This is a genomic window from Enterobacter cloacae complex sp. P29RS (assembly GCF_014893445.1).
GTDB lineage: Bacteria > Pseudomonadota > Gammaproteobacteria > Enterobacterales > Enterobacteriaceae > Enterobacter > Enterobacter intestinihominis.
Genome location: NZ_JADBPZ010000001.1, coordinates 1 through 57,671, shown reverse-complemented (window position 1 = coordinate 57,671; position 57,671 = coordinate 1). Strand labels below are relative to the sequence as shown.

Annotated in this window: 52 protein-coding genes (1 of these 52 running past the window's edge); 29 read left to right on the top strand and 23 right to left on the bottom strand. The window is 54.6% G+C overall.

Annotated elements, in window-relative coordinates; all coding sequences use genetic code 11:
- The 11 genes from IM282_RS00260 to dsbG form a co-directional block, all read left to right on the top strand.
- A protein-coding gene (locus IM282_RS00260) for a carboxylesterase (RefSeq protein WP_192969985.1) crosses the window boundary here: on the top strand, positions 1-807 show its 3' portion. Its footprint begins 669 nt before the window's first position; 807 of the gene's 1,476 nt are visible here — the last part of the coding sequence; its start codon lies off the left edge, out of view; its stop codon occupies positions 805-807.
- An 87-nt stretch (positions 808-894) separates the two neighbouring features.
- Complete coding sequence (locus IM282_RS00255; RefSeq protein WP_192969984.1) at positions 895-2,106, top strand: diguanylate phosphodiesterase; 1,212 nt, start codon at positions 895-897, stop codon at positions 2,104-2,106.
- A gap of 88 nt (positions 2,107-2,194) precedes the next feature.
- The gene (locus tag IM282_RS00250; RefSeq protein ID WP_192969983.1) at positions 2,195-3,091 is read left to right on the top strand and encodes an aminoimidazole riboside kinase; all 897 of its coding nucleotides are present in this window, start codon (positions 2,195-2,197) and stop codon (positions 3,089-3,091) included.
- A gap of 171 nt (positions 3,092-3,262) precedes the next feature.
- Complete coding sequence (locus IM282_RS00245; RefSeq protein WP_192969982.1) at positions 3,263-4,780, top strand: carbohydrate porin; 1,518 nt, start codon at positions 3,263-3,265, stop codon at positions 4,778-4,780.
- A 66-nt stretch (positions 4,781-4,846) separates the two neighbouring features.
- Positions 4,847-6,217, top strand: a complete 1,371-nt coding sequence (locus IM282_RS00240) for a sucrose-specific PTS transporter subunit IIBC (RefSeq protein ID WP_038416083.1) — start codon at positions 4,847-4,849, stop codon at positions 6,215-6,217.
- Entirely contained in the window at positions 6,217-7,623 is a 1,407-nt protein-coding gene (locus IM282_RS00235; RefSeq protein WP_180243612.1) for a sucrose-6-phosphate hydrolase, read from the top strand. The genes IM282_RS00240 and IM282_RS00235 overlap by 1 nt, the downstream gene beginning before the upstream one ends.
- A gap of 28 nt (positions 7,624-7,651) precedes the next feature.
- Entirely contained in the window at positions 7,652-8,668 is a 1,017-nt protein-coding gene (locus IM282_RS00230; protein WP_017693400.1) for a LacI family DNA-binding transcriptional regulator, read from the top strand.
- 95 nt (positions 8,669-8,763) lie between these two features.
- Positions 8,764-10,314 carry a methyl-accepting chemotaxis protein gene (locus tag IM282_RS00225; RefSeq protein WP_192969981.1) on the top strand — a complete coding sequence of 517 codons (1,551 nt, stop codon included), beginning with the start codon at positions 8,764-8,766 and terminating at the stop codon, positions 10,312-10,314.
- A gap of 191 nt (positions 10,315-10,505) precedes the next feature.
- The gene (locus IM282_RS00220; RefSeq protein WP_192969980.1) at positions 10,506-10,919 is read left to right on the top strand and encodes a hypothetical protein; all 414 of its coding nucleotides are present in this window, start codon (positions 10,506-10,508) and stop codon (positions 10,917-10,919) included.
- 5 nt (positions 10,920-10,924) lie between these two features.
- Positions 10,925-11,482, top strand: coding sequence for an RNA polymerase sigma factor (locus tag IM282_RS00215; protein WP_192970036.1), 558 nt, complete (start codon positions 10,925-10,927; stop codon positions 11,480-11,482).
- 41 nt (positions 11,483-11,523) lie between these two features.
- Positions 11,524-12,300, top strand: coding sequence for a thiol:disulfide interchange protein DsbG (gene dsbG / locus IM282_RS00210; RefSeq protein WP_192969979.1), 777 nt, complete (start codon positions 11,524-11,526; stop codon positions 12,298-12,300).
- Positions 12,301-12,337: 37 nt separating this feature from the next.
- On the opposite strand, the gene IM282_RS00205 is transcribed toward dsbG, so the two are convergent.
- The 3 genes from IM282_RS00205 to IM282_RS00195 all read right to left on the bottom strand — a co-directional run bounded on the left by IM282_RS00205 (position 12,338) and on the right by IM282_RS00195 (position 15,533).
- Positions 12,338-13,627, bottom strand: coding sequence for a glycoside hydrolase family 10 protein (locus IM282_RS00205; protein WP_192969978.1), 1,290 nt, complete (start codon positions 13,625-13,627; stop codon positions 12,338-12,340).
- Positions 13,628-13,634: 7 nt separating this feature from the next.
- Positions 13,635-13,922: a VF530 family DNA-binding protein gene (locus tag IM282_RS00200; protein ID WP_063849063.1), complete on the bottom strand. Its 288-nt coding sequence runs from the start codon at positions 13,920-13,922 to the stop codon at positions 13,635-13,637.
- Between the two features lie 129 nt (positions 13,923-14,051).
- Positions 14,052-15,533 (bottom strand): UbiD family decarboxylase, encoded by a 1,482-nt coding sequence (locus tag IM282_RS00195; protein ID WP_192969977.1) that lies wholly within the window; start codon positions 15,531-15,533, stop codon positions 14,052-14,054.
- Positions 15,534-15,644: 111 nt separating this feature from the next.
- Here IM282_RS00195 and IM282_RS00190 point away from each other — a divergent pair, with 111 nt between their 5' ends.
- Positions 15,645-16,529, top strand: coding sequence for a LysR substrate-binding domain-containing protein (locus IM282_RS00190; protein WP_192969976.1), 885 nt, complete (start codon positions 15,645-15,647; stop codon positions 16,527-16,529).
- On the opposite strand, the gene IM282_RS00185 is transcribed toward IM282_RS00190, so the two are convergent.
- The 4 genes from IM282_RS00185 to IM282_RS00170 form a co-directional block, all read right to left on the bottom strand.
- The gene (locus IM282_RS00185; protein ID WP_022648164.1) at positions 16,520-17,428 is read right to left on the bottom strand and encodes a LysR family transcriptional regulator; all 909 of its coding nucleotides are present in this window, start codon (positions 17,426-17,428) and stop codon (positions 16,520-16,522) included. The genes IM282_RS00190 and IM282_RS00185 overlap by 10 nt on opposite strands.
- A gap of 1 nt (position 17,429) precedes the next feature.
- On the bottom strand, positions 17,430-18,407 hold the full coding sequence (locus tag IM282_RS00180; RefSeq protein WP_063841992.1) for an MBL fold metallo-hydrolase: 978 nt from the start codon (positions 18,405-18,407) through the stop codon (positions 17,430-17,432).
- 107 nt (positions 18,408-18,514) lie between these two features.
- Positions 18,515-19,399: an SDR family oxidoreductase gene (locus tag IM282_RS00175; protein ID WP_022648162.1), complete on the bottom strand. Its 885-nt coding sequence runs from the start codon at positions 19,397-19,399 to the stop codon at positions 18,515-18,517.
- Between the two features lie 111 nt (positions 19,400-19,510).
- Positions 19,511-20,038 carry a GNAT family N-acetyltransferase gene (locus IM282_RS00170; RefSeq protein WP_022648161.1) on the bottom strand — a complete coding sequence of 176 codons (528 nt, stop codon included), beginning with the start codon at positions 20,036-20,038 and terminating at the stop codon, positions 19,511-19,513.
- A gap of 131 nt (positions 20,039-20,169) precedes the next feature.
- Here IM282_RS00170 and treZ point away from each other — a divergent pair, with 131 nt between their 5' ends.
- From treZ to glgX, 3 genes are read left to right on the top strand one after another with little or no spacing between them, the layout of a single operon-like run.
- Positions 20,170-21,957, top strand: coding sequence for a malto-oligosyltrehalose trehalohydrolase (gene treZ / locus IM282_RS00165; protein ID WP_063200233.1), 1,788 nt, complete (start codon positions 20,170-20,172; stop codon positions 21,955-21,957).
- Positions 21,954-24,422: a malto-oligosyltrehalose synthase gene (gene treY / locus IM282_RS00160; protein WP_192969975.1), complete on the top strand. Its 2,469-nt coding sequence runs from the start codon at positions 21,954-21,956 to the stop codon at positions 24,420-24,422. Before treZ ends, treY begins: the two co-directional genes overlap by 4 nt.
- 15 nt (positions 24,423-24,437) lie before the next feature.
- The gene (gene glgX, locus IM282_RS00155) at positions 24,438-26,513 is read left to right on the top strand and encodes a glycogen debranching protein GlgX (protein ID WP_063145886.1); all 2,076 of its coding nucleotides are present in this window, start codon (positions 24,438-24,440) and stop codon (positions 26,511-26,513) included.
- Here the strand turns inward: glgX and IM282_RS00150 are convergent.
- Positions 26,510-27,058 carry a winged helix DNA-binding protein gene (locus tag IM282_RS00150; protein ID WP_022648157.1) on the bottom strand — a complete coding sequence of 183 codons (549 nt, stop codon included), beginning with the start codon at positions 27,056-27,058 and terminating at the stop codon, positions 26,510-26,512. The genes glgX and IM282_RS00150 overlap by 4 nt on opposite strands.
- 224 nt (positions 27,059-27,282) lie before the next feature.
- Between IM282_RS00150 and IM282_RS00145 the strand changes: the two genes are divergently transcribed.
- Genes IM282_RS00145 through IM282_RS00135 form a run of 3 tightly spaced genes read left to right on the top strand, consistent with a single transcriptional unit; the run spans position 27,283 to position 29,993 of the window.
- Positions 27,283-28,005: a DUF969 domain-containing protein gene (locus tag IM282_RS00145; RefSeq protein ID WP_108367571.1), complete on the top strand. Its 723-nt coding sequence runs from the start codon at positions 27,283-27,285 to the stop codon at positions 28,003-28,005.
- Positions 28,002-28,988 (top strand): DUF979 domain-containing protein, encoded by a 987-nt coding sequence (locus tag IM282_RS00140; protein WP_063137760.1) that lies wholly within the window; start codon positions 28,002-28,004, stop codon positions 28,986-28,988. The genes IM282_RS00145 and IM282_RS00140 overlap by 4 nt, the downstream gene beginning before the upstream one ends.
- Before the next feature lie 9 nt (positions 28,989-28,997).
- Positions 28,998-29,993: a DUF2891 domain-containing protein gene (locus IM282_RS00135; RefSeq protein WP_063149941.1), complete on the top strand. Its 996-nt coding sequence runs from the start codon at positions 28,998-29,000 to the stop codon at positions 29,991-29,993.
- A gap of 3 nt (positions 29,994-29,996) precedes the next feature.
- On the opposite strand, the gene IM282_RS21960 is transcribed toward IM282_RS00135, so the two are convergent.
- Genes IM282_RS21960 through IM282_RS00115 form a run of 4 tightly spaced genes read right to left on the bottom strand, consistent with a single transcriptional unit; the run spans position 29,997 to position 34,974 of the window.
- Positions 29,997-31,070 (bottom strand): fimbrial protein, encoded by a 1,074-nt coding sequence (locus tag IM282_RS21960; RefSeq protein WP_022648153.1) that lies wholly within the window; start codon positions 31,068-31,070, stop codon positions 29,997-29,999.
- Positions 31,071-31,085: 15 nt separating this feature from the next.
- Positions 31,086-33,590 carry a fimbria/pilus outer membrane usher protein gene (locus IM282_RS00125; RefSeq protein ID WP_226839794.1) on the bottom strand — a complete coding sequence of 835 codons (2,505 nt, stop codon included), beginning with the start codon at positions 33,588-33,590 and terminating at the stop codon, positions 31,086-31,088.
- 44 nt (positions 33,591-33,634) lie between these two features.
- Entirely contained in the window at positions 33,635-34,303 is a 669-nt protein-coding gene (locus tag IM282_RS00120; RefSeq protein WP_023300135.1) for a molecular chaperone, read from the bottom strand.
- Positions 34,304-34,362: 59 nt separating this feature from the next.
- Positions 34,363-34,974 carry a fimbrial protein gene (locus tag IM282_RS00115; RefSeq protein ID WP_192969974.1) on the bottom strand — a complete coding sequence of 204 codons (612 nt, stop codon included), beginning with the start codon at positions 34,972-34,974 and terminating at the stop codon, positions 34,363-34,365.
- A gap of 367 nt (positions 34,975-35,341) precedes the next feature.
- Between IM282_RS00115 and IM282_RS00110 the strand changes: the two genes are divergently transcribed.
- The 6 genes from IM282_RS00110 (at position 35,342) to IM282_RS00085 (ending at position 41,634) form a co-directional block, all read left to right on the top strand.
- The gene (locus IM282_RS00110; RefSeq protein ID WP_022648149.1) at positions 35,342-35,869 is read left to right on the top strand and encodes a fimbrial protein; all 528 of its coding nucleotides are present in this window, start codon (positions 35,342-35,344) and stop codon (positions 35,867-35,869) included.
- 44 nt (positions 35,870-35,913) lie between these two features.
- Complete coding sequence (locus tag IM282_RS00105; RefSeq protein WP_022648148.1) at positions 35,914-36,597, top strand: fimbria/pilus periplasmic chaperone; 684 nt, start codon at positions 35,914-35,916, stop codon at positions 36,595-36,597.
- Positions 36,598-36,635: 38 nt separating this feature from the next.
- Positions 36,636-39,218, top strand: a complete 2,583-nt coding sequence (locus IM282_RS00100) for a fimbria/pilus outer membrane usher protein (RefSeq protein ID WP_108367568.1) — start codon at positions 36,636-36,638, stop codon at positions 39,216-39,218.
- A complete protein-coding gene (locus IM282_RS00095; protein WP_022648146.1) occupies positions 39,218-39,796 on the top strand; it encodes a fimbrial protein in 579 nt (192 codons plus the stop codon). The genes IM282_RS00100 and IM282_RS00095 overlap by 1 nt, the downstream gene beginning before the upstream one ends.
- Before the next feature lie 23 nt (positions 39,797-39,819).
- Positions 39,820-40,956: a type 1 fimbrial protein gene (locus IM282_RS00090; RefSeq protein WP_192969973.1), complete on the top strand. Its 1,137-nt coding sequence runs from the start codon at positions 39,820-39,822 to the stop codon at positions 40,954-40,956.
- A 120-nt stretch (positions 40,957-41,076) separates the two neighbouring features.
- Positions 41,077-41,634: a hypothetical protein gene (locus IM282_RS00085; protein ID WP_192969972.1), complete on the top strand. Its 558-nt coding sequence runs from the start codon at positions 41,077-41,079 to the stop codon at positions 41,632-41,634.
- Here the strand turns inward: IM282_RS00085 and IM282_RS00080 are convergent.
- On the bottom strand, positions 41,613-43,001 hold the full coding sequence (locus IM282_RS00080) for an MFS transporter (RefSeq protein ID WP_023300130.1): 1,389 nt from the start codon (positions 42,999-43,001) through the stop codon (positions 41,613-41,615). The two genes, IM282_RS00085 and IM282_RS00080, sit on opposite strands and share 22 nt — an antisense overlap.
- 129 nt (positions 43,002-43,130) lie before the next feature.
- Between IM282_RS00080 and IM282_RS00075 the strand changes: the two genes are divergently transcribed.
- From IM282_RS00075 to IM282_RS00065, 3 genes are all read left to right on the top strand, one after another.
- Positions 43,131-44,060: a LysR family transcriptional regulator gene (locus tag IM282_RS00075; RefSeq protein ID WP_192969971.1), complete on the top strand. Its 930-nt coding sequence runs from the start codon at positions 43,131-43,133 to the stop codon at positions 44,058-44,060.
- 63 nt (positions 44,061-44,123) lie between these two features.
- Positions 44,124-44,390 (top strand): DUF1778 domain-containing protein, encoded by a 267-nt coding sequence (locus IM282_RS00070; protein WP_012540086.1) that lies wholly within the window; start codon positions 44,124-44,126, stop codon positions 44,388-44,390.
- The gene (locus tag IM282_RS00065) at positions 44,378-44,863 is read left to right on the top strand and encodes a GNAT family N-acetyltransferase (protein ID WP_063137753.1); all 486 of its coding nucleotides are present in this window, start codon (positions 44,378-44,380) and stop codon (positions 44,861-44,863) included. The genes IM282_RS00070 and IM282_RS00065 overlap by 13 nt, the downstream gene beginning before the upstream one ends.
- 226 nt (positions 44,864-45,089) lie before the next feature.
- Here the strand turns inward: IM282_RS00065 and IM282_RS00060 are convergent, their stop codons facing one another.
- Positions 45,090-46,382, bottom strand: coding sequence for a glycoside hydrolase family 28 protein (locus IM282_RS00060; protein ID WP_192969970.1), 1,293 nt, complete (start codon positions 46,380-46,382; stop codon positions 45,090-45,092).
- A gap of 104 nt (positions 46,383-46,486) precedes the next feature.
- Positions 46,487-47,245: a DeoR/GlpR family DNA-binding transcription regulator gene (locus tag IM282_RS00055; RefSeq protein WP_192969969.1), complete on the bottom strand. Its 759-nt coding sequence runs from the start codon at positions 47,243-47,245 to the stop codon at positions 46,487-46,489.
- 86 nt (positions 47,246-47,331) lie between these two features.
- Between IM282_RS00055 and IM282_RS00050 the strand changes: the two genes are divergently transcribed.
- Entirely contained in the window at positions 47,332-47,916 is a 585-nt protein-coding gene (locus IM282_RS00050) for a GDP-mannose pyrophosphatase (RefSeq protein ID WP_192969968.1), read from the top strand.
- Positions 47,917-48,000: 84 nt separating this feature from the next.
- On the top strand, positions 48,001-48,759 hold the full coding sequence (gene tam, locus IM282_RS00045) for a trans-aconitate 2-methyltransferase (RefSeq protein ID WP_032624253.1): 759 nt from the start codon (positions 48,001-48,003) through the stop codon (positions 48,757-48,759).
- A gap of 6 nt (positions 48,760-48,765) precedes the next feature.
- Here the strand turns inward: tam and IM282_RS00040 are convergent, their stop codons facing one another.
- The 8 genes from IM282_RS00040 to IM282_RS00005 all read right to left on the bottom strand — a co-directional run bounded on the left by IM282_RS00040 (position 48,766) and on the right by IM282_RS00005 (position 57,657).
- A complete protein-coding gene (locus IM282_RS00040; RefSeq protein WP_192969967.1) occupies positions 48,766-49,956 on the bottom strand; it encodes a cytochrome c biogenesis protein/redoxin in 1,191 nt (396 codons plus the stop codon).
- 135 nt (positions 49,957-50,091) lie between these two features.
- Positions 50,092-51,387 carry an ATP-binding protein gene (locus IM282_RS00035; RefSeq protein ID WP_032624255.1) on the bottom strand — a complete coding sequence of 432 codons (1,296 nt, stop codon included), beginning with the start codon at positions 51,385-51,387 and terminating at the stop codon, positions 50,092-50,094.
- On the bottom strand, positions 51,384-52,124 hold the full coding sequence (locus tag IM282_RS00030) for a response regulator (RefSeq protein ID WP_192969966.1): 741 nt from the start codon (positions 52,122-52,124) through the stop codon (positions 51,384-51,386). The genes IM282_RS00035 and IM282_RS00030 overlap by 4 nt, the downstream gene beginning before the upstream one ends.
- A 44-nt stretch (positions 52,125-52,168) precedes the next feature.
- Complete coding sequence (locus tag IM282_RS00025; RefSeq protein WP_192969965.1) at positions 52,169-53,164, bottom strand: alpha/beta fold hydrolase; 996 nt, start codon at positions 53,162-53,164, stop codon at positions 52,169-52,171.
- A gap of 134 nt (positions 53,165-53,298) precedes the next feature.
- On the bottom strand, positions 53,299-53,526 hold the full coding sequence (locus IM282_RS00020) for an N-acetyltransferase (RefSeq protein WP_254909581.1): 228 nt from the start codon (positions 53,524-53,526) through the stop codon (positions 53,299-53,301).
- Between the two features lie 11 nt (positions 53,527-53,537).
- On the bottom strand, positions 53,538-55,745 hold the full coding sequence (locus tag IM282_RS00015) for a peptidase domain-containing ABC transporter (protein WP_192969964.1): 2,208 nt from the start codon (positions 55,743-55,745) through the stop codon (positions 53,538-53,540).
- Positions 55,745-56,998, bottom strand: a complete 1,254-nt coding sequence (locus tag IM282_RS00010; protein ID WP_192969963.1) for an HlyD family secretion protein — start codon at positions 56,996-56,998, stop codon at positions 55,745-55,747. The genes IM282_RS00015 and IM282_RS00010 overlap by 1 nt, the downstream gene beginning before the upstream one ends.
- A 14-nt stretch (positions 56,999-57,012) precedes the next feature.
- The gene (locus tag IM282_RS00005) at positions 57,013-57,657 is read right to left on the bottom strand and encodes a CPBP family intramembrane glutamic endopeptidase (RefSeq protein ID WP_023300106.1); all 645 of its coding nucleotides are present in this window, start codon (positions 57,655-57,657) and stop codon (positions 57,013-57,015) included.
- Positions 57,658-57,671 lie beyond the last annotated feature (14 nt).

Sequence of the window (57,671 nt, the reverse complement as noted above, 5' to 3'; positions counted from 1 at the left end):
GAACTGCGTAAACCTCAGCAGATCGTGTTGCTCTCACCGATGATTGGCGTCACGGCGTTTGCGCGCTTTGCCGGATTCGCCGGGCTACCGGCTATGTTACCGGCGTTTGCCAAAGCCGCGTGGCTCAACATTTCGCCGGAATATAATCCTTATAAATACAATTCGTTCCCAGTGAATGCGGCACGTCAGTCCTGGCTGCTTACCCGGGCGCTGCATGAGCAGATACACCGCGATATTCATGATCACAAACTGGCGCAGCTCCCGCCGGTACTGGCGTTTCAGTCGGTCATGGATTCAACGGTCAGTACCCGCGCCGTAGTCAGCGGGCTGTTTGACCAGCTTCCGGCAAATGGCAGCGAACTGGTGGTATTTGACATCAATCAGGCCGGGAGTTTCCGTCCACTGTTCAGGCCATCATCCTGGACGGCGGTGGCTGACCTGCTGCCCGAGGCGAAAAGACGTTACAGTGTCACAATCGTGACCAATGCCAGCCCCGACAGGTTTGATATGGTGGCAAAGACAACGCCAGCGGGCAGCACCCGGGAAACGGTGACGCCGCTGTCGGTCTCGTATCCGCAGGAAGTTTATTCCCTGTCGCATATTGCCATTCCGTTCCCGCCTGAAGACGATCTGTATGGCCGCCATCCTGAGGTGAAAAACCGCTATGGAATCAGTCTCGGGACGATAGCCCTGTGGGGAGAAACCTCAGTTCTGAGCGTCGGTAAAGATGCGTTAATGCGCGTAACGTCGAATCCTTTCTACGACTATATGCAGACGCGGATCGACAGCCGTCTCGGGGAGAATTAAGCCCGACGTGCAATAGATTAGGTCACACCGGGGAACTGTGTTAAACAGTACCGTTCAGGCGTATACCCCATACCGGACCCCGTTTCTGTGCTGACAACTCTCATTTATCGAAGCCAGTTGAGCTTAACCTGCACCTCCGCAGCGTTAAGCGCGCTGGTTGAAAAGGCCAGGATCCGTAATACGGAGCAGGGCATCTCAGGCATTCTTCTCTCCAGTGGACGTGACGTTCTGCAAATTCTCGAAGGCACGGAACAGAACGTCGTCGCGCTTTTTAACACCATCCGTGCGGACAACCGGCATACCGGCGTGGTGGAGCTGATGCGCGATTACGGTCCGCGCCGACGTTTCGAAGACGTGGGAATGCTGCTGTTTAACCTGGACATTCAGACCCCGAAAGCGGTTCTGGCATCGGTTCTGCATTACAGCAAGCTGGAAAGCTACCTGACTTCTGAGGATCGGGTCTTCAAATTTATTCAGACCTTTATCGCCGGCAAAACCGCTATCCCACCCGCTTCGGACTATGAGCCTGATAAATGGACGCTTTCGCGAGAGAGCGCGCCGTTTGGTAAAGGGTTAGGTCTGCTGGCGGGACAGCCCTGCCAGTTTGCGCTGCAACCCATTGTCGAGCCGTCCGAAGGCAAAATCAGTTCTCTCGAAGCGCTTATACGCGGAAACGACGGCGGCAGCCCGGAGCATTTCTTTCGTAGTCTCGATCGTGAACAGATTTACGAAGTCGACCTGCAAACCAAAGCCTGGACCTTTGCGCTGGCGCAAAAGCTGGGCATCGGCAGCCACAAACTGGCGGTGAACCTGCTGCCAATGTCGCTGGTTAACGTGCCGGGTGCGGTAGAGTTCCTGGTAACGCAGATCAAAAAGCACGGTCTACAGCCAGAGCAGGTGGTCATCGAAGTCACTGAGAACGAGATGATATCCGGCTTTAACCAGTTTAACAGCGCCATTAAACAGCTGCGGGCGGAAGGGGTTGGGCTGGCGATAGATGATTTTGGTTCCGGCTATGCTGGTCTTTCGCTGCTCACCCGATTCCAGCCGGATAAGCTCAAAATCGACAGAGAGATCGTCAGCGATATCCACCTGAGCGGGCCCAAGCAGGCGATTGTGAAGTCGATAATCAGCTGCTGCACCGATCTGGAGATTACGCTGGTCGCAGAAGGCATTGAGAAGGTAGAAGAGTGGTGCTGGCTTGAATCCGCCGGTATTCGCCGCTTCCAGGGCTTTTTGTTCGCCCGCCCGCAGCTCAATGGCGTGGGTGATATCCACTGGCCCCAACGGGTAGGTTAAGCAAATTTTCCCTCGCCATATTTCCCCGACACCCTGCCTGTGCTTAAATAGCTAAACCGGTTTAACATTATTTAGCTAAGAAGGTTATATGGAGACGATCTGGGTACTTGGCGATGCAGTGGTGGATCTGTTGCCCGACGGAGAGGGCAAACTGCTGCAATGTCCTGGCGGCGCACCGGCCAACGTTGCGGTAGGGGTAGCGCGTCTGGGAGGCAGAAGCGCCTTTATAGGCCGGGTGGGCGACGACCCCTTCGGGCGTTTTATGCAAAAAACGCTTGCGGATGAGCAGGTTAATACAGAATGGCTGCGCCTGGACCCGCAGCATCGCACCTCCACGGTGGTGGTGGATCTCGATAACGACGGTGAACGTTCCTTTACCTTTATGGTTCGCCCGAGCGCTGATTTATTCCTCGACTCTGCCGATCTCCCGCCATTCCGCGCCGGGGAGTGGCTGCACGTCTGCTCTATCGCGCTCAGCGCCGAACCCAGTCGTTCCGCGACGTTTCAGGCGATGTCCGCTATCAGACTGGCGGGGGGATTCGTCAGCTTTGACCCCAATATCCGCGCCGATCTCTGGCACGATGAAGTCGAGCTGCGCCAGTGTCTTGAGCGGGCATTAGCCTGTGCAGATGTGGTGAAAATCTCGGTGGAAGAGCTGGCGTTCTTGACCGGAAATGCGCAGGTCCATGAGGGGCTGGCGGAGCTAATGCGCACCTGTCCGGCCAGACTGGTGCTGGTGACGCAGGGAAAAGAGGGCGTGACCGCCTGGCAGGGAGGCGCGTTGACGCACTATCCTGCATCACCCGTGGAATGCATTGATACCACCGGTGCGGGGGATGCTTTCGTCGCCGGGCTGCTGTTCGGTCTGGCACGTCATGGCCAGGCCCGTCTCTCAGAGGTCATCACGTTAGCGCAGCGCTGCGGAGCGCTGGCGACAACCGCAAAAGGGGCAATGACCGCGCTGCCTTATCATCACGAACTGTAATTCACGTCGCCAGGCCTCCGGTCGGGGGCCTGAATTGTCGCCTCGATCACACTTAGTAAAACGGTTTAGCAAAAAACGTTGCCGATTCAAAATTCAACGGTTTAGTATCACTCACCTAAACCGGTTTAGCAATTTAGCACTTTTACCGATAGTTATTAGGGATGCGACAAAATGTATAAAAAACGCAGACTTGCCGTGATGATAGGCATGCTGGCCGGCAGTACCTCTGTTTTTGCCCAGACGGATATGACCCGTATCGAAGCGCGCCTGGCAGCGCTGGAGCAGCGTTTGCAGGAGGCGGAAACCCGTGCGCAGGTTGCTGAAAAACGCGCCACGGCAGCGGAACAGAAAACGCAGCAACTGGTGGCTGCACAGCAGGAAGCGCAAACCTCCACACAGGCGGTGGCGCAACGTACCACGGCGCTGGAAGAGAAAGCCGATCGGACAGGCGGTTTTGAGTTTCACGGTTACGCCCGTTCCGGGCTGCTGATGAACGACGCTGCCTCCAGCAGCAAAAGCGGTCCTTATCTGACACCCGCAGGGGAAACGGGTGGGACCATCGGGCGTCTGGGGAACGAAGCGGATACCTACGTTGAGCTGAATGTTGAGCACAAACAGACGCTGGAAAATGGCGCGACGACGCGCTTTAAGGCGATGCTGGCCGACGGTCAGAAAACCTATAACGACTGGTCGGCAGACAGCAGCGACCTGAACATTCGTCAGGCCTTTGCCGAGCTGGGCAATTTGCCGGACGTTACCGGTGCGCTGAAAGGCAGCACCTTCTGGGCGGGTAAGCGTTTTGACCGCGACAACTTCGACATTCACTGGCTGGATTCCGACGTGGTATTTCTCGCCGGGACCGGCGGCGGCGTCTACGACGTGAAGTGGAACGATACGCTGCGCAGTAACTTCTCCCTTTATGGCCGTAATTTCGGCAGCGAAGAGGAGATCGACAACAACGTCCAGAACTACATCTTAAGCATGAACCACTTCGCCGGGCCGGTGCAGATGATGGTCAGCGGCTTACGGGCAAAAGATAATGACGACCGTAAGGACAGCTACGGCGATCTGATTAAAACCGACGCGGCGAATAACGGGGTGCATGCGTTGGTGGGTCTGCATAACGAGAGCTTCTACGGCCTGCGGGAAGGTTCCGCCAAAACGGCGCTGCTTTACGGCCACGGTCTGGGGGCCGAGGTGAAAAGCATTGGTGCAGACGGCGCATTGCTGTCAGAAGCCGATACCTGGCGTTTTGCAAGTTACGGTGTCACGCCGCTGGGCGGTGGCTGGCACATTGCGCCCGCCGTACTGGCGCAAAGCAGTAAGGACCGCTACGTGAAGGGCGACAGCTATGAGTGGGTCACGCTCAATACGCGTCTGATCAAAGAGGTGAACCAGAATTTCGCCCTCGCGTTCGAGGGCAGTTATCAATACATGGATTTACACCCGGAAGGCTACAAGGATCGCAATGCGGTTAACGGTAGCTTCTACAAGCTGACCTTCGCCCCGACGTTAAAGGCGGGCAAGATTGGCGATTTCTTCAGCCGTCCGGAGCTGCGCCTGTTCGCCACCTGGATGGACTGGAGCAGCAAGCTGGATAACTACGCCAGCGATGACGCCTTTGGCAGCAGCGGCTTCAACGCGGGTGGGGAATGGAACTTTGGGGTGCAGATGGAAACCTGGTTTTAACCCTTCACGCTCCCGCATTGCGGGGGCGTTTCGAACATCATAAAAAGAGGTCAGGAAGAGGTATCTATGGATTTTAATCATATTGCGCGCGAGCTGATTCCGCTGCTCGGTGGCAAAGAGAACATTGCCAGCGCGGCACATTGCGCCACGCGCCTTCGTCTGGTGCTGGTCGATGATGCGCTTGCCGACCAGCAGGCTATCGGCAAGGTTGAAGGCGTGAAAGGCTGTTTTCGAAATGCCGGGCAGATGCAGGTGATCTTCGGCACAGGGGTGGTGAATAAGGTTTACACCGCGTTTATTCAGGCGGCAGGGATTAGCGAGTCCAGTAAATCGGAAGCGGCGGATATTGCAGCCCGCAAGCTGAACCCGTTTCAGCGCATCGCGCGTCTGCTCTCCAACATCTTCGTGCCGATTATTCCGGCGATCGTGGCCTCGGGTCTGCTGATGGGCCTGCTCGGGATGGTTAAAACCTACGGCTGGGTTAATCCGGATAACGCGCTCTATATCATGCTGGATATGTGCAGCTCGGCGGCGTTTATTATTCTGCCGATCCTGATTGGCTTCACCGCCGCGCGGGAGTTTGGCGGCAACCCGTATCTGGGCGCAACGCTCGGCGGCATCCTGACTCATCCGGCGCTGACCAACGCCTGGGGCGTAGCGTCCGGCTTCCACACCATGAACTTCTTCGGTCTTGAAATCGCCATGATTGGCTATCAGGGAACCGTCTTCCCGGTACTGCTGGCGGTGTGGTTTATGAGCATTGTGGAAAAACAGCTTCGCCGGGCGATCCCGGATGCGTTAGATCTGATCCTGACGCCGTTCCTGACCGTCATTATCTCCGGCTTTATCGCGCTGTTGATTATTGGCCCGGCGGGACGCGCGCTGGGCGACGGGATCTCCTTTATTCTTAGCACCCTGATTGCCCACGCGGGCTGGCTGGCCGGGCTGTTGTTTGGTGGGCTCTATTCGGTGATTGTCATTACCGGCATTCACCACAGCTTCCACGCTATTGAGGCCGGACTGCTGGGTAACCCGTCGATTGGCGTGAACTTCCTGCTGCCGATCTGGGCGATGGCGAACGTGGCGCAGGGCGGGGCATGTCTGGCGGTGTGGTTCAAAACCCGTGATGCCAAAATCAAAGCCATTACCTTACCGTCGGCGTTTTCCGCGATGCTGGGCATCACCGAAGCGGCAATTTTTGGCATCAACCTTCGTTTCGTGAAGCCGTTTATCGCGGCCCTGATCGGTGGCGCAGCGGGCGGGGCCTGGGTAGTGTCGGTGCATGTCTACATGACCGCCGTTGGGCTGACGGCGCTTCCCGGTATGGCGATCGTTCAGGCCAGCTCGCTGCTCAACTATATTATCGGCATGGTGATTGCCTTTGGCGTGGCGTTCACCGTCTCTCTGCTGCTGAAATATAAGACGGACTCTGAATAATGACCTTACCTTCCCGCTGGCCTGCCGTGTTGCAGGCCGTTATGCAAGGCCAGCCGCGTGCGCTGGCGGACAGCCACTATCCGCAGTGGCATCCCGCACCGGTGACAGGGCTGATGAACGATCCGAACGGCTTTATCTGGTTTGCCGGACGTTACCATCTGTTTTATCAGTGGAACCCGCTGGGCTGCGATCATCGCTACAAGTGCTGGGGGCACTGGAGCTCAGCAGATCTGGTGCACTGGCAGCACGAGCCAATGGCGCTGATGCCTGACGAAGAGTATGACCGCAATGGCTGTTACTCCGGCAGCGCCGTGGATAACAACGGCGTGCTGACCCTGTGCTATACCGGCAACGTTAAGTTTGACGATGGCGGCCGCACCGCCTGGCAGTGTCTGGCGGTGCAAAATGACGACGGCACGTTTGCCAAACTGGGACCGGTGTTGCCCTTGCCGGACGGGTATACCGGGCACGTCCGCGACCCGAAAGTGTGGCGCCATGACGGGCAGTGGTACATGGTGCTCGGGGCGCAGGATCAGCATAAGCGCGGCAAGGTGCTGCTGTTTACGTCAGCCGATTTGCACACCTGGGCGTCCTGCGGCGAAATCGCTGGTCACGGCGTCAATGGACTCACGGACGCGGGCTATATGTGGGAGTGCCCGGATCTGTTTGCGCTTGATGGCACACACGTCTTGATCTGCTGCCCACAGGGGCTGGCGCGCGAACCGCATCGCTATCTCAACACCTATCCGGCCGTCTGGATGAGTGGGGCATTTGATTATCAAACGCCTGCATTTGCGCACGACGAATTGCATGAGCTTGATGCCGGTTTCGAATTTTACGCGCCGCAAACCACGGTGGCAGAAGGCCGCCGCCGCATCCTCATCGGCTGGATGGGCGTGCCGGACGGCGAAGAGATGCTCCAGCCTACACGGGTGCACGGCTGGATCCACCAGATGACCTGTCCGCGCGAGCTGCGCTACCGCGACGGTAAGCTCTGGCAAACGCCGGTCCGTGAGCTGGAAACGCTGCGCGAGGATGAACATCACTGGCAGGGACGCGCCAGCGATGCCCCGGTGCTGGAGGGAACGCGTCTTGAGTTCGAACTGAGCGCCTCGCGCGTTAATGTGGATTTTGCCGGCGCGTTGCGGCTGATTATGGATGATGCGGGGATCCATCTGGAACGCGCCAGCCTGGTAACCGGAGAGACGTTGAACCGCTACTGGCAGGGCACTGTTCATCATTTACGCGTGCTGTGTGACCGTTCCAGCGTCGAAATTTTCATCAATCACGGTGAAGGCGTCATGAGCAGCCGCTATTTTCCTGACCATCCGGCCCAGGTTCGCTTCGAAGGTGCGTCCGACATCACATTACGCTACTGGTCGCTGCGCAGCTGCATGATAGAATAGGGGTTTTGGCAGCCGGATCTAAGTCGTTGTGAGAAAAACAAAACGCGTCACCATTAAAGATATCGCGGAGCTGGCGGGGGTATCAAAAGCCACCGCCAGTCTGGTTCTGAACGGCCGCAGCAAAGAGCTTCGGGTGGCGGAGGAGACACGCGAGCGTGTGCTGGCGATTGCCAAAGAACATCATTATCAGCCCAGTATTCACGCCCGTTCGCTGCGGGACAACCGCAGCCACACCATTGGTCTGGTGGTGCCGGAAATCACCAACTACGGGTTTGCCGTTTTTTCTCATGAGCTGGAGACCCTCTGCCGCGAGGCGGGTGTTCAGCTGCTGATCTCCTGTAGCGATGAAAATCCGGGCCAGGAGACGGTGGTGGTCAATAACATGGTGGCCCGCCAGGTGGACGGGCTGATTGTCGCCTCCAGCATGCTCAACGACGCGGATTATCAAAAGCTGAGCGAGCAGTTGCCCGTTGTGCTCTTTGACCGTCATATGAACGACAGTTCTCTGCCGCTGGTCCTCACCGATTCAATTACCCCGACCGCCACGCTGGTGGCCGACATTGCGCGCCAGCATCCGGATGAGTTCTACTTCCTCGGCGGCCAGCCGCGGCTTTCCCCGACGCGTGACCGTCTGGAAGGGTTTAAGCAGGGGCTGCGTGACGCTGGCGTCGAGCTACGTCCGGAGTGGATTATTCATGGTAATTACCATCCGAGCTCCGGCTACGAAATGTTTGCCGAACTTTGCGCGCGCCTGGGCCGCCCGCCAAAAGCCCTTTTTACCGCCGCCTGCGGTCTGCTGGAAGGGGTGTTGCGCTATATGGGGCAACATAATCTGCTGCAAAGCGATATGCGTCTGGCCAGCTTTGACGATCACTATCTCTATGATTCTCTGACCATTCCTGTCGATACCGTTCGTCAGGATAACCGTCAGCTCGCCTGGCACTGCTTTGATCTGATTGGCAAACTGATTGAAGGGGAAACGCCGGAGCCAATCCAGCGTAAACTAGATGCCACACTGCAACGGCGATACAAGGCCGTGGAGTGACAGGGTAACGTCTGACGGATATATCAATAACTTTAATTAATTAAAGATCGGATTCAGCCGATAACCAAAGGGAAATTAAATCCCTGAGGTGTGTTATGTCGTTGAAAAAATCATCCCTGATTATCCTGTTTTCTCTGCTTTTCTTCTTTGTGGCCAGCACCATCACCAGCGTTGGGCTCATCATTAAAAGTAATACTTCGCTGGATAATGTGAACAAAGAAATTCAGGTGGTCCTGTCCATTATTGATCCCATTAACCATAGCCGAACCCTGCGCGTCAGGGTTATGGAGTATGTAAAAATGGTGGAAGCGGGGGACGCCACCGACTCGTCTGCGAAACTGGCCTCGGTTAAAGAGGCGCTGACCAAAGCCGATAGTGCATTTTCGGCGTTTATGGCCTCGCCGCGTTTGCAGGACGAAGCCCCGCTGGTCACTGCCTACCAGCAAGCGTGGCAAAATTACCGTAACCAGGGACTGGCACCGCTGATTGCCGCTGCCGCCGCTCACGATGTGTCGCGGTTCAACGCTCTTATTCCCGTGGTGTCTCAACTTGATCGCCAATATGAAATTGTGCTCGATCAGGTTCTCTCCGTACACCAGAAGTACGCCAAAACGCTGAACGAGGATGCGAGCCATAATTTTGTGTCGGGTCTGGTTATTATTGCCTGCATTGCGGTGCTGTTCGTGGTGGTGATCCTCGTCGTCAGCCTGCTGATGAAACGCGTGGTCTTTGCGCCAGTGAACCTGGCGCGCGAGCACTGTCGACAGATTGCGGCCGGGAAGCTGGACGTACCGGTACCGATCAAGCGTGATTCCGGGAATGAAATCGATCACCTGATGTCCTCGATGGAGCAGATGCGCCAGGCGCTGCTCTCCACCATTTCTCAGGTGCGCGATGCCAGCCACACCGTAACGCATGCGGCGCAGGAAATTGCTTCCGGCAATATCGACCTGGCCTCCCGTACCGAGCAACAGGCTTCTGCCCTGACCCAGACGGCCGCCAGCATGGAAGAGCTGAGCGCGACGGTGGCGAATAACACCGATAACGTGTTCCAGGCCGGTAAGCTGGTGCAGGATGCCGTGAAAAATGCCCATACCGGTGAAGCGGTAACCCGTGAAGTCATCGAAACGATGAATAATATCGCGTCCAACTCGAAGCGTATTGAGGACATCACCAGTGTCATCAACAGTATTGCTTTCCAGACTAATATTCTGGCGCTGAACGCGGCCGTTGAAGCGGCGCGTGCCGGTACACAGGGGCGAGGATTTGCCGTGGTGGCAAGTGAAGTGCGCACCCTGGCCCAGAAAAGCGCGGTGGCGGCGAAGGATATCGAAAGCCTTATCGCCCAGTCTGTTTCCAGCGTGAAAAACGGTGCGGAACTGGTGAATCGTTCGGGAGAGGTGATTGATTCTATTATCAGCTCTGTGAATAAAGTGCATACGCTGATGGAACAGATTTCGGTTGCCTCAGAAGAGCAGAGCCGTGGAATTGGTCAGGTTGGGCAGGCCGTAACGGAGATGGACGGTGTGACCCAGCAGAACGCGGCGCTGGTGCAGCAATCCGCCGCAGCCGCGGCCTCGCTGGAGGAGCAGGCGCAGCAGCTGTCGCAGAGTATTTCGAGTTTTCGTCTGCCGGCAATTGCGTGATTAAATGAGGAAGGCTCCTGTTGGAGCCTTTTTAATGTCTGCATTCAGCCGCTGCACAATCTCCTTCAGCCATTACTGTTATCCGTACAAAGCCGCTATCACATAAATTTTATCTTTCCCCGGCAATATTTCTGTTCCTCATCCGTCTACCTCATCAGAGACCATAATCATTCACCATAAACGAGGTACACATGAGAAATTTTGATATACACGGAAAAGGTCACGGACGTGGTTTGGGCCGCCATCGTATGTACAAGGGCATCGTGATAGGCGCAGTCCTGTTCGTGGTGCTTGGCCTGCTGGTCATGTCCCTGTGGAACGCGTTGCTCCCGGCCATCCTGGGGGTTAAAGCCATTGGCTTCTGGCAGGCGCTGGGGATCCTGCTGCTGAGCCGCATTCTTTTCGGTGGGCTGGGTTTTCGTCCAGGCATGTTCGGTGCGCACCGCCGTATGCACGCACAATGGATGAATATGACCCCCGAACAACGTGAAGCCTTCATTCAGCAGCGTCGGGCGGGATTTGGTCGTCACGGTCATTGCCGGTGGCACGATGGCCGGGATGAGAAGCGAGATGATAACGCTGCGAAAGCGCCGGAAGCCGAGTGAGCGATATGAAAGCCGGTGACGCGGGGGAATCATTACTTATCTCGGCACTCAATGCCTGCCGCGCACGGCTAAAAGCCTTCATTCGCGGACGGACTGCGGTTCGTGATGATGTAGATGATATTCTTCAGGAAGTGACCTGGCAGTTGATGAAAGTGGAACAACCGGTCGAGAACGTCGCCGCCTGGCTGTTTCGCGCCGCGCGTAATGAGATGATCGACCGGGCGCGAAAAAAGCATGAGGTTTCACTGCCGGGGTACCTGACGGCAGATGACGAGGACTTTCTGGAGCAGGAGATTGCAGAAACGTTATTCGGCGTACCGCAAACGCCGGAGGAGGAGTATCTCAACATGCTGCTGTGGGAAGAGTTGGGGCAAGCCCTGTCGGAACTGCCGCCACCACAGCGCGAGGTGTTTGAAAAAACAGAATTTGAGGGATACACCATGAAGGCGCTGGCGGAGGAAACGGGCGACAGCGTGCAGGCGTTATTATCCCGCAAACACAAAGCTGTGCGATTTTTGCGTAGTCGCCTCAAGGATATTTATGAAGCGTTGACAGGGCAATAAAGTTCGACCACTCTGAAAAACAATATCTTAGAGGGGTCGTTATGCTTCAACTGTTAGCAAAGAAAAAGATGCTGTTACTCTCTGCTCTGCTGTTTTCAGGGCTGGTCAGGGCAGAGGAGTCGCTTCCGGATGTGGTGAAGCACTTCAGTGAGCAGCAGGATATCAAAATCATTAAGAAAATTGATGCCCCCGGCGGCGCGCCAGCGTGGCTGGGGCAGTATCAGGACATGGGCGTGACGCTCTTTCTGACCCCTGACGGAAAGCACGTGGTGTCTGGCTATTTGTATGATGAGAAGGGAACCAACCTCAGCGAGGCCTTTTTCCAGAAAGAGATCTACGCCCCGATGGGCCGCGAAATGTGGAAAAAGCTCAATGCGGCGCATCCGCTGAAAGAGGGCGCGGAGAGCGCCCCGCGCAAAGTCTTTGTTTTTGCCGACCCGTTCTGCCCGTACTGCAAGCAGTTCTGGGCTGAAGCGCAGCCGTGGGTGAAGGCCGGCAAGGTCCAGCTCAACACGCTGCTGGTTGCGTTTCTTAACCCGAACAGCGGGCGTAACGCCTCCGCGATCCTGAATGCCAAAGATCCGGTGTCGGCCTGGAAAGAGTACGAGCTGTCCGGCGGTAAAAAGCTGCCTAAACCTGAAGGGGCGGTTTCACGGGAAACCGTTGAGATCCTGCAAAATCACCAGACGCTTATGGACAGTCTCGGCGCGAATGCCACACCGGCTATTTATTACCTGAATGAGCAAAACGAACTGCAGCAGGTCGTGGGCATGCCAGACGCAAAACAGCTTGAGGCGATGTTCGGGCCGAAGCCGTAAAAAAAGGCAGAAACAGGACGTTTCTGCCTTTTGTCAGTCAACTACCCCAGCGCCCCCGGAGGTAATTTACGGCTTCCTGCGTCTGCGGCTGGTTAAGATAGTCTTCACGGAACAGGATGGTGCCTTTTACGTCTGGCAGTGAATCGTTGAGGTCGAGCTGTTTTTTCAGCTCCGGTACGCCGCCGTTCACCGTCCAGTCCGGTTCGTTTCTGGAAGGCGCGCCCACTTTGTAGAACGCGATCCCGATATACAGGCGGGTATGGGTCGGTTTCACCACGTCAGCCCACCATTTTGTCAGCACATCGTATCGTGCCGCGTCGCGGGCGAAGGGCCAGTAGATCTGCGGCGCAATGTAATCCAGTAAACCCTGCTGTACCCACTTACGCGTGTCAGCGTAGGATTCATCGTAGGCTGCGGCACCGCGCGTGTCCGATCCTGCCGGGTCGAAGGAGCGGTTGCGCCATACACCCGCCGGGCTGACGCCAAATTCAACCTCAGGCTTTGCCTGCTTGATCGCCCTTGATACCTGCACAATCAGCTGCTGCGTATTGTGCCGACGCCAGTCAGCTTTCGACGCAAATCCCTCGCCGTAGCGCCTGAAGGTCCAGGCATCGTTCAGGGTTGAGCCCGGCGTCTCGGTGTAAAAATAGTCATCGAACTGAACGCCGTCGACAGGGTAGCGATTCACCACTTCCATCACCACCTGGGTTATCCAGTCCCGCACCTCGGGAATGCCCGGGTCGAGAACCAAACGATCCCCCGAGGTGCGGATCCACTCCGGATGCTGGACATAGACGCTGGAGGGATGAAGCGACGAGGTACGGTTAAGCGCGGCGATGGTCGACGGCTTCGTGTTGGTGGAGACGCGGTAAGGGTTGAACCAGGCGTGAACCTTCATCCCGCGCTTGTGCGCTTCATCCAGCATAAACTGGAGCGGATCGTAACCGGGGTCTTCCCCGATAGTCCCGGTCAGGGTATCTGACCACGGCAGTATTTCAGAGGCCCACAGCGCCGTACTGTCCGGTTTTACCTGAAAGAAGACGGTGTTGATCCCAAGCTTTTTCAGCTTATCGAGCTTGTCCGTCAGCGCCTTCTGTTGCTGGGCGATACGCTGGTCCGCGCTGCGGCCATTCACCGATGACACGGGGGGCCAGTCGAGACGGGAGACGGTCGCCAGCCAGATCCCGCGCATGGGTTCGTTAGTCTGCTGTACAGGTTTCGCCTGCGGCAGCGGGGTAACGAGTGATTTGGGGGGTTTGGAAGTGCAACTTACCAGTAAAAGCGCGCAGCCAAGCAGCGCGCCAGTCCGTTTTACGTGTCGCATCATTTGCGTGTTAGCTCCTGGGTGTCCGGCCATCCGTCCAGGGATTAAACGCCGGTTCGTCCTGTTCCTCGTTACCGTCATCGTGAAGGGAGACGAGGTAGAGGGCTTCAACTTCCGCCCGCGCCCATGGGGTCCGGCGCAGGAACTTCAGACTCGATTTAACACTCGGGTCCTTGCGAAAACAGTTGATTTTGATTCGGTTGCCCAGTTCATTCCAGCCATATCGCGCAACCAGCGCGTTAACCTGCATTTCAAGCGTTACGCCATGCAAAGGATCGTTGGAAATATGTGCTGTCATAGGCGTCCGGTAGTCTCATTTTTTATGGGGATGTGATAAACGCTCAAAGGTTACAAGAAAGCAGGGGACGCGGCAATTTCAGCGTGAGGTTCTTCACCCGTAAAGGGTGAAGAGGATTTCCGGTTAATACTATTTTTTAAACAATTCAGGTGCCCACGGCGTCGGGTCTACCTCCATAAAGGGTGCACGCTCAAAGCGGGACTTCAGCGCCCAGGGCACCGTACAGTCGAAAATCGTTTTGCAGGTGATCCCGTTGCCACGAATGGAGGGACTGTAATCCGGTGCCTGAGACGGATCGAGCTGGTGACCGCGGATCCCCGGCAGATGGGTGATACTGACATCGCCCTGCATACGGGTCGTCATCGCCCACAAAATGTCGTCGCTGTCGAAAATATCCACGTCTTCGTCGACGAGAATAATATTTTTAAGCTCGGAATAGGTGGCTAACGCGATGAGGGCCGCCTGACCCTGACGCCCTTCGTCAGAAGGCTGGCGTTTTTTAACCTGCAATACCCCAAGGAATTTGCCCCCGCCAGCGGTATGCGCATAGACGTTTTGCAGAAAACCGGGGATGGCTTCTTCCACCGCATTCCGGATGCTGGCCTCCGTTGGCAAACCGGCCAGCGTGGTGTGCTCTTCGCCCGGTCCTACCAGGGTTTGCAGGATCGCCTGATGACGCATCGTGACGGCCTTCACTTTGATTACCGGTAAGGAGGGGTTAGCCTCCCCACAGTAGCCAGGAAATTCCGGCATCGCGTGCCCGGTGTGGGTATGCTGATCTTCTTCTACGCGCACGCCCGGCAGCAGTTCGCCTTCGATGATTATTTCCGCACGCGCAATCGCTTTTTCCTGTACGGCCACACCCTGCACCAGCTCGACGGGGGCCTGACGTAACGCGCCGGCGACACCCAGCTCGTTGTAGCCGAAGGGCGTGGTAGGGGCTTCGAAACAGGCGCCAATATAGATAGCGGGATCGAGACCCATATTGATCGTGACCGGCAAGGGTTTGCCCGCCTCTTCGGCTTTCTTACGGAACACTTCAATATGGCGGCCCGCGGCAAGGAACATGGAGAGCTCATCGCGCTCCTGAACGCAAAGACGGTGAATAGTGACATCGGTCAGCGAGGCGTCTTCCGGATCGCTTGCCAGCACCAGCCCCAGACAGAAGAACGGACCGGCATCTATCGGCGTGTTGGTCGGTGCCGGAAGCAATTTACGCAGATCGAAGTCCGGATCGTCGGCATGAAACACCTGCTCCTGACACGGCGCCTGGGCCGCCGGGACCACAACGGGAGCAATCGGGTTTTTCACCGCCTGGCCGACATGTTTTGCCAGTTCAGAGGGCTCGCAGCCCAACAGGAGCGCCGCCCGCTCACGGCTGGCGTGCATACCGACCAGAATACGGGAGTCGGGATAACCCTTAATAGCGTTAAACATCATGGCCGGGCCGATGCGCGTCGGACGTTTTACCGTGCCGCCAGCACCAATATGCCGGTACACACCCGCCAGCTCCGCGTCAGGATCGACCGGATGGTTGGTTTCAAGGTATTGACCTTCATGGCGTTTGAGCAGTTCGATAGCACTTCTGAGATCGTTGATGTGGTTTTCCATATTTTCCCCCTCGGATGATTGCATCCATTCTTAACCGGACGAAGAAGGCTATCAATTGCATCATTCATGCTATTTTAATATGAATTTTATTATCAATAATGAAGGCACAGTATGCAGTTTCGACTGATGCGCAATTTTATCGTGGTGGCGGAAGAGCTTCACATGCATCGTGCGGCGGAGCGCCTTAACATGGCGCAGCCCGCACTGAGTCAGCAGATCAAAACCCTCGAAGAGCGCCTGGGGGTCACGCTTTTCAGCCGGGCGAATCGTCGCTTAACGCTGACGCCAGCCGGTGAGGCGTTTCTCAGTAAAGCCAGAGTGGCGATTTTTATGACCGATCAGGCGATTCTGGATGCCAGACAGACGGCCAGAGGGGAACAGGGCGTGCTGAATCTCGGATGCGTTTCAAGCGCGATATTCGACAGTAAGCTGCCCGACGCGCTGCGGCTTTTACATGAGAAATGGCCAGCCATTAGCCTTTCCATGATGACGGGAAACGTGCAAACCCTTTATACCGGCGTGCAAAGCAACCAGCTGGATGTGGCCATTATTCGTGCCCCGTTACCGCTGCTGCCTTACGATCTGCAAAGCCGTCCTTTTACAACGGAAAAAGCCGTGCTGGCCTTACCTCGTCAACACAGTCTGGCGGGCTCCGCCGCGCTGACGCTTGCGTCGGTGAAAGAGGAGAAGTGGATCGCCCTGCGCGACCCGGAGGGAATGGGGCTGGAGCAATATTTCTATGATGCCTGCCACGGCGCGGGCGTACAGCCTGACGTTGTGCAAAATGCCACCGATGTCCCCACGGTGATAAGCCTCGTCTCGGCAGGGTTTGGCATCGCCATGCTGCCAGCTTCAGCGAAGGCGATATGCGTACAAAACGTCGTCTTTGTGGATATTCTTGACCGACTCCGGGAGAGCGAGCTGACGCTGGTTTGCCACCGGATTATTCGCTCTGAGGTCCTGAAAAAATTGCTGAGTATCCTCGATCATACCTGACGTCCGGCGGCCTGAAGAAGCTGTTCTCGCAGCCAGCGATTAGCCGGATCCTGACTGTTTTTCGGATGCCAGTACATACCGATGACGATCGGCGGGAGATCCAGCGGCGGCGGAAAAATATCAAGCGTTTGCGTAAAGCGTAGCAACATGCGCCTGGGTAGGGTGCAGAGTAAATCGGTACCGGCAACAATTGCAGGCGCCATCGCATAGCTTTGCGTCGACATCACCACGTTACGCTGGTGGCCAAGCCCCGCCAGATGCTGATCGACAAAGCCCGCGAACGGGTCGCCCTCGGATGAAACCACCAGGTGTGAAAGACTACAATAGCTTTCCAGATCCACCGGCCCCGTACCGCGCGGATGGCCTTTCCGCTGGGCTGTGGCATATTCATCGTCAAACAGCTTGCGTCTGACCCATGCATCGTGCGCCCCCGCGTTAACGCCGATATAAATATCCACATCGCCATTTTCCATCTGCGCTGACAGCAGCTGGGTTTCCGGGAGCGCAAAACGCAGGCGGATACCTGGTGCCGCACTGCTAATCTGATTCTGCAACTCTGCCCCCAGCATTAGCGCCGGGTTTTCGTGCAGGGCAATAACAAAGGTGCGGTTGCTGTTCTGCGCGTTGAACGTGGTGGGTTCAAGCATCGCCGCTATGCCCTGCAAAACCGTCGCGACCTGCGGCCTTAACACTTCGGCGCGCGGCGTCGGTAACACCCCACGTCCGTGTGGGGAAGGGACAAACAGCGGCTCACCAAACAACACGCGCAGGCGTGCCAGGCGGGCAGACATTGCTGGCTGGCTGATGCCCAGCCGCGCGGCCGCATGGGTGATATTCTGGTCCCTGAGTAACGCATCCAGCGTCAGGATCAGGTCCATATCCATATCGGAGGGGGACATCTTATTTTGCGTCACGGTTGGTATAGGTCACCGGGACCCACGCGTAGCCTTCCCGCTCACCTTTCGTCACATAGCCGATCCCGGGGAAAGGCAGATGTGGCGCCGCAATCAGATCTTTGTTTTTCACAAACTCAGCGAAAGCTGCGTTGCGCACCCGGGCGGCGCCGTCCTGATCCTCATCGTAAGCAATCGTCACGTTGGGCTGCGGGAACTGAACTGCGGCGACGTGGATGATGTCACCGACAAAGGTAATTTTTTCACCTTTGCTCTCCAGCGTGTAAAACGCGGAACCTGGGGTGTGGCCCGGGTGAACCGTACCGCTGATGCCCGGCAGAAGCTGTTCGGTGCCTGAGAAAGTCTTCACTTTTCCGGCATCCAGATAAGGCTTTAATGTCTTGTGCGCGACATCGAAGTAGTTCTGGTCATAGCCAGACTTTTTCTGGTTCTTGTCGTTAAAGAAGAAATCGATATCCGGTTTGCCGACATAGACCTGCGCGCGGGTAAACACGCGCTGACCGTCTTTGACCAGGCCACCAGCGTGATCTGAGTGCGCATGGGTGATTAGAATATCGGTAATATCTTCGGGTTTGATGCCCTGGGTCGCCAGGCTTTCAATCAGCCGCCCGCCTTTGCCGGGGCCAAAGAGCTGACCGGAACCGGTATCCACCAGGATTTTGTGACCGGGCAAGGCGATATAAAACGCGTTAATCGATGCTTCCACCGGATTGGCCTGGAAGTTTTTGGCCAGTAACGCATCGGTATTTTCCGCCGTCGTCCGGCGCAGTAAGGCGTGCAGATCCTGCGGCACGCTGCCGTCCGTAAAGGCGGTGATAATCGTGTCGCCAACCTGAACGCTGTAGCCGCCAGCCTGCTGTTTCACCACATGCTGCGGAACGCTGGCCACCGCGTGGATCGCTGGAAAGAATAAAACTGAACCGGTCAACAGGGTTGATATCGCAAGTTTTTTCACAGTAAACATGATGGGCTCCTCAATAGTAAGTTCATCATAGTTCAACTGCGATTTTTGAGAACAGCAGGGGAGTGAATGTGACCTATCCATGAAATGGATAGGTCTGAGAGGATGCTTTACAGCACGCCGGTACCGCCATCAGAGCACCACACTTGCCCGGAAGCGTATGAGCAGGAATCGGAGGCAAACAGCACATACAGCGGTGCGATTTCAACCGGCTGGCCCGGTCGGCCCAGGGGCGTATCTTCCCCGAACTTCTGAACTTTGGACTGCGGCTGACCGCCGCTGGACTGAAGAGGCGTCCAGTATGGACCTGGCGCGACGGCATTTACCCGAATACCACGCGGTCCCAGCTGCTGGGCCAGAGACTTGGTAAAGGCCACGTTACAGGCTTTGGTCTGCGCATAGTCCACCAGGATCGCGCTCGGTTTAAACGCCTGAACGGAAGTGGTGTTGATGATCACGGCACCTTCCTGCAAATGGCGCAGCGCAGCTTTGGTGATCCAGAAGGGGGCATAGACGTTGGTCTTAAACGTCGCGTCAAAATCTGCCGTGGTGAGATCGTCGATAGATTCACAGTACTGCTGGCGTCCGGCGTTATTCACCAGGATATCCAGGCCGCCCAGTTCGGCAACGGCTTTTTCCACCAGCGTGTCGCAGAAGGACTCCACGCGAATGTCGCCGGGAATGGCGACCGCTTTACGGCCTTCGGCCTGAATCAGCGCAATGACCGATGCCGCATCGGACTCCTCTTCCGGCAGATAGCCAATAGCGACATCTGCACCTTCACGGGCATAGGCGATGGCTACCGCGCGACCTATGCCGGAATCACCGCCGGTAATCAGCGCTTTTTTTCCTGCCAGTTTTCCTGACCCGATATAACTTGTTTCACCATGATCCGGTATTGGCTTCATTTCCGATGCCAGCCCGGGAGCCCTTTGCGGTTGTTCTGCAAACGGTGGACGAGGGTAATGCAGCGTGTGATTATTTCCTGTAGACATACCGGCCTCCTTAATAGTGAATTCCAAGATTAGTCGTTAATTAAACGTAAGCGGGCAAAATTGACAAATTCAGACAAATCTATATTCCAGTGGCGGATATAAAATATTTTCTCAAGCCAGCATGTAATACCAGAAAAGGGCGACCTCATCTTTTTCCGGCAGGGCGTTGTAAAGGTAACGATCGTAACCGCCCAGAATAAACCCATAGTGACGATAGAAAAGGCAGGCAGAAACATTAACGTTCTGCGTCTCCAGCCGTAAGCCGGGCGCATTGAGGCTTCGCGCCCAGACGTGGGTGGCAGACATCAGCTTGTGCGCCGCGCCCGTTCGGCGTTTTGAACGCTCCACGGCAATGTAATCCACCGAAATAAATTTATTCCAGTTGCAGGACGCGGTTATAAAACCGGCGATTTCACCGTCATCCGTTTCGGCGATAAGAAATATTGAATCGGGATTAACGCAATGATTTTCCAGCGTCTGGAGATCCAGTTCATAGGTTTTATGATAAGGATCGGTTAGCGCCTCGATATGCAAATCACCATTGAGAAAAGGTTCTCTGGCAATCTCATCGACCGTAAAAGAAAAATCACAACATTCAAGACGGGCGAGGTCGGTGCTTAATCCTTTTCGAATATGCATAGTATTCCTTAAGTGGGAGTTATAAATAGATAATAGACGAAGCGGCATACCCTGCTGGCATAACACTCTGTTCATCCTGGTCTAAGCTTGTATTTCGTTCCGCGTAAAATGTGGTCATTCGAGGACAATGAATGGAATTCAGAACATGTCGCAGGCACTGGGGTGCTGAATTTATTTCCGATGACGTTGTACGTTTTCGCGTCTGGGCAGAAGGGCAGAAAGATCTCACGTTGCGTTTAACCGACACCGACATTCCGATGGCGGCGGTGGGCGACGGCTGGTTTCAGGTTGACGTGCCCGGCGTCAGACACGGTACGCCGTATCAGTTTGTTTTACAGGATGGAATGGCGGTGCCGGATCCGGCCTCGCGCGCGCAACAGGCTGACGTCAACGGCCCGTCGGTGGTAATCGACCCGCGTCACAACCTGCCCGCACAGCGGGAATGGCAAGGGCGGCCTTGGGAAGAGACGGTGATCTACGAGATGCATATCGGCACCTTCACCGGGGAAGGAACCTTCAGGGCGGCCATCGATAAATTGCCTTATCTGGCCGAACTGGGTATTACGCAACTGGAAGTGATGCCCGTGTCCCAGTTCGGGGGCGCGCGCGGATGGGGGTATGATGGCGTACTGCTGTATGCCCCGCACTCAGCTTATGGCACACCGGATGATTTTCATGCCTTCATCGATGCCGCCCACGCGCTCGGGCTTTCCGTGGTGCTGGATATTGTACTCAACCACTTTGGCCCGGAAGGGAACTACCTGCCGTTGCTCTCGCCGGCGTTTTTCCATCAGGATCGTATGACCCCGTGGGGCAACGGTATAGCCTATGAGGTTGAAGCCGTCCGGCAATACATCGCTGAGGCGCCGTTATTCTGGCTCTCGGAGTATCATCTTGACGGTCTGCGCTTCGACGCCATCGACCAGATCCATGACGACGCTGAGACCCATATTCTTCCCGAGATAGCGCAACGGATCCGCGACGCCTTTCCGGATCGGCATATCCATCTGACCACCGAAGACAGTCGCAACGTGATTTTCCTGCACCCGCGCGATGAACATGGTCAGACGCCGCTTTTCACCGCCGAATGGAATGATGATTTTCACAACGCCGCGCATGTCTTCGCGACCGGGGAATCACACGCCTATTATCAGGATTTTGCCTTTGAGCCGGAGAAAAAGCTGGCGCGGGCGCTGGCAGAGGGCTTTGTCTACCAGGGGGAAATCTCGCTTCAGACCGGGAAATCGCGCGGGGTAGAGTGTCGCGAGCAACCACCGCAGTTTTTTGTCGATTTTATTCAGAATCACGACCAGGTCGGCAACCGTGCCCAGGGGGAGAGGCTTATCTCTCTGGCTGGGGCGGAGAAAACGCGCGTGCTATTCGCGGCGCTGCTCCTGTCGCCACATATCCCGCTGCTGTTTATGGGTGAGGAGTATGGCGAAACGCATCCGTTCCTCTTTTTCACCGACTTCCATGGCGACCTGGCGAAAGCCGTGCGGGAGGGGCGCGCGAAAGAGTTTACCGGCCATGCCGGGCACGATGAAACCGTACCGGATCCCAATGACGTAAATACCTTTATGCGGTCGAAGCTTGACTGGAACAAGGCAGACACAGAGGAAGGCAGGGCGTGGCTGCACGTTACGCGCGAACTGATTGCGCTGCGTCAACGCTTTATCGTCCCGTTACTGAAACAGCGGGGCGCCGTGGAGGGTAACGTCCTGCAAACGGCGCTCGGCATGGTTGCCGTGAGCTGGCGTTTTCCGTCCGGTACGCTGTCGCTGGCGCTGAATATCGGCAAAAAGCCCCTCGCCTTAGCGGACCTGCCCGGAAAAACGATCTTTAGCTGGCCGGAGGCAGTCGAAAACCTGCCGCCGAACAGCATTGTTGTTCGCTTTGCTGATGGAGAAGCAGCGCTATGATCCCTTCCTCTACTTACCGAATTCAGTTTCGCAACGGCATGACCTTCGATCGCGTGGTAGAGCTGATTCCGTATATGAAAGACCTCGGAATTAGCCATCTTTACGCGTCGCCTGTTTTCACCGCAACCACGGATTCCACCCACGGCTATGACGTGACCGACCCCAACGAAATCGACCCGGCGATTGGCGGGCGGGAAGGGTTTGACCGCATGGCGGCAGCATTAAAGCAGGCGGGAATGGGGCTGATTCTGGATATCGTTCCTAACCATATGTCGACCTCGCTGGAAAACCGCTGGTGGCGCGATGTTATCGAGCACGGTCGGCAGAGCCGCTATGCGGCATATTTTGATATCGACTGGTCCCGACCCCTGACGTTGCCGTTTCTTGGCGACACCTTTGAAGCCGAACTGGAGCGGGGGGCTATCACCCTAAAACGTGACAGTGTCACCGACGGCGCGGCGTTGGTTTACTATGATACCGCCTATCCGCTTAATCCCGGCACGTATGCCGAAGGCAAGAGCATCGCTGAGATCCACGAGGCGCAAAGCTGGCGGCTGATGTCCTGGCGGGAAGCGCCGAAACAGCTTTCATGGCGGCGCTTTTTTGAAATCACCGGGCTGGTCGGCGTGCGGGTAGAGGATGAGGCGGTATTCGCAGACACGCACCGCCTGATCCTTGAGCTTGTCCACGCCGGGGTTGTCGACGGCCTGCGCATTGACCATGTGGACGGGCTTGCCGATCCGCTGGGCTATTTGCAGCGACTGCGTGCGGCGACCGGACCGGATTGCTACATCACGGTAGAGAAGATCCTCGCCAAAGGGGAACAGCTTCCTCCGGAGTGGCCCATCTCAGGTACTACGGGCTATGAGTTTATCGCCTCCCTGGCGGAAGTGCTGGTGGATGATACCAACCTCTCGCGGCTGGAGACGCTCTACGACGAGACACTGGGTACGACCGTTGACAGGCAGGCGGAACTTCGCAACGCCAAAGGCCTGATGACCGATCGTAATTTTGAAGGTGAATTTACCACGCTGCTCAAAATAGCCAGCGAGCTGGCCGGGCATAACGGTGCCGAAGTGGAGCATGAGGATATCCGCCATGCCCTACGCGAGCTGCTTATCGCGTTTCCGGTGTATCGCACCTACGGCACCGCTGAGGGGCTGACGTCACCGGATGTGGCGCTGCTCAGCCGCGTGGTCGCCAGCGTCAACACCTCTGAACCCGCTCTGAGCCTTATCGTGCGTATTCTCACCGGCGATCTGCCGGCGCATGACCACGCGCTGGCCTCGCTTTTCCGCACCCGTTTTCAGCAGCTGACCGGGCCGCTGATGGCGAAATCGGTAGAGGATACGCTGTTCTTCCGCCATAACCTGGAGCTGGCCCTGAACGAAGTCGGCGCCGACCCGACGCCGCGCGCGTTTTCACTTTCCCGTTTTCATCAGGAGATGCGCATTCGACTTGCCCGCCAGCCCGATGCGCTGCTGGGAACCTCCACCCACGACACCAAACGCGGCGAGGATGCACGAGCTCGTCTGTATACGCTGACGGAAGCGCCAGATCTGTGGGGAGAAAATCTGGCGCGCTGGCGGCAGATGAACCAGACGCAGGTCCGATTCCTCAACGACGGCACCGCGCCGAACGCCGCCGACACCTGGATGATCTTCCAGGCTCTGGCGGGCGTCTGGCCAGCAACCCTGTCGCCTGAGGATCGTGATGGCCTTAAGTCACTGGAAGAGCGTTTCCTCGGCTTTATCGAGAAAGCCCTGCGCGAGGCCAAGCAGCGTACCGACTGGATCGACAGCAACGAAGGTTACGAGAGCGTGGTCCTGGACTACGTGCGCCATCTGCTTTCCCCGGATAACACCCTGTTCCTGCGTGATTTCAGTGCCGCACTCCAGCCGTTTATTCGGGCTGGGTTAATGAACAGCCTGAGCCAGACGGTGATCAAACTGACTGCGCCTGGCGTACCGGACATCTACCAGGGCAGCGAGGGGCTTAACTTCAGCCTGGTCGACCCGGATAACCGCCGCGAACCGGATTTCACCGCGCTGGCGAAAAATCTCAGCACGGCGGATGCAGCACTCTTTAACGATACGCAACGCTGGCGAGACGGCAGCGTGAAGCAGTACGTCACCGCCACGCTGTTACGGCTTCGGCCACATTACCCCGCGCTTTTCCGCTACGGCGACTGGCTGCCGCTGAAGGTAACCGGCGAGCGGGAGGAGAATCTGATCGTTTATGCCCGCATCAAAGATGACGAGGCGCTGATCGTCGCCGTGCCGCGCCTGGTGTTTGACGTCACCGATAATGCGATGCTGTGGGCCAATACTACCGTGGCCATACCCCAGGCGCTGGCCGGGAAGCACTACCGGGATCTGTTTACCGGTGAGCGTCGCCTTCTGCCAGAGACGCTGGATTTAACGTCTGAAAAGGGATGTTTGTTGGTTCTGCTTACCTGCGAATAATCGAGGAGAACAAAAATGCCAAAGGATACAACGTTTGAAATTCGGGCCGGTCATGGCCAGCAGTTGGGCGCAAATTATGACGGGAAAGGGGTGAACTTCGCCCTGTTTTCCGCCCACGCGGAGCGGGTGGAGTTGTGTCTGTTTGATCCTTCGGGAAAAACAGAAATCGCCCGTCTGGAACTGCCGGAATATACCCATGAGGTCTGGCACGGCTATGTGCCGGACCTGAAACCGGGGGCGCTGTATGGCTACCGCGTTTACGGCCCCTACGATCCGGAGAACGGTCACCGCTTCAACCCCAATAAGCTGCTTATTGACCCCTATGCCCGTGAACTGGTAGGTGAAATTGAGTGGAACGATGCCCACTTCGGCTATGAGATGGGACACGACGAGCTGGATCTCAGTTTTGACACGCGAGACAGCGCGCCGTTTACGCCCAAATGTAAGGTCATCGACCCCAATGCCGTTGACTGGCAGGACTCACGCCGGCCCGATATCCCGTGGCCGCATACCGTGGTCTATGAAAGCCACGTAAAAGGCTTTACCCAGCTTAACCCGGCTATTCCGCCTGAACTGCGCGGTACGTTTGAGGGGATGGGGCATAAAGCCTCGGTGGAGTACATTAAAAGCCTCGGCATTACCTCGGTCGAGCTGCTACCGGTTCACTGGTTCCCTGACGATCAGCACCTGCTCGATCGCGGCCTGAAAAACTTCTGGGGCTATAACTCGCTCGGTTTCTTTGCGCCAGCGTCCCGCTATTACGGCCCGGCGGGGATCCAGGGTTTCCGCGACATGGTGCGTGCTTATCATGACGCGGGCATCGAGGTGATCCTAGACGTGGTCTATAACCACACGGCGGAGGGCAACGAGCTGGGACCAACCCTGTCGTTTAAGGGGATTGATAACTTCTGCTATTACCGCACCATGCCGGATCAGCACCGGTATTACATTAATGACACTGGCACCGGAAACACCGTAAACACCTCGCACCCGCGCGTGTTGCAGATGGTCATGGACTCCCTGCGTTACTGGGCGGAATCGATGCAGATTGACGGTTTCCGCTTTGACCTCGGAACCATTCTCGGACGCGAGCCGGAGGGATTCGACCCGCGCGGCGGCTTCTTTGATGCCGTGACCCAGGATCCGGTGCTGTCGAAGCTGAAGCTTATCGGTGAACCGTGGGATATTGGCCCAGGGGGGTATCAGGTGGGGGGCTTCCCGCCAGGCTGGGGCGAGTGGAACGACAAATACCGCGACACGGTACGTGAATACTGGAAGGGAGATAACGTTTCTAACGATTTTGCCGCCCGTCTGTTAGGGTCCGGTGATTTGTACGATCTGCGCGGACGTCGTCCGTGGGCCAGCGTCAATTTTATCACCGCGCATGACGGCTTTACGCTGAACGACCTGGTGTCCTACAACGAGAAGCATAACGCCGATAACGGGGAAGATAATAACGACGGACATAACGATAACCGGTCGTATAACTACGGTGAAGAAGGGCCGACGGAGAACCCCGATATCATCGCCACCCGCGAGCGGCAAAAGCGCAACTTCCTCACCACGCTCTTCTTCTCCCACGGCACGCCGATGCTGCTGGCAGGTGATGAGTTTGGCCGGACGCAAAAGGGCAATAATAACGGCTATTGCCAGGACAGCGAGATCTCCTGGATAAACTGGGAAGGACTCTCTGAAAACGACGAGAAGCTGCGCGACTTTACCCGTCGGTTGATTGCTCTGCGCGCTGAGCAGCCGCTGCTGCGCCGTGAAAACTGGCGCGACGGGCTTGAGATCCGCTGGTTTAACGCCGGTGGCGGACCGCAGCAGTCTGAGCAGTGGGACGAGGGTTCCACCCTTGGTCTTGCCATCAGCCGTCCGGATCTTGAGCAGGAAGAGGGCATCTGGCACGACGTGCTGATGCTGTTTAACCCGTTTGAAGGCACGGTGCCATTCCAGATCCCGCAGTTTGGCGAAGGGGGCTGGGTGCTGGAGCTTTCGACGGCGGATGATGCCCCCACAGGGGAAATCATCACGGAATCCGTCGATTATGAACTGGCCGGGCGGAGCATAACGCTTTTCCGCCGTCCTTAAAGCGAGGCCGCCGCACGTGCGGCGGTATCATACAGGGAGGAGATCGCGCGGAGTAACTGCGCGGTCTCACCAATCGACGCGCCTGGAATGCCGCTTTCCGCATGAATGTTGATCAGGCAGGCTTCCCGTACCTCCCGGTACTTCATGCACAGCGCTTTGCCTTCCTCCGTCGTCGAGAAAAAGAGCTCTTTCCCCGCTTTTTCACTGGTGACGTAACCCGCCTTTACCAGCTTTTTCAGCGCATACGTCACCACGTGGGTATCTTCCACGTTCAGCACAAAGCAGATGTCGGCCAGCTTTTTCTTGCGGTTGCGGTGGTTTACGTGGTGCAGAAGCGAGACGTCGAAAGCGCCCATATCCGGTTCACCTGCTGCGGTCATGCAGCGCACCATCCATTTGTTAAACGCATTGCTGGTCATGATCAACGCGTATTCCAGCTCCGACAGTTCGGCACACCGCTCTGAGACGAGATGGCGGGAGGAGACGATACGCCCGTCCGCAATGTCGTCGTGGTTTAACGCTGTTTTCGTTTTCTTTGTCGTCATACCGATCCTTTCTCCAGAATGTAAACCCGTCGATAAAATAAGAACATTTTATTGATAAATTGTTTACATGTTTTTGACGTTCAGATATAGCTTTTTAGTGCAGGTTCTGTGGAGCCTGACGCAAAACACAACATCGCGCGCCGTAATGCACCGGCTTCGCTCTGCTGCGAAGTATAAAAAATAGCCGTCGGCGCGCAACGCTCACTTTGGATAGGGTAACGTTTATGGACAGTTCTACACTGTTGCCACTTATCGGGATTCCGGTGGTGGTTATTGGTTTTGCACTGCGTTTCAACCCGCTGCTGGTTGTCGTGGTGGCGGGGCTGGCGACGGGCCTGCTGGTTGGCATGGATTTCGGTATGCTGCTGGAAACCTTTGGCGAAAAGTTCGTGAATAGCCGATCGCTTGCCACCTTCATTCTGATCCTGCCGGTGATTGGCCTGCTGGAGTATTACGGGCTGAAAGAGCGCGCCCAGGCCTGGGTCGCGAAGATCGCCAGCGCCACCTCGGCGCGTATCCTGATGCTCTACTTTGTTGCCCGCGAAGGGACGGCTGCGCTGGGCCTGATGTCCCTTGGCGGCCACGCGCAAACGGTGCGTCCGCTACTGGCGCCGATGGCGGAAGGGGCGGCCCTGAATGAATACGGCGAACTGCCGCAGACTATCCGCGACAAAATCAAAGCCCATGCCGCCGCGTGTGACAATATCGCGGTTTTCTTTGGGGAAGATATCTTTATTGCCTTTGGCGCGGTACTGCTGATTGATGCGTTCCTGAAAGAGAACGGTATCGAGGGGATCGAACCGCTGCATATCGGCCTGTGGGCCATTCCGACCGCTATTGCGGCACTGTTCATCCATATGACGCGTCTGCTGCGCCTCGATGCCAGCATTCGTCGCGACGTGATGGCCTGGAAAGCAGAGCAGGGTACGCAGGAGATCGCACCATGATGACCCTCATTACCATTAACCGCGTGTACTACCTGATCGGCTTTGTCGTGATGCTGCTGGTTGTGATGACCCTTCGCGATCGCGCTAACCCAAAACGCTATACCACCGCGCTGTTCTGGTTTCTGTTCGGCGGGATCTTCCTGTTTGGCGATCTGATGGTGCAGGAGCTGGGTAAGTCGCTGGCGTATCGCATTATTGGCGGCGCCGTTATCGTGATTGCGCTGCTGGCCGGTTTCGGGCTGGTCGGGAAGGGGCACTATAAAATGTCCACCGAGGAGGAGCGGGTTGCCTCATCACACCGGCTGAAAAACTGGCTATTCTTGCCCGCGCTGATGATCCCGGTGGTGACGGTCATCGGGACGCTGTTTCTGAAAGGCGTGTCGATTGGCGGTGTCTATCTGCTCGACCAGAAGCAGCTTACGCTGGCGGCGCTGTGCGTGGCCTGCGTGGCGGCTATCCTTACCGGCTGGTGGCTGACAAAAGGTACGCCGCTGCATGCGGTACGTCAGTCGCGTCGGCTGGTCGATACCATTGGCTGGGCGGTGATCCTGCCGCAGATGCTCGCCATGCTCGGCGGGGTGTTTGTGGTGGCGAATACCGGCGAATCGGTACAAAAGGTGGTCAGCCTGTTTGTGAACCCGGACAGCCGCTTCATGCTGGTGGTCATTTATTGCGTGGGGATGGCGCTGTTTACCATGATTATGGGCAACGCCTTCGCTGCCTTCCCGGTGTTAAGCGCCGGTATCGCTCTGCCATTCCTGATTAACGTCCATCACGGTAACCCGGCACCATTGCTGGCTATCGGCATGTACGCAGGCTATTGCGGCACGCTGATGACCCCGATGGCCGCCAATTTCAACATCGTGCCCGCCGCGCTGCTGGAGCTAAAAGACAAATATCAGGTTATCAAGATCCAGATCCCGACCGCGTTAACCTTGCTGGTGGTGAACGTGTTCTTAATGTATTTCCTCGTGTTTCGCTAAGGAGCTGCAATGGAATTAACGCAACATCAGGCTGACGCCTTCGCCAGAATGCCGTTGACCTATTTACGTCAGGAATATCCGAACCACATTATGCATCTGCTCAACGATGACGGCGACGTTCTGCCGCCTCGCGAGCTGCACCCGATCTTTTACGGCTGTTTTGACTGGCACTCTGCGGTGCACGGCTACTGGCTGCTGCTGCGCTGCCTGCGTCTCTGGCCCGAACTGCCGTGTCGGGAAGAGATCATCACTCTATTCGAAGAACACCTGACCGACGAGAAGGTGGCGAAGGAGCTGGCCTATTTTACCGCGCCGTTCCGCGCGTCGTTTGAGCGACCGTATGGCTACGGCTGGCTGCTGGCGCTGGCGCAGGAGCTGAAACAATCGTCACTGCCGCAGGCGGAGCGCTGGTACCAGACGCTGCAACCGTTAACGCGGGATATTCGCCAGCGGCTGGTGGATTACCTCAGCAAGCTTACCTATCCGATCCGCGTCGGGACGCACTACAACACGGCGTTTGCGCTCGCGCTGGGGCTGGATTATGCCCGGGCGGTGAACGATGACACGCTTGAGCGCGCCATCCTGGACGCGGCAACGCGGTTTTACCTCGCGGACACGCATTATCCTGCGCATTATGAGCCGGGTGGCGACGAGTATATCTCCGGAGCGCTGACCGAGGCCCTGCTGATGAGTAAGGTGGTGGAGGATTTCCCGGCCTGGTTCGATGCGTTTCTGCCTGAAGTGGGCGCCGTTTCTGCGCTCATGAACCCGGCTGAGGTGAGCGATCGCACCGACCCGAAAATCGCGCATCTGGACGGTCTCAACCTCAGCCGTGCCTGGTGTATGAAGCACATTGCCCGCGCCCTGCCGGAAAATCATCACGCCCGGAAGCCATTACGCGATGCCGTTGCGCGCCATCTCTCGGCAAGCGTGGAGCATGTTGTCGGCAGTCACTACAGCGGCGGGCACTGGCTGGCGAGTTTTGCGCTGCTGGCACTGGAGTAGCGCTTAGTTGTATATCAGACTAAATGTTGCCAGGCTGTCTGCCAGCCCCGCGGTGGCCTGGGTTTCGGTGCGCACATATTGTGCGTCGTAATCCAGGGAAAACGCGGTCTGCCGGGCAGCGTTGGCAAAAGGTTCGACACCGGTGCTGTTGAGAGGAACGGTTGTGCCTCTGGCGGCACCGTAGTTATCGCCATACAGAATGCGGATCCCCACGCCGGTAGCGGCGCTCTCCTGTTGACTTAGCGCCAGCACATCGTGATTCTGCGCGTCTTTTTCAGTCGGACCAAAGAACCCGATCTTCACCGCTGCCGTTTGGGATGCGTCACAGACCAGAGGGATGATGAAGCGGTGTTTATCCCCATCCATTCCTTTGTTGAGATCGCTTACGCTACTTTGTCCCATATTAACGGTGATGTTGTTATCCGAGATATAACAGCTCGATTTATGCACTTTCAGGTCGGCGGCAGCGACTTCCACCGTCACGCCAGCTTCAGATATCACCGCGCCGTTAGCATCCTCCAGAATAAGCGTTCCTGCGCGAATTTGCCCGCTGTTCGGCTGTTCATAGACAATCTCCTGCGCGGTTTTATAAAACACGACGAAGAACTGGGTCGCCATTTGCGAGGGATCGTTTGTGCTGCAAATCGCAACGCTGTCATCCCCCGAGGCGATGTAATGCACGGGTTCGGCTGCACAGTGCGTGGTTTCGCGAATGCCCACCGCAAACCCGACGCCGGGAATATCTGGCACGTCATAAACGGAGGCCGGGGCGCCCGTACCGTTCGGCGCCACGCCGCTGACGGGCGCTACGGTTAAGGCGTTATTGGCCACAAAGCGCATCGTTACCGGGCCGGTTCCCTCAGGACAGTTATAAAACGAGCGGTTTTCCTGGCCCAGGATAGCGCCTGAAAGCATCGACCCCGGAGGGATCGATGGGTTATCAGTGATCGAGTAGTTTTGAAAGTTAATGACCGCATCGCCCATGGTCGGCGGGCAGGTCTGAGACGCCCTTGCCGTAGCGTGAATCAGCAAAAAAGCGAGCATCAGGAGATTGATTAAACGGTTGATATTGTTCACAGGTGTCTCAGTAAGTTATTGGCACTGAAGGTTCAGAAGCGTGACCGGAGTGCGGCCAGCGGTATCCGGAAGGCGTAATGGGGCGCTACAGCGCATATCCTGGCCTTTCTGCCGCCAGCTGGCATGCAAGGTCCCGCGTAGCGGCACGCCGCTGAGATAGACCTGTCCTGCTTCGCCAACGATGCCGACGCTTGATTTCGCAGACGTCCCGTTCGAGACATACGCGCTGGCGCCGAATGGAAGCGGGCGCCCGTGTGCCGTAAGGGTGATGAGCGTTCTGATGCCCACGTGGGTATGGTAATTCGCCAGGACGACCGCGCCGCTGGTCGGCACAATCGTTCTGCTGTTCTGGTCCAGATCGACATTTTCTGCCAGCGTTTCGGTATCCAGCGAAATGGTGTTTTTGTGATACGCCGATAAGGTTGGCATCACGGCATAACCTCGGGAGTCGGTGTGAACATTGGTCGCCCCTTCAACCTGAACGTCCGACGCCTCGTCAGCGCGGATCAGCGCCAGGGTATCCCCAAGGCTTTGGCTCAACGTCACCCCATACTGTGTTGCCACAATGCCGCCTGCCGCGCCGTAGTTCACGCGGTTGCTATAGCGATCGTGGCTGTACCCGAGACTGGCGCTGCCATAACCGCCGTGATAAGCCAGCGCAAGGTTGCTGTTCGCGGTATTGGCCTGGTTGTCGAAGCCCTGCTGGAGGTTATAGTTCAGGCGATCGTGGGCCAGCGCCGTACCATACAGCGAAACCTGCCGGGTAGTATGGCCATCAAGGTTATTGTTGAGGCTGTAGCTGGTTGTTGCGCCGGGTAACCAGCGGCTGAGTGGGACGCTGATGCTAAGGTTTATCGCCCGTTCGTTGTCGCTATCATCAGCGCTTGAGCGGGTGAGATAATACCCAACACTCAACGACACCCCTTTGTAGTTAGCGTAATAGCCAAGATGGACGGTTTGATCGACCGCCGAGGCGTTCCAGTAATCCTGACGGTAAAAGGATGCGCTGATATTGCCCAGCGCACCGAGATCCTGCGTCAAACTGAACTGCGTGCGGTTACGCCGGTTATGCACGTGCTGGTCTGGGTCGCTGTCATCATTTGCTTCACTGAAACTGTAAAAGTCATGCGTCGTATAATGGCTGGTCGAAAGGGTGAGCGACGTGTTCGTCTCAGCGAGATTTTTTTGGTACTGAGCGCGTATTTGCTGCCCGAGGGCCAGCCTGTCATCACTGAGGTGTGCTTTCGCCGCAACGGTGTCCACACCCAGTGCCCCAAACCGGCCAAAATCTTTACCTAATCCCAGCGCGAGAGCCTGATAGTGGCCGGAAAGCTCCGCTCCGCCGTACAGCGTCAGGCTTGAAGACAATCCGTAAAAGGCGGAGGCCTGAACAAACGGCGGGGTGTCGCCCTCGGCGTCAGGGCTGTTATACCGTCCGGCGCTGGCGCTGAATTTCAGTCGTTTCTCCCGTAGCATGAAGGCCACCGAGGAGTAGGGTTGGGTGAACGTGCGTTCGCTGCCATCACTTTCATGGACCGTGATCTCAAGATCGCCGCTTTGCGAAGTGGGGAAGAGATCGCTAATGACAAATGCGCCAGGCGCAACATAGGTTTCATAGATGGTGTAACCGTGCTGGCGAACGCTGACGCGGGCATTGCTGTGAGCGACCCCGCGGATCGTGGGCGCGAAACCGCGCTGGCTGTCCGGCAGCATATTCTCATCCGAGGCAAGCTGAAGCCCCGTAAACTGAAAACTGTCAAAAACCTCGCCAGACGTGTAGGCATTCCCTATTGTTAACGCGCTCTTCAGCGGCGTAATGGCCCGCTGGAGGGATGTTCCCTGAGACTGCCAGTGATGGGTATTACCATATTCAAACGTGGCGTAATTGCGTAAACGCCACGCCCCCAGGTTGATACCGGATCGCAGGCTCAGATAGCTGCTGTTGTCATGAATATTGTCGATGTTGGTTGTCGAGCCCGTAAGATTGTAATCGACAAAAGCAGCGGGGATGCCGTCGTCCCACTGTTCGGGAGGAATATAATCGGCACTTTTTTGCAACATGGCTGCCTGCGGAATGCTGAAAACCAGCCGATGATGGGTGAAGTCAAAATGCGTCGACGCATCGGGAATATATTTGCCGATGTCCGTAAATGTCTCCTCGTCATGCAGCGCATCGAACGAAGAGAAGGCCGCGATGTTTACCCCAAGTCTCTTGAGGTACGCCAGGTTGAGGACCGGTGAGAGCGTTCCCCCGGTATCAACGAATGCAATTTCGCGCTCATCCCGCTGCGTCTGGTTAACAACAACCGCGACACGATAACGTCCCGGCTGCTGACCGCCTTGTCGGGAAAAATAGCTTAAGTCGCTAGCCTGCTGCTGATCTGCGGTGATCTCCAGCGCCTGAGGATCGAAGTACTCATCGGCCTGTGCCCGGCGCACATGAATGCCAGACGTGACCGCACCCGCAAGCATCGCGAGCGTATAAATGCGGGGTAAATTGCGTGGGCCGAGAGAATGCATGTGCGGTCGTTGGCTACATTCGCCAAAGGCGTGTTGTCACAGCGTCAGGATTGCGTGGCGACTCTCGTCAGCCCGCCGTAATCGTTGATCGCCTGCCAGCGAATGGTCCCCGAGCAGGGAATGTGCCATTGACGATCGGAGAAGGGGTCAATCATTCCCGGCATTTCAACGTCGGTGTTCCCAACGCTGACCTTGTAAAACGATACAAACCAGGGCGAGGGGTTATGTGCGCTAAGCGTATTATTACGACAGGTAAATTTTAATTTTTTGTAGGCAAGTTCGGCATTGCCTTTCAACCCTGCGGGACGGAAAAATAACTTGAATTTTGACTTCACGTTAATCTGCAATTTGTTGCTGTTTGCTTTTTTGCTCGGGGCAATATTTTTGATGTTAAGCCAAAAAACAGATTCCCGGTCAGTGGGTAATGGCGTTCCAAGATAATTGATGCGCAGCGAGTTTTTCTGTTCCGCATCTAAACGAAATAACGTAGGCGTCACGATAAAGGGCGGAGCGGTTTTATTCTTACTGTCAATATTTTCAATCCACGACTGAATAAGATAAGGGGTTTCTTTTTCCATATTGGTAATGGAAAATGCCACTTCTCTTTGCCCCTCAAGGTAAACAACACGCGTACCGCCCATCACAACCCCCGCGTGTGCTGACAGACTCATGCCGAGCGAATAAAAGAACAGGGCCGCGGTGAGTTTCTTCATTTTCAGATCCCCGTAGAGGTAAAAGATAAGCAGAGCAAGCTCTGCTTATCATCAGTCGATCAGTTATAAACCATCAGGAAATTGGCATCTGCGTCGGCTTCTCCGGTGCTGACGACATCGGTGGTGGCATTATAATTGGCGTAGAAATTGAGTATTTTTGAATCTTCCCCTTCGGCAAGGTCGATACTCTGAGAAATATCACCAATTTTAATCTGCGTGTTACGGTCGCTTTCATAGAGTTTAACGGCAACGCCAGTCGCCGTATTGCCATCGCTGTCCACGGAGGAATTTAAACCCAGCAGGGTATTATCATTCGCATCTTTGTTACCATCAAACAACACGGCAACGGTTTTAACGGAATCCGGGCAACCTTCAACTGAGATCTGGAAAGGCGTGCGCGTGGTCTCTTTTTGGGTGGCAAAGTAGCTTGCAGCCCAGGTGCCTAATTCAACGGTTTGCCCTGCTGAGTCGGTGGTGATATTACAGGATGCATCGGTAATCTTACCGGTAAAATGGACTACGCCGCCCGTGCCCTGAGTCCCCGCATCGTTCTCTGGGTTGGTATTAATATTATTGTCGCTGTCACCAGAAGGAAGGCCCGCCAGCGCACTGCCACTTGCCATCATCAGGCCACAAAGGGTTAATGCGATCATGTTTTTTTTGTTGATCATGCCTATTGTTCTCATTCGCTCAAATATGTCAGTCTGGATATGCTGCTAGCAACACTGCCGGTGGCGTTATTGCTCAGAAAAAACAGCGCGAATGCTAACAAAATGCCAATTCAGGCCATAACAAAAGGTTGTCTAAAATTAAATTACTTTATTTTACGAAACTCCGTAACTTTCTTGTAACCTTACTTCGGGTTTGCTGATGTCGTTTATTGATGTTGCGAATCTAATTCCTGCCTGAGGGTTTATATTTGCCTTGTCACAAACGGTGCATTATTCATTGTGAGCTCAGTGGAGCTACTTTGTTATTGTCTCGTCCTGGCAGGAATAAAAATGAAGATATTTATTATTTCTATTGGGATATCAACGAATGAAACTGACTAAAATTGGTGCGACGCTTATTCTGACTTTCTGTGGCGCGAGCGCGGCGACGGCTTCTAACACTATCACATTTAATGGAACGGTGCTCGATCAGGGTTGTGATATTGCCGTTGATGGCGGCACGGCAAATGCGACCGTTGATCTGGGCTCAACGGCGGCAACCGACCTCGCTACAAAAGGCGACCTTGGCGCGCCAAAACAGTTTGTGTTCGACCTGAATAACTGCCCAACCAGCACGACTGCAAATATTGTCTTCTCAGGCCCTGTTGATGCTGTTGCAGCCGATCCATCCTATTTTGCAAACACTGCTACGCTGGGTGCGGCAACCAACGTGGCCGTTCAGCTCAAGCAGGGCGGCTCAAATGGTACCATCGTCAAAAATAATGCAGATAACGATCCTATTACTTTCACCGATGGCACAGCGAGTCAAACCTATACCGCGCAGATGATTGCCACCGGGCAGGCCGTTGCCGGCGATGTTAACGCTGTTATTACCTACAACGTCCGTTATAACTGATTCCGCAGGAGGGGAAACCCTCCTTTTTAGTTTGTGAGTGCATTATGAAACCCATCGCCGCTGTTATTTTTTGCGTGGCCAGCGCCGCCAGCCTGAACGCGTCCGCCAGTATTGTTACCGGGAGTACGCGGGTTATTTTTGACGGCTCCCGCCAGGCCGCCTCTTTGTCCGTTGAAAACTCTGACAAGGTTACTAACCTGGTACAGTCGTGGATTAGCCCGGCTAAAGGCAGCCCGTTAAAAAAAGAAAATATGATTATTACGCCACCGCTATTCCGTCTGGAAGCCGGGAAAAAAGCGTCAATTCGTATTGTGCGTTCAGGTTTACCTGTTCCGGAAGATCGTGAATCGCTGTTATGGCTGAACGTGAAAGGGATCCCCGCTACCGACGGTAGTGAAGGTAAAAATACGATGCAAATTGCCATCAACTCAAAGATTAAGCTGATCTACCGTCCGGCAGCATTACAGGGGCAGACGCCAGAATCCAGTGCGGAAAAGCTTAAGTGGAACCTGACCGCGAAGGGTTTACAGGTCAATAATCCGACACCTTTTTATATGAACTTCTCACGAATTGAAATTAATCACCAGGCGTTAAGCGGACAGTATTTTGTCGCGCCATTCTCCACGTTGAGTATTTCTGAAGGTGTTATGTCACCTCACGGCAAAGTAACCTGGTCGCTTATTAATGATTATGGCGTGAAAGGCCCGGACAAAGTCACCTCATATTAATCGACACCGTAAGTCTCCCGCACGGATACAGGGTTACAATGGAAAAAGTGAAACAAACCTACGTCCTTTCTTTAGGGCTCGGGCTCAGTGTTGTCTTTAGTTCTTTCAGCGCACGTGCGCAGGAACATTTCAACCCTCATCTTTTGGAAACAGACAGCGCAGAAGTGCCAGCAATGGATCTCAGTCTGTTTGCCAAAGATGAGGTGCCGCCCGGGGACTATAACGTCGACATTTTTATCAACGGCAATCTGGTAGACAGTAAAACCCTCTCTTTTCGACGGTTGAAAAGTGCCCCTACGTCAGACCGCACAGGGGCATGCTTAAACGTCACTCAGCTGAAAGCCTGGAACGTTCGTGTCGATAACTATTTTGGCGAACAGGAAAAAGCCAGCGAATGTGTGGATCTGTTTACCATCCCCGGCGCGGACGAAAAAATCGATCTGGCGCAGCAGCGTTTCGACCTGATCCTGCCGCAGGTTGCTTTATTTAACACCGCAAGGGGTTATGTTTCACCGGAGCGCTGGGATGAAGGGATCACGGCGGGTTTACTTAATTACAGCGTCTCAGGTCAACAGGATCTGCATCAGCGCAACGGCACAGACAGCAGTAATCAATTTCTTAGCCTGCAACCGGGGCTGAACGTAGGCGCCTGGCGCTTTCGCAACTATTCCACCTATACCCATTCCGAATCCGAAAATGACTGGGATTCCGTGTATACCTACGCCTCACGGGATATTAAATCTCTTAAAAGCCAGCTGGTACTGGGACAAGGAACCACGCGCGGCGGCATTTTTGATAGCGTCGGTTTCACCGGGGTGCAGATGTACTCGGATAACGATATGAAGCCGGACAGCATGCAAGGCTTCGCCCCTGTAATACGCGGTATAGCCCGCAGCAATGCCGAAGTGACGGTATACCAGAACGGTCACAGCATTTATAAGGCTACCGTGCCGCCGGGGCCGTTTGAATTCAGCGATATGTATCCGACCGGCAGCTCCGGCGATCTGCAGGTGGTGATCAAAGAGTCCGACGGTACGCAAAGTAGCTTTATTGTGCCTTACGCCACGCTGCCGGTATTGCAACGTGAAGGTCAGGTACAGTATGGCCTGGTGGCGGGCAAAACCCGTCAGGACGGGTCGGGTTCACGTGCAGAGGATTTTAACTTTATTCAGGGATCAGCGGCCTGGGGCGTCGGAAAAGGGATCACGCTTTACGGCGGCTATATTCAGGCGGAAGACAATTATTCCAACCTGATTGCCGGAACTGGTTTTAATATGGGCAGCGCCGGAGCGCTCTCATTTGATATTTCCCAGTCGTGGGCGGATATCCCGCAGCCGGACAACATGCGACAACAGGAACACCATAGCGGCCAGTCGTATCGCGTGCGCTACAGTAAGACGCTTCAGCAGACCAACACCGATATTGCCGTCGCCGGTTATAAATTTTCAACCCGGGGTTATCTTTCGTTTCAGGACTTCCTCAATGACTGGGATCCGGGCAATAGCACTATTGATAATGGCCGGGAGCGAAACCGTTTTGATGTGACAATCTCACAGACGTTGCCTTTCGGCACCCTGTCACTGAGCATGTACGACGCCTCTTACTGGAACAGTGAACATGCGGACTCCATGAACCTGGGCTTCAGCAGCACGCTTGGACCGGTGTCGTACTCGCTGAACTATGCCCACTCTAAAAACGTCAATGGCGGTTACAATAACGATTCCGATAACTACGACGACGATAACGTCTTCTCGCTTAACCTGAGCGTACCGTTCAGCGCCTTCAGCCACAGTGAAGCGGCCCGGTCTGTTTCGGCTAACTATTCGATGAACAGTAGTAAAAACGGCGATACCACGCACAACATCGGAATTTCCGGTACCGCGATGCAGGAAAACCAGCTGAACTGGCAGGTTTCAGAAGGCTATAACGCCGATTCTGAAGCTACTAACGGCAATGTCACTGTGGGTTATCAAAGTACTTATGCCGATATGTCCGCAGGCTATAGCTACGACGATTACAGCCGACGAGTGAATTACAGCCTGCGCGGGGGCATGGTGCTGCATCGCGACGGTATCACCCTGGCGCGTCAGCTCAACGATAGCGTAGCGCTGGTTGAAACACCGGGTGTTTCCGGTATGCCGATCAACGGGCAGACGAACGTTCATACCGATTATTTCGGTAACGCCATTGTGCCGTACGTTCGTCCGTATCACAGCAATTCGATCTCACTCAACACAGTGGATGCCAGCGATACTTCTGCGGCCATTGATAACATCGCCAAAACCGTGGTGCCGACCAAAGGGGCGGTAGTACGCGTGAAGTACAACACCTGGATTGGACAAAAGGCGATGATGACGCTGACCTACAACGGTAAACCGGTGCCGTTTGGCGCAGTAGTAACACAAACCAGCGGCGAGTCGGATGACACGCGCAGCAGTATTGTTGGCGACGGCGGGGAAGTGTATCTCGTCGGGCTCGCCGGGAAAGGGCGGTTAATTGTTAAGTGGGGGGAGACGGCGAACAAGCAGTGCGCCGTTGATTACACACTTGCCGGCGCTAAAACAGAGGCCGATATTTTATTCATCAACGGGGTTTGCCATCCCGTATCGGGAGCAAATTAATGTCACGCTTCATTATTCTCCGTTCCGGCCTTAAATCGCTCATCGGCCCGGGAATGGTATTCATGCTGAGCGTGTCGCCGGCAATGGCGTACACCGATCGCAATGATATTGAGTTCCATGTCACCGGAAACATTATTGATGGCTCATGTAACGTCACCAAACCGGAGGCAGTCGACCTCGGGAAATATTACTGGAAAGACTTTGCCGTAGCGGGGGGGAACACAGGAAATGTGCCAGTGACCATCGCGTTTGACAGCTGCACCGCAGGGTTAAGCCAGGCAACGGTTACCTTTACAGGCGCACCTTACGCTGAAGATCCGGCTTATGCTTCTGTCATTTACGCCAATCAGGTGGCGGCAGATGCAGGCGGCGCCACCGATGTCGGCCTTCAGTTGTTTATCCGTGACCACGAACATCCCATCAGCGGTGTCGCGCTGGCCAACGGCGTGAGCTACCCGGTTGCGCTCGAAAACCAAACCGGCGCGATGACTTTTACTGCCCGAATGTATACCCCACATGGGACCCCAACACCGGGTGCATTCAGCAGTGCGATTACATTGAATGTTGTTTATAACTGAGCTTAAGTGAGCAGACTAATTTCATGTCAAAATATTTATATTATCTGGTGTTATTGCTGGGGACAGTCCCACTATTAAGTCATGCAGCCTGTAACCGGGATAACGGCGATGATGTTACCGTTACGACGATCCCATTACCCTCGAAACTGTTGGTCAGTGCGAAAAATTATACCTTTGGCGAAGTGTTATACGATTCTGGATATATCAGCGGGACGGATGGGGATGTCACGATTAAAAACTGTAGCAGGGATTATTACGTAGGATTTCATTATAACCCGACTCATTTAGCATCGGCGTCGCCGGTAGGAGATAATATCTACCCGACCACGATACCGGGTATCGGCATTAAGACCTACACGCTTAACCAGGCCGGTCCGTATGATTATGAACGTGCGGTTGATAACTCATGGCAGTCCGGCGATGGCGAGAGCAGCCATACGCTGGCGGGCTCGGCCTATCGTGTGCAGTTGATTGCGACGGGGGGTACAATCCCGAGCGGTAATCTGGCCCTTGAGAGCGGCAAACTGGCGACGGTGGAATTTCGTGAAGGGCAAAGCAGTTCGGATAACGGTGATAATGCGTCAGAAGTCTATTTGTCAAATACACAGATAGAAGTCTATGCGATGGGATGCTCAGCATCCGTTTCTTCCCTGCTGTTTAATATGGGCGATGTGGATACCTCTGCGTTTGATAATCTTAAGATGGTGGAAGGACCCGAACAGGATGTTGGTCTGAGCTGTCAGCCAGGCACCAACGTGACCATGACCATCAACGGGCCGCTTGCCGAGGGCGACAATGATAATGGCTCAGTGATTGCCTTAGACCAGACTGAATCGGGTACAACGGCGACCGGTGTGGGGGTCGTGATATCAGCCTATCAACCGGCGCTACGCAGTTTTACCTACTGGGCCATTGGTCAGGAGGTACAAGCTTTTAATTCCAGTCGTGTAAAAGCCGCATCACAAGGCAGTGGGCTTGGTGCCGATGGTACCGCGATTGCTGATATCGGCTCCGCAACAACCTATAGCGATCCGGCAAATGCAGGCGGGGCCGGAGAGTCTGAAACCTTACGTTTCAAAGCGTGGTATTACAAAACCAGTGACGTTGTCACGCCAGGGCAAGCAAATGCCACCGGGACAATCACCCTTAAATATAATTGATACCTTTGATCATGACAGGGGGTAGCGCTGCGGTTTATTTTTGTACACCTCTGCGCTACCGTTATGTGTTTCTGTCGTGTACATTTCCTCTGCGACCCTATTTATTCGGTGGAACTGACAATGATTACTAAACGGTCTGAGCCACGCTTTTCAGTCATTCTGTTAATTTTTGTGTGTCTTGTAGGATTATATTCTTTTAACGGTCACCTTAAGCCTCACGCCGGACAAAAAGGGGTTGCATGTATTTCTTACAAGCGGATCCTGCGTGAATCACCGTTACTGGCACAGGAAAAAAAGCAGAACGAAATACTTCTCGCATTAGCTAAAAAATCCGCGCTTAAAGTTGAGAAAAAATATTATGCTCTGCCAGAACCCTTGCGCCGTGAAATGAAAGCGATCGATGATATGAGTAAAAACACGCAACTGCGGGCAGAGCAGGGTCGCCTGCGGCATATAAGCCAGCGAGTCATATCTGATACCGTTGAAAAATACAGAATAGATCATCACTATTCGGTCGTTTTCAATAAAGATAGCGCCTCTACAGTGGATTATGGTCAAGACATTAGTAATGAAATTATTAATGAATTACAGCATGTAAAAGTGGTGTACGGGCCGCGCCCTAATTTTGAAGATGCGACCCGGGAGCTTTTGCTCGCTCAACCTGTTTCCGCAGGATGAGTGATTTTACGCAGTCGGCTCGCGCTGACGATGACCGCTACGGCAGAAGCCGCCGCAGCGATCCACAGTGCAGCATGAATAGCTCTCTCATTTGTCGCCAGCAGTACGCCCACAGCGGCGGCCCCCAGACACTGCCCGAACGTGCGCATAATGGATAACACACCGGATGCATAGCTCGCATAGTCACGACTAACGTTTGAGAGCATTTCCCGGTTATTGGGACTCTGAAAGCAGCCAAATCCCATCCCGCAAACCAGGCTTCGCAGGCAGATATCCCACATCGAAGGGCTGGCGGGTAATGTTGCCAGCAGAATCAAACCGACGACAAAAATCATCAGCCCCAGGGTTGAAATCACCGGGGCTGAAATCGTGTCCGCCCACCGGCCTGCATGCGGCGCAATCAGCACGATCCCTAACGGCCACGGCGTAAATAGCAGGGCAGAAATCACCGGACTGTAGCCGTATTCGCTCTGAAACAGGAAGGGCAGCGCAATAAAGGTGATACCCTGGCTGACAAAAGCAATCATCGACGTTAAGGCCGCGAGGGTAAAACGTTCATTTTTGAATATGGCTGGCGGCAGTAAGGGGTTATCCGTGCGGCGGATCTGCCAGATAAAAGCCATGCCGCTCAGCGCAGCGAGAACCGTCCAGCAAAGACTACCTGTGTGATAAGTAGCATCATGGAGGCTGTTCGCCGCCACGATCGTCGAACCCAACAGCAGCGCCGACAATATGGCGCCCAGGGTGTCAAAGGGCGCTTGCTTTCGAACCGCATCCCGCGGCAGCGATTTGACCGCCAGCAGCAAGGCGAGGGTGCCGGGAAGAACGTTTATCGCAAAAAGCCATTGCCAGCTCAGGGTGTGAAGGATCGTACCGCCCAATACCGGGCCGATAGCGGAGCTGGAGGCGATGAGCAGGGCGTGCAAACCCAGAATGCGGCCAAGCAATCGTCCGGGAAATACGGACCGCAGTATCGCGGGAGCAATACTCAGCGTCGCTGCGCCGCCGATCCCCTGAAGCACGCGCATACCGATAAGCACTTCGGGCGTTTTCGCCAGCGCGCAACCCAGCGATGTCAGGGTAAAGGTCGTCAGGCCTGCCAGAAATACGGGGCGATAACCCAGGCGGGCCGCAAGCGCCGCGAATATCGCCAGCGTCATTGCAGCCGCCAGCAGATACCCGTTGGCGAACCAGACGGCATAACTGGCTGGCACCTGCATCTCCTGAGCCATGGAGGGCAGGGCAATATTGATCATGGTGCCATCAAACACGCCCATTAACGTGGTGGTCATTATCGCGGCCATCACCCGTGCGCGCGTCGGGCCAGGCAGTCCATCGTCGCCGGGTTGGCTGGAAAAAAGCATCATCTTGTTGTCCTTAGAGAAGAGTGTGTGGATGACAAAACTATAAAGATGGCTTTTGCAGGGCGGAAGGCGCACCATTTGCACTTTATCGTTGCATGAAACGCCTTATCTGAATCTACAGGGAGGAAGGAGATGTCCGAACCCGATTTTAATTTGCTGATAGCACTCGACATATTGCTGAGCGAAGCGAGCGTGGCAGGCGCGGCACGTCGTCTGAACCTCAGCACCTCGGCAATGAGCCGGACATTAAGCAGGTTACGCGACGTCACTGGCGACCCGATTCTGGTGCGCGCCGGACGTAATATGGTACTGACCCCGTGGGCCGAAGCGACCCGGGACCGTGCCAGGCGTGCAGTGCACGAGGCCAGGGCGGTATTACAGCCCTCAACTGATATGTTCAGCGCGCGAAGTCTGGCGCGACTTTTTACCATCAGGGCAAACGATGGTTTTGTGGTGGCGTTTGGGCCTGCGCTTATAGCGGCTGTGGCCGACGCCGCGCCGGACGTCTGTATACGCTTTGCGCCTAAGCCGGAAAAAACGTCGCGCTATCTTCGGGAAGGGTTGGTTGATCTGGAGATTGGCGTCCAGAGTAATATGGGGCCTGAAATACGGCTGCAACGACTGTTTGAGGATCGGTTTGTGGGCGTCGTGCGTAAGGGGCATCCGCTGGCTAAGCAGGCAGAAATAGGGGTGAAGGATTATGTCGCCTGGGGCCATGTGGTAGCGTCACCCGAGGGTGCACTGCACGGATCCGTTGACGATGCGCTGGCCGAACTCGGAACAAAACGTAAAATCGCGAGCGTCGTACCGGGATTTCCGACGGCGCTGTCCGTGGCGGTGGCATCGGATCTTATCGCCATGATACCCGCGCTCTATTTACTCAATCAGCAGGTAACGGACCAGGTACAGGTTTTCGAGCTGCCGTTCAAAAGCCGTCTAATTACGGTATCACAGATGTGGCACCCAAGAATGGAACGCGATCCCGCGCACCGCTGGCTGAGAGAGCAAATTCTTGCGATATGCAGAGTGAAGAGGTCAGACATGATTAAGGGGCCTGTATAGCGATTGCTATACGCGCCGCTTATGCTATGCTTGTAAAGCAATTGCTATACAAGAGGTATACCCATGAAATCAGATGTTCAACTCAATCTTAGAGCCAAAGAATCCCAGCGGGCGCTTATCGATGCCGCCGCAGAGATCCTCCATAAATCACGTACTGACTTCATTCTGGAGATGGCCTGTCAGGCAGCCGAAAATGTGATCCTCGATCGGCGTGTATTCAATTTTAACGATGAACAGTATGCAGAGTTCATTGATATGCTTGATGCCCCGGTCGCCGACGATCCTGCCATAGATAAACTGCTGGCAAGGAAACCTCAGTGGGACGTGTAACCGCCCCAGAGCCCTTATCCAGCGTCCATCAACTGGCGGAGTTCGTCAGTGGAGAGGCCGTGCTTGACGAATGGTTAAAACAAAGAGGTCTGAAAAACCAGGCGCTTGGCGCAGCCCGAACGTTTGTCGTTTGTAAAACGGGCACAAAGCAGGTCGCGGGATTTTACTCTCTGGCTACCGGCAGCGTTAACCATACGGAAGCGACAGGTAATTTGCGGCGTAACATGCCGGATCCCATTCCCGTGATTATTCTTGCCCGTCTGGCTGTCGATGTCTCAATACGCGGAAATGGGTTGGGAGCCGATTTACTCCAGGATGCGGTTTTACGCTGTTATCGGGTAGCAGAGAATATTGGGGTGCGGGCGATCATGGTTCATGCACTCACTGAGGACGCCAAAGCGTTTTATATCCACCATGGTTTTAAAGCATCGCAGACTCAGGAACGGACACTGTTTCTCAGGCTTCCTCAGTAGCGATAAAGGGAAGGGGTAAACCATAACCTTCATCGTCAGTTTAGGCAACCGACTGATTCATCGGTAAGCTCCTGAAAGATAGGAACTCATGAACTAAAGAATAAACCCACCGAATTTAACATAATATACATTATGCGCACTTAGATTGAATACGAGTAAATCCAGCCAGTTCAGACCCATCCTTGTTCTGCTCATTCCGCGCAACATGTCCCTCTGTTCTGTGCCATCAACGTTCATAACTGTCGTTACGGTCTTGCGTGATCTCCACGGCAGTCACCTGTACATCCTTAAAGCGCAGCCCATCCACACCAGAAATTTTCCCGAACTCTGACGCGTCAATCAAAATCCCCTCCAGCGTTAACCCGACCACAGGACGCTCCGGATATCCCTCGATGAAAAATGCCCGCGAAAAGCATTTGCTGTCTGATCGACGCGCCGTCATATTTTTAATCGTCAGTCCGCTGACCGCAGTAAGACCGGCTTCGCCCTCAACACCTTCAGCCAGTTTGCGCCAGTGTTCTGGTTTATCAGATAAATTGCTCTGGTCGCCATAGCTATACTGCGGAAACCAGTTCAGCTGGATCAGCACCGGAAAACGCACGTCCGTAAGCCGTAGATTTTGTACGGTGATATCACGGATAAATCCGCCCCGGTTGCGAGCAGATTTAATGCGAAACCCGACACCCGTTCCGTTAAACGCGTTATCTTCTATCAGGACGCGTTCAATGCCACCTGAAGTTTCACTCCCCAGTGTGATCCCGGATCCCTTATTCAGCGTACATCCTCGAATCACTATATCCCGCGCGGCACGAGCTTTTTGCGCCGCTTCGCGTCCTCGTCCTGATTTGATGCAGATATTGTCGTCATTGCAGGACACAATGCAGCGTTCAATCCGCACCTGTTCGCAGGAGTCGACGTCAATCCCGTCGGTGCTCGGCCCCGCAGAATTGCTGATTTGCACGCCCTCAACCGCGATATGGCGCGAATAACAGAGGTGCATGTTCCAGAATCCGGACTCCCGACTGGTAAAATCACGCAGCAGAATACTCTGGCTTTCAAAGACCAGGATATTGCGCGGGCGCTGACAGTCGTAATCAACCACCCAGCGCAATCCTCTGGCGCTGTAATCGCCGACCATGCCGCTGCGCTCGTCATCGCCCCAGAAGCGTCGCCACCAGATAACACCCTGCCCGTCTATCGTGCCTGTACCGGTAATGCTGACGTTTTCACAATCGATGATATTAATAATGCCTGCCGGCCAACGCATATCAATGCCGGCTACCCGGGTATTTATCAGGGGATAATCAGCCAGATCCTGGCTTCCAACGAGCTGTGCGCCAGCGTCCAGGCGAAGTGAAACACCGCTTTTCAGAAACAACGCGCCGGTCAGAAAACGGCCTTGCGGAATAACGATGACATCGTTCTGTTGAGCACTTTTTATGGCCTGCTGAATGGCGGACGTTGCCAGGCGTTGAGCGGTTGGGTCCGCGCCATACGCCAGAATGGAGATCGCTTTCATGGCTTTTCCTTAAACAGATGAAAGCCTTAGTCTAGGAATCCGCGTGATGGATAACCTTTGTCTGTTTGACAGCCACGCAGGCAGGCTGGCAAAAAAGCGGATATTTACTGGCTGGCGATCACCGCAACGCCCTTTTCTTTCATAGCGTTGACCCAGCGTTCATCCGTTGTGTTTTCAACAACGAGCGTATTCACCAGCGACAAATCGCCAATCACAAACGCCGAGGCCGTGTTGATCTTTTCCGGTGAGGCCAATACCACCGTTTCCGCCGCTCTGCCGGAAAATGCACGTTTGATGCATGCTTCTTCATAATCTCCGGTGGTCAGCCCGGCCTCAGGATGCACGCCGGTGACACCCATGAAAAACAGATCCGCATGAATATTGTTGATGCCTTCAATAGCGGCCGCGCCGACCGTGACGATGGAGTGTTTATACAAACGACCACCAATCAGGATCACCTCTATGCACGGATGGTTGACCAGCCCCAATGCAATACCCGGGCTGTGCGTCACCACAGTTACCCGCAAATCTGGCGGCAAGAAGGTAATAAGTTCTGAGGTGGTCGTCCCGCCATCAATGATCACCACATGACCCGGTGAAATGAGCTGCGCGCCCCGACGTGCCACGCGTTTTTTTGCATCCATTTTAACGGACTGACGCTCGGCAAAAGGCGCAATCGCTGAAGATGCCGGAAGCGCGCCGCCGTGGACACGCTGCAAACGCCCTTCTGCCGCCAGCTCACGTAAATCCCGGCGGATAGTGTCCTCAGACACCGAGAAAATGAGGCTGAGCGCAGTTGACTGGACCTGGCCTTCCGCCTCCAGCTTTTCCAGAATCAACTGTTTACGCTGACTTGTGAGCATGAATTATTCCTGATGTTGCACGATAATTATTGTAATTACACGAAAATGCTGTTTATGATGCATACTCTACGAGAGGAGAGCCAAACGTGCAATCAAAACGTGCAGATATACGCATCATCAACAGCGAAACGTTGTCCGACAACTGGTATAACCTGAAAAAATACACTTTTGACCTCCAGCGCAGCGATGGTGACTGGCAGCGGCAAGAGCGTGAAGTGTATGACCGCGGGAATGGCGCGACGATCCTGCTCTATAATCGCGACAGCAAAACAGTCATTCTTACACGTCAGTTACGTTTCCCTGTGTTTATCAATGGTCACGAAGAGGATCTCATTGAGGCGGCTGCCGGGTTGCTCGATAACCTTGACCCGGAAAGCCGGATTAAGGCCGAAGCGGAAGAGGAAACCGGGTATAAGGTGACGCGCATAGAGAAAATTTTTGAGGCCTATATGAGCCCGGGCTCCGTTACCGAAAAACTCTACTTCTATCTGGCGGAATATCACCCGCAGGATCGGACCAGCGCGGGCGGCGGCGTTAAAGCAGAGGGTGAAGATATCGACGTGCTGGAAATGACGCTGGACGACGCGCTTCGTGGCATCGAGAATGGCCAGATCGTCGACGGTAAAACCATCATGCTGCTTTATCACGTGGCCCTGAAAGGCATTTTATAATCTCACGTTTATCCGGATACCTGCCCCTGCGCAGGTATTTGCCTGTGCTATTCTTGCTGAACACCTCAACATGGAGATGCGAAAATGGCCGACTGGGATCCTTCTCTATATCTACAATACAGCGCAGAACGCACACGTCCCGCCGCTGAGTTACTGGCCCGGGTGCCGCTTGCTGACATAACCTCTGGCGTGGATTTGGGTTGCGGGCCAGGCAACAGCACCGCGCTGCTGAAACAACGCTGGCCTTCAGCGCAGATAGCCGGTGTGGATAACTCCCCGGCGATGCTGGAGGAAGCCCGACAGGCCCTGCCAGACTGCCACTTTGTTGAATCGGATATCCGTCACTACAAACCTGACCAGCCTCTCAGCCTGATCTACGCCAATGCTTCCCTGCAATGGATCCCGGACCATTACCACCTTCTGCCGCATCTGGTTTCACTGCTCCAGTTAAACGGCGTGCTGGCGATACAAATGCCTGACAACTGGCTTGAGCCGACGCACGCCCTGATGCGTGAAGTTGCCTGGGAACAGGGCTACCCCGATCGTGGCCGCGAGCAGCTGCCGGGTATTCATGCCTACTATGATATTCTGACGGACGCGGGATGCGACGTGGATATCTGGCGCACCACCTACTTTCATCAGATGAGCTCTCATCAGGCGATTATTGACTGGGTCAGCGCGACGGGGTTACGGCCGTGGCTACAGGATCTCAACGAGAGCGAGCAGCAAAACTTTCTGAAACGCTACCTCGAGCTGCTGGAAGAGCAGTATCCGCTCCAGGAGAACGGGCAGATACTGCTGGCTTTTCCGCGCCTGTTTATGGTTGCTCAGCGGGTTCCGTAAGCCGAATCAGGAACGCGCTTCCTTGAGCAAATGCTGAATTACAGCCTCCTGCTTGTCGTAGTTGCCTTCGCCAAACGAGGTGTAACGCAGTTGCCCTTTCGCATCGAAATAGTAATGTGCTGGCCAGTACTGATTACCGAACGCGCTCCAGATTTTGTAGTTATTATCCGTCACTACGCGGTACGGCAACTGCCATTCGTTGACCGCGTTTTTCACCGATGATAACGGCTTTTCCCAGGGGTATTCAGGGGTGTGGACGCCAATTACCACCAGACCTTGTGACTCATATTTCTTCGCCCAGTCTCGAACATGCGGAAGGGTATGCTGGCAGTTGATACAGTCCCAGGTCCAGAAATCGATAAGCACAACTTTCCCCCGCAAGGCCTTAGACGTGACAGGGTCACCGTTTACCCAGCCCGTACCGCCGCTTAATGTCGGTAGCTGGCTGCTCGGCATTGCGTCAGCGATCGGTCGCAGTTTCACCTGCGTGGAGGTTGGTTGCGCAAGGCTCAAGAGAGCGTTTTCCAGCAGGTCGGTAATACCGCTGGCGCCTTTCAGGACCGACGTCATTCCTGAGGCGTTGAAAGCCACGGCGGCTAACATCATCACCCCTGCGCCCTGACGCAGACGCTCCATCAATGCGGATTTGGCTCTCAGAGGGGTTACCAGCTTACGGCCCCCCGCGACAAGCAGCCCCAGCATCAACGCGCACCCACTGCCGTAAGCGGCTAACAGCGCTCCGGTTGCGATGGCCGAGTGGCCAGTAATGTTAATGCCGAAGATCGCCCCGAGAATCGGTCCTGCACAGGGGGACCACAGAAGTCCAACGGCCAGCCCTGCCAGAAAAGCCGAAAACATGCCGTGTCGCTGAACGCTGTGGGTGTTAAGAACGTTCCCCGCGCTGACCGCCGGGCTGGCAATGCGCTGAGCGAACTGCGGGAAGATCAGGGCCAGGGCGGCAATGCTCAGTACCAGCAGCGCAATCCAGCGACCGATAACAGTGGCGTCAGCGATCCAGTCACTGGCAACCGTTACTACCATCGCCACAAACGTGAACATCACTATCATTCCCGCCAGAAGCGCCAGAATGTGTTTGCGCTGCCCCTGAAAGCCGGCGAACAGCAGAGGAATAACGGGAAGCGTGCACGGACTGAGCAGGCTAATCATGCCGCCTAAAAAAGCGATTATCAGAAACATAACGACCTCACGATACAGTTGCTGCGAAGGTGCAGTGAGGTCATTTCACCCTGCGAATGTGTTCAGGCCGTGTGCAAAAAACTGAATTTTGTCTGCCTTCGTATCCGCACGGCGCGCAGATACACAGGCGTACAATTAAACGCGCGGAAGAGTCACGCTTACGGCCAGCCCGCCCTCTGCCCGGTTTGCAAGATGCAATTTCCCGTCAAGCTGGGCGGTGAGCTGCGCGGCAATGGCGAGGCCTAACCCGGTGCCGCCCGTTTCGCGGTTGCGCGACGTTTCAACCCGGTAGAACGGCTGTAACACCGCCCCCAGTTCTGCCTCCGGGATGCCGGGGCCGTTATCCATAATGCGGATCGCTACCTGCCTTTCATCTTCATCAATCTCTATTACCGCGCTATGGCCAAACTTGAGCGCATTATCCAGCAGATTGGTCATTACCCGGCGCAATGCCTGGGGGCGGGTGACGATCGGCAGACGTGTACTGCGTGCATGAAACTGCACGTTTTTACCAATGTCCTGATAATCACTGGCGATGCTGTTAACCCACGCGTTCAGCTCCAGCTTAAGCGTGGTCTCTTTCAGTGATTCTGATGACCGGGCATAGGCAATACCTTCTCGTACCAGGCGCGACATATTATCCAGGTCGCTCAACAACTTATCGTGGAGTTCGGGCTGATCCGCCATTTCGACCCGCAGCTTCATACGCGTGATGGGCGTCTGAAGATCGTGAGAAATGGACGCCAGAATCTGCGCGCGTTCACGCAGATAAGTTTGTATCCGCGACTGCATCTCATTAAAAGCCTGCGCCGCCTGTCGCACCTCAACCGGACCTTTTTCAGTCATAGGAGAATGGGCCGCAGGATCGAGGGAATCAACCGCGCGCGTGAATTGCAGGAAAGGCCGGACAACCTGGCGCACGGCAATCCAGGAGCAGAGCGCGACAAGTAACAACTGAAGAACCAGCACCACGGGTAACCAGCTGGCGACTGGCGGCATGCGCGGGATCAGATCGATAGTGAGCGGTGCGCCGTCGCGGAGCGTCAGATGGGCCTGAATGTGGGAAACAGGCCCCGGCACCGCCGTAAACTGGAGCGGATATTGAACTGAAAGCGTCTCTTTCAGGGTGCGAATCGCATCCCGCGAGCGCTTGTCCGTTGGCGCAGCGCCTGCCTCGCCGGGACCAAGGATATAACGATAATTACCGCGACCGAGCCGTTCCAGCCACTCTGGCCGCTCTTTGGCCGGAAGCCGGTCGAGAATGGCCACGCTGGTCGCCACGTCATTCTCAAGATTGCCCAGCATAACCGTGCGCGCGCTGTGCATTCGCTCAACCATGACCAGCGTCAGGCTGAGCGCGTTAGCCAGCAAGAGTCCAAGCAGCACAATGATCAGCAGCCGGGCCAGTAAGGTGCGGGGCCACAGCGTCATTCATTGGCCTCGACGATGGTCACCGGCATAGTAAAAACGTAGCCTTCGCTTCGAACGGTTTTAATGTAGGCTGGCGAGCGGGCATCTTCATTCAGGCGCTGTCGCACGCGGCTCACCAGGAGATCAATCGAACGCTCAAACAGCTCGGCATCACGTCCCTGCGTCAGGTTCAGCAGTTGATCGCGGGTCAGCACCCGTTGAGGATGATCGAGAAATACACGCAGAAGGCGATATTCCGCCCCGCTGAGCGCCACAACCATCCCCTCGTTATCAATCAGATGACGCGCCACGGTATCCAGCTGCCATTCACCGAACACCACCAGGCGCCCTGCCTCGGTCACCTGAAGATTAGGCGGCATAGTACGAAAACGGCGCAGGATAGTTTTGATACGCGCCAGCAGTTCGCGGGCCACAAACGGTTTTACCACATAATCGTCGGCGCCCATCTCCAGTCCCAGGATCCGGTCCATGTCCTCGTTGCGCGCGGTGAGCATCAGGATCGGCAGATCCTTATGCCTGCTGCTGCGCAGCTGTCGACACACCGTCAGGCCATCATCACCGGGCATCATCACGTCCAGCACCACCAGGTCGATATGCTGTTTGTCGAGCACTACGCGCATCTCTTTCCCGTTCGCCGCGCCAGAGGCGTGGTAGCCGGATTTCACGAGGTAATCGACAATCAGTTCACGAATATCCCTGTCGTCATCGACGACAAGGATGTGATCACTATGCTCCACCGCAGGCTCCTGATTAAGAGGTAACGGATTGAAAATAGCACATATCAGAGCTTATCCGCGTCGACAACGGCTTTAACAAAGTTCTGCGGATCTTCTTGCGGCGGGTTGTGGCCAACTGTTGCGCCGAAAGTACGGTGCTCATATTTTCCGGTAAATTTCCCGGCATAGGCCGCAGGTGCAGGGTGTGGCGCCCCGTTATTACCGCCTTCGATGGTGATGGTCGGCACCGTAATGTTCGGCAGCGTCGCCAGTTTTTGTTCATAGGCGTCATATTTAGGCTCCCCTTTTTCCAGACCCAGACGCCAGCGGTAATTACTGAGCGTGACGGCAACGTGGTCCGGGTTATCGAGGGATTTGGCGCTGGCATTGAAGGTGGCATCGCTGAATTTCCAGTCCGGCGAAGCCTGGCACCAGATCAGCCGGGCAAAATCGTGCGTATTTTTAGCATAGCCTTCCGCCCCGCGCGGCGTGGCGAAATAGAACTGATACCACCACTGAACTTCTGCCTTCGGCGGTAAAGGCTGTTTGCCAATCGCCTGGCTGCTGATCAGGTAGCCACTTACCGAGACCAGCGATTTCACCCGTTCCGGCCAGAGCGCCGCAACGATATCCGCCGTACGTGCACCCCAGTCATAACCGGCAAACACCGCCTGTTTGATATCCAGGGCGTCCATCAGGTTGACGATGTCTTTCGCCATTGCCGAAGGCTGGCCGTTTCGCGGCGTTTTATCAGAAATAAAGCGCGTGGTGCCGTACCCGCGCAGGGACGGCACAATGACACGATACCCTTTCGCGGCCAGCGCGGGGGCCACTTCAGCGTAGCTGTGAATGTCGTACGGCCAGCCATGCAGCAGGATCACTGGTTGCCCGTCTTTCGGCCCGATATCGACATAACCGACGTTCAGATCGCCGGCGTTAATTTGTTTTACCTGGTTAAAAGCCGACGAGTAATCCTTACCCATCGCTTCTGCCTGACAGGACATTAAGGTGCCAAGCGAAACGGTCAATGCGACTGCTGAATATGCGAGTTTGTTAAACATGATGTTATCTCCGGGTAAGTTCAGTTGACGGAGATATAACACCATGGGTTTGTATAGGGGATGTGTGCGGAGGCGGTTTTATTGCATACCTGTGTATGTATCACAGAGGCAGATACAGTGTGATACAAACCCGGTTAAGGGGTGATTCGGTACCGGACGTAATCGTCGGCTTCACCATAGTGGTCATACAGCTTACGCGCCGGATTGTGCATGCGGGTTACCCAGTAGAGTTTTGACCACCCTTCCCGCTTACCCTCATCGATCAGGGCGTCGATAAGCGCTTTACCCGCCCCTGCGCCACGTTCGGCAGCGTCAACAAATAGATCTTCCAGATAAGGGTAAGTTTGGATATCGAAAATTATGTACGTTAAGGTTAATTTTTTGCCATCACGTCATTAGTATATTCACAAACAGACTCGCCATTATTGACTGTATGCTGGAGATTCAGCTCCGTTAAGTAGCCGTCTGCCAGATACAAAACCCGGTCTGCAGAGGCTATGGTTTCCGGGCGATGGGCTATCAGCAGAACAGGAAGCCCCAGTTGACGTAAGGTCTGGCTTATCCGGATTTCACTCTCAACATCAAGGTGGCTGGTCGCTTCATCCAGTAACAGGAATCCCGGTTTCTTGTACAACGCCCTTGCCAGCAGAATGCGTTGTTTTTGTCCTCCGGAAAGCCCTCCGCCGGTTTCACCAATCAGCGTCTGATACCCCATCGGCATTGCCATAACATCGCTGTCGATAAGTGCCAGTCTTGCGCACTGGATCATTCGTTCATAATTTCGGTCATCACTGAAAAAAATAATGTTATCTGCTACAGAACCTTTGAAAAGATGGTCATCCTGCAGTACGGTACCGATACGCTGACGAACCTGAAAATAATCCGGATGCGTATGCAATATGCCAAATGCCCTGATCCTGCCCTCATCAGGGATGTGGATCCCAAGGATAAGCTTCACCAGTGTCGTTTTCCCGCATCCGGATTTACCTGTAATGGCAACGACTTCTCCGGGATTGAGTGTCAGCGACACCCCGCCGATTATCGGATTTTCCCCTCCCTTGTGGCTGAAGATGATGTGCTCAAGTACTAGAGGAGCATGAGCATATTCATCCATCTCCCTGCGGGATACAGAAGGAATGTGCGAAGCGTTGTTATGCTCACGAAAAGGCTGTTGCTGAAGGCCTTCTGTCGGGGTCAGTACAATATCAGCCAGTCGTTCGTTGTAAACATCGAGCATACGCCAGGAAAAAAACTTATCAGTCAGGCTACTAATACTGGAAGAAAAACGCGTCTGATAGGATAAATAAGCAACCAGCATGCCGACGGTGAAGGTACCATTCAATACCTCCCCGGCGCCTTTCCACAAAATGATTGCTGATACCACGCTGCCGGTAAGAGTGTGAGCAATGTCATAGCACATCAGCAGACGGCTCTGACGCAACTGCGTATTTCTGCGGGCAACGTTGAGATTCAGCCAGGCGGCCTCACGATGTGCCGTCACACCGTTAATTCTCAGGCTGAGGATCCCGTTGAGTGTTTCAAGAAAATGCCCGGACTCCCTGGCACCTGCATCCCAAGCATCTTCTGCCGACTGTCGAAGGGACGGATACCACAGTGCCCTCAACACACCATAGAAAATGGCTGCAAGTACGGCGATCAATGTCATTTCAGGACTGTACAGCAGCATCATGCAAAGCGCAGTCACCACGAGCAACACATCCAGAATACCTTCCAGCACTTGCGTAGTCAGCGCCTGCTGGATGGTATCTACCGCCTCAAAACGAGCATTAATACTCCCCTTACTGCGTGCATCAAACCAGGCCAGAGGAAGATGGACCAGATGATGGAAAACCCGTGCTGTCCACTGCATGTTAAAATTGACGGACAGTGTAATACTCGCCCACTGGCGGGCCAGTGACAGCAGCATCTGGGTCAGTGACATCAGCAGAAGCGCAATAATAATGACGGTCAACAAACTCTGGTCGGCAGCCACCAGGACTTCATCAATCACCAGCTGGTTGAGAAGCGGGCTTCCCAGTGTCAGGATTTCGAGTGCCACGGCAAAAACGATAATTCGCGACATTGCCGACAACAGACCCGGTGTTTTACCTGTCAGTTGGCGCAGATGGATTTTTTTCCTTTCATCCCGAGCGGTAAAATCACTGGCTGGCATCAGCTCCAGCGCGACGCCGGTGAAATGTTTTCCAGCATCCTGTAGGGAGAGCGTTACTTTTCCCTTTTCCGGATCATGAATAACCAGCCTGCTTCCGCGAACTTTATGTAGCACAACAAAATGATTCATGTTCCAGTGGAGAATACACGGGAGAGAAAGGGATCTTAGGTCCTCAAGCTCCAGCCGAACTGCCCGGCTGGATAATCCGATACCGGCCGCACATTCAGTCAGTCTCTGCAGGGTCATCCCTTGTGAGCTGATACTGAAACGTTCGCGCAGTGTGGGTAAGTCTGTTTGCAGACCATGCCAGCAGGCCATCATGACCAGGCATGCCAGACCACATTCCGCTGACTCTGTCTGTCGGGTGAGAGGAAGCTGTTTTCTCCCGGTCCATTTGAGTGTATCCATCACAGCTTTCCTTTCAGGCTCCAGAGCGGCTCAGTCAGCCACTCCCACAAATTGCGGGTATCCAGGCTGACATCCCCCTCAAGAACCATGCCGGGGCGCAGGGCTTCCTGTTTCCCATAAGCCAGAATAAAAGTATTTTCAGGTTCAACGATGACGCGGTAATGACCTTCATTCTCCTTCCAGGTCACAGGAGATACGGAGAGTAAATCAGAAGATGTCAGCGTTGTATGGCTTATTTCACGGATAGTCCCGTACTGCACACCAAACTTCTGATAGGGGAAGGCAGAGAACCGCAGGGCAACACGCTGCCCCGCCTGAATAAAGCCAGCATTCTGACTGGTAGCATAGAGTTCTATCTGCAAACGGGCATTGTCGGGAATGAGGGTCATGACAGGTTCAGATGCCCTGACAGACTGTCCCTGTCTGACCAGCACGGCAGCAACGGTTCCGGATACCGGTGAAGTCAGCGTGAAATTTTCCTTACCTGCCAGTTCGTCCTGCTGTTGCCTGATAACCTGCAACTGCCTGTCCATTTCAGCCTTCCGGCTTTCACCCTGAACGATGAGATGGTCAAGGTCGTCTTTAGCAGCCTCCATCGCGGTGTGCAGTTGCAGAAGCCCCTGACGCTGATCCTCAACGTTTTGCTGTGACGTTGAAACGTCAATCTGCTTCTGCTGGTATTCGATATCTGATACGTAATGCGTATCAGCAAGTTTCTTATAGCGCTCCATAACAGACACGGCCAGCGCAGCCTGATGCACGGCAAGTGACAGACGCTTTTCTGCACTTTTAACCTGAGGTTTCAGGAAAACTATTCGCTGTTGTATGGCATGCTGCTGCTGACTGTTGTCACGCAATTCCAGGGTCTGTTGAGAAGTCAGCATTGTAAACTGAGTTTGTAGGGAAAGTCTTATAGCAGCGAGTGTACCTGCCCCCTGTTCGTTGAAATGTTCACCGCTGATATGATAAAGAGTCTCACCGGCAATAATGTGTTGACCTTCTGAGGCGGTCAATTTGGTTACGTAGCCAGCATATTGAGGAGTGATTTTTACCAGCCCGGATGAGGGCATAACGATTCCGGAAAGGTGAGCCTTACGTGTATAGCTACCATAAAGAATAAAGAGTATCAGGCACAGAAATATGAATAACATTGTGAGTGCGCTTACTGATAAACCGAATGACGCAGGTAAGACAATCTCACCATAATCAGAATCTGTTTGATGATTTAAAGCCTCTTCCCTGAAGATATTCATATCCCAAATACCCTTCAAAAATTTAACGACAAAACAAAAGCATTCATGCACGAATGAATTATAATAGGATAAAAAAGCCCTCTGCTTCTTATTCTAACTATTAATAGCAATATTGACACCAAAAAAAGAATGGATTGATCTAAAATGTTATAATACTGTCCATGCATCAGACAAAAAGACAATGAAGTCAATATACATGGGATAATATACTTTTTATTAAAAATTGAGTGGAAAACACCGAAGATACAGCCCCTGTATATAATCTCCTCATAATATGGGACTACGAAGGTGGCTATTATAAATGCTATAAAACTAATATGGGAAGGTCCATAATGATATAAATTATCCCTGTAAAGATAAACATTATACTGAACCAGCAAAATGACAAACAACACAACAATAGAAAATTTTATTGAAGTTAAATCTCTACTTGGGCGTAATTTAAAACCATCCAACTTCCTTAAGTAAAAAATATACAAGAAAAATGCAATTGAAAATTCCGCAATAAACAATAAGAAAAATGACACATCGAGAGTAAGATAGCGGAGGGTTATGGATGGCGATAACGTAATTATTATTGAGATAACAGACGCAATAAAAAGAACAATTACGTTTTTCTTACTATAAATGAATGGATAGACATGCCTAAAGATTATCATGTTCAACCTATTAT

Coding starts and splice junctions, on each gene's coding strand:
- IM282_RS00105 (WP_022648148.1), top strand. CDS start 35,914: ATGAAACCCATCGCCGCTGTTATTTTTTGCGTGGCCAGCGCCGCCAGC.
- IM282_RS00120 (WP_023300135.1), bottom strand. CDS start 34,303: ATGAAGAAACTCACCGCGGCCCTGTTCTTTTATTCGCTCGGCATGAGT.
- IM282_RS00225 (WP_192969981.1), top strand. CDS start 8,764: ATGTCGTTGAAAAAATCATCCCTGATTATCCTGTTTTCTCTGCTTTTC.
- IM282_RS00200 (WP_063849063.1), bottom strand. CDS start 13,922: ATGACAGCACATATTTCCAACGATCCTTTGCATGGCGTAACGCTTGAA.
- IM282_RS00135 (WP_063149941.1), top strand. CDS start 28,998: ATGGAATTAACGCAACATCAGGCTGACGCCTTCGCCAGAATGCCGTTG.
- IM282_RS00185 (WP_022648164.1), bottom strand. CDS start 17,428: ATGTCCCCCTCCGATATGGATATGGACCTGATCCTGACGCTGGATGCG.
- IM282_RS00145 (WP_108367571.1), top strand. CDS start 27,283: ATGGACAGTTCTACACTGTTGCCACTTATCGGGATTCCGGTGGTGGTT.
- treZ (WP_063200233.1), top strand. CDS start 20,170: ATGGAATTCAGAACATGTCGCAGGCACTGGGGTGCTGAATTTATTTCC.
- IM282_RS00125 (WP_226839794.1), bottom strand. CDS start 33,590: ATGCATTCTCTCGGCCCACGCAATTTACCCCGCATTTATACGCTCGCG.
- IM282_RS00080 (WP_023300130.1), bottom strand. CDS start 43,001: ATGATGCTTTTTTCCAGCCAACCCGGCGACGATGGACTGCCTGGCCCG.
- IM282_RS00180 (WP_063841992.1), bottom strand. CDS start 18,407: ATGTTTACTGTGAAAAAACTTGCGATATCAACCCTGTTGACCGGTTCA.
- IM282_RS00100 (WP_108367568.1), top strand. CDS start 36,636: ATGGAAAAAGTGAAACAAACCTACGTCCTTTCTTTAGGGCTCGGGCTC.
- IM282_RS00250 (WP_192969983.1), top strand. CDS start 2,195: ATGGAGACGATCTGGGTACTTGGCGATGCAGTGGTGGATCTGTTGCCC.
- IM282_RS00070 (WP_012540086.1), top strand. CDS start 44,124: ATGAAATCAGATGTTCAACTCAATCTTAGAGCCAAAGAATCCCAGCGG.
- IM282_RS00085 (WP_192969972.1), top strand. CDS start 41,077: ATGATTACTAAACGGTCTGAGCCACGCTTTTCAGTCATTCTGTTAATT.
- IM282_RS00060 (WP_192969970.1), bottom strand. CDS start 46,382: ATGAAAGCGATCTCCATTCTGGCGTATGGCGCGGACCCAACCGCTCAA.
- IM282_RS00015 (WP_192969964.1), bottom strand. CDS start 55,745: ATGGATACACTCAAATGGACCGGGAGAAAACAGCTTCCTCTCACCCGA.
- IM282_RS00055 (WP_192969969.1), bottom strand. CDS start 47,245: ATGCTCACAAGTCAGCGTAAACAGTTGATTCTGGAAAAGCTGGAGGCG.
- IM282_RS00240 (WP_038416083.1), top strand. CDS start 4,847: ATGGATTTTAATCATATTGCGCGCGAGCTGATTCCGCTGCTCGGTGGC.
- IM282_RS00190 (WP_192969976.1), top strand. CDS start 15,645: ATGCAGTTTCGACTGATGCGCAATTTTATCGTGGTGGCGGAAGAGCTT.
- IM282_RS00140 (WP_063137760.1), top strand. CDS start 28,002: ATGATGACCCTCATTACCATTAACCGCGTGTACTACCTGATCGGCTTT.
- IM282_RS00010 (WP_192969963.1), bottom strand. CDS start 56,998: ATGAATATCTTCAGGGAAGAGGCTTTAAATCATCAAACAGATTCTGAT.
- IM282_RS00090 (WP_192969973.1), top strand. CDS start 39,820: ATGTCAAAATATTTATATTATCTGGTGTTATTGCTGGGGACAGTCCCA.
- treY (WP_192969975.1), top strand. CDS start 21,954: ATGATCCCTTCCTCTACTTACCGAATTCAGTTTCGCAACGGCATGACC.
- IM282_RS00095 (WP_022648146.1), top strand. CDS start 39,218: ATGTCACGCTTCATTATTCTCCGTTCCGGCCTTAAATCGCTCATCGGC.
- IM282_RS00075 (WP_192969971.1), top strand. CDS start 43,131: ATGTCCGAACCCGATTTTAATTTGCTGATAGCACTCGACATATTGCTG.
- IM282_RS00025 (WP_192969965.1), bottom strand. CDS start 53,164: ATGTTTAACAAACTCGCATATTCAGCAGTCGCATTGACCGTTTCGCTT.
- IM282_RS00035 (WP_032624255.1), bottom strand. CDS start 51,387: ATGACGCTGTGGCCCCGCACCTTACTGGCCCGGCTGCTGATCATTGTG.
- IM282_RS00040 (WP_192969967.1), bottom strand. CDS start 49,956: ATGTTTCTGATAATCGCTTTTTTAGGCGGCATGATTAGCCTGCTCAGT.
- IM282_RS00115 (WP_192969974.1), bottom strand. CDS start 34,974: ATGATCAACAAAAAAAACATGATCGCATTAACCCTTTGTGGCCTGATG.
- IM282_RS00220 (WP_192969980.1), top strand. CDS start 10,506: ATGAGAAATTTTGATATACACGGAAAAGGTCACGGACGTGGTTTGGGC.
- IM282_RS00215 (WP_192970036.1), top strand. CDS start 10,925: ATGAAAGCCGGTGACGCGGGGGAATCATTACTTATCTCGGCACTCAAT.
- tam (WP_032624253.1), top strand. CDS start 48,001: ATGGCCGACTGGGATCCTTCTCTATATCTACAATACAGCGCAGAACGC.
- IM282_RS00245 (WP_192969982.1), top strand. CDS start 3,263: ATGTATAAAAAACGCAGACTTGCCGTGATGATAGGCATGCTGGCCGGC.
- IM282_RS00170 (WP_022648161.1), bottom strand. CDS start 20,038: ATGCATATTCGAAAAGGATTAAGCACCGACCTCGCCCGTCTTGAATGT.
- IM282_RS00005 (WP_023300106.1), bottom strand. CDS start 57,657: ATGATAATCTTTAGGCATGTCTATCCATTCATTTATAGTAAGAAAAAC.
- IM282_RS00150 (WP_022648157.1), bottom strand. CDS start 27,058: ATGACGACAAAGAAAACGAAAACAGCGTTAAACCACGACGACATTGCG.
- glgX (WP_063145886.1), top strand. CDS start 24,438: ATGCCAAAGGATACAACGTTTGAAATTCGGGCCGGTCATGGCCAGCAG.
- IM282_RS00175 (WP_022648162.1), bottom strand. CDS start 19,399: ATGTCTACAGGAAATAATCACACGCTGCATTACCCTCGTCCACCGTTT.
- IM282_RS00235 (WP_180243612.1), top strand. CDS start 6,217: ATGACCTTACCTTCCCGCTGGCCTGCCGTGTTGCAGGCCGTTATGCAA.
- IM282_RS00195 (WP_192969977.1), bottom strand. CDS start 15,533: ATGGAAAACCACATCAACGATCTCAGAAGTGCTATCGAACTGCTCAAA.
- dsbG (WP_192969979.1), top strand. CDS start 11,524: ATGCTTCAACTGTTAGCAAAGAAAAAGATGCTGTTACTCTCTGCTCTG.
- IM282_RS00205 (WP_192969978.1), bottom strand. CDS start 13,627: ATGATGCGACACGTAAAACGGACTGGCGCGCTGCTTGGCTGCGCGCTT.
- IM282_RS00110 (WP_022648149.1), top strand. CDS start 35,342: ATGAAACTGACTAAAATTGGTGCGACGCTTATTCTGACTTTCTGTGGC.